We start from the raw sequence: 57,671 nt of genomic DNA on the forward strand, positions 1-57,671 counted from the left end.
TCCATCTAGTGCTAGAGAACTTTTAGCGTATTATAACTTAGAGCAATATCCTGAAACGCACTTGTTTTACGGTCCATTATTTACTGAACAATACACTGGTTTAGACGAAAACGAACCATATGTAGATGACAAACCTAAATATGAAAAAGATGAAGCTACCGGAACTTACGTAATAGTTAACCAGTATAAAAAAGCAAGACAGAATTATAACTCTGAACAAGCTTCCATTCTTCCAAGAATGTGGAGTGGTGAGAATGCAGAAAACTATATGTTGTTTACAGGCTTTTTAGATTTTAGTTTGAAACCTGAATACCAAGGAGAGCAACGTTTAGTACAATCTATGCTTGATTTTAAAAGTGATGTAAACAAAGGGATGATAGATTATGAAGACTACCATAACTTTTTAAAACAATTTGGTCAATTTATAAATATCGAAAAACCATCATTAGCAACTAACCTCTCTTATTTATTTGAATACCAATTAGGGTATATGTATTGGAGGTATTTTATGTGGAATTTTTCTGGTCGTCAAGATGACCTTCAGGGTCGCTATGACCAACATGGTAATTGGATAAGCGGTATTAAAACTATTGACGAATGGAATTTAGGTCAGTCCCAAGACAATTTACCTACTGATGTAGCAGAAAATAAAGGTAGAAATACGTATTATCTTTTCCCTTTAATTTTAGGGCTAATAGGATTAATGTATTTATTTAATAAAGACAAAAAACTGTTTTGGGTAACCTTAGTATTTTTCTTATTTACAGGTTTAGCCATACAAGTATACACCAACGTAAGACCATTTGAGCCTAGAGAACGTGATTACTCTGTAGTAGGATCCTTTTACGTTTTTGCTTTATGGATTGGTTTAGGTGTCTATGCTATTTTTGACTTATTAAAAAGTTATGTATCTGCTAAAGTATTAGCTCCTGCAGTTTCACTTATATGCTTATTATTAGTACCTGCTATTTTAGCCTCTCAAAACTGGGATGACCATGATAGATCAGGAAAATATACAGCATTAGCTATGGCTAAAAAATATTTAGATTCTTGTGGTGAAAACGGAATACTCTTTTCAATTGGAGATAATGACACCTTTGCATTATGGTATGCTCAAGAAATTGAAAACTATCGCACAGATGTACGTGTCGTTAATACTAGTTTATTTCAAACAGATTGGTACATAGATCAAATGAAGCGTAAAGCTTATGAAAGTGATCCAATCCCATCCAAATTAACACATGACAAGTACAAACATGGTACTAGAGATTACTTAATAAAGCGATTAAGATCTAAAGACACTTTAGACATTAACACTTTTATGAATTTTATATCTAGTGATGAGCCTAAAACAAAGCTTAGCTATGCATTAATTCAAGAAGGAGAAGACCCTAGCAACTATCCTGATCAGTATTTAAACACTAATTATTTTCCTGTAGAAAATATTAGAGTCCCTGTTGACAAAGAATCTGTACTAGAAAACAAGATAGTAAAAGCTAAAGACGCAGATCTAATTGAAGATTATTTAGATGTAAAAATAACAGATAATGCAATAACTAAAAACAGACTACTAATGTTAGATATTGTGGCCAACAATAATTGGGAACGTCCTATATATTTTACTGGAGGCGCATTTAGCGAATCTGATTATATATGGATGAAAGACTACCTACAATTAGATGGTATGGTTTACAAATTAGTACCTATAAAAACTCCTGTTGCTCAAGCTAACCCTTTTGACATGGGACGCTTGGATACAGATTTTATGTATAATAAAGTTATTAATTGGGATTGGGGAAATAGCGGAAGCGACAAGATTTATCATGATCCAGAAACAAGACGAAACTCGATTACTTACAGAGGTAATTTAGCTAGACTTATTGAAGCTTTAATTAACGAAGATCAATTAGACAAAGCTGAAGAAATAGCTGACATTGCAATGAAGAACATGCCAGTTGATAAGTTTGGATTCTATACTTTATTAGAACCATTTATTAGTGCCTATTACGAAGTTGGAAATCAAGACAAAGCAAGACAGTTGTTTAAAGATGTAGCTGTAAAATATCAAGAGAACTTAAAATACTACAGCACATTAACTAGAGACAATCAAGACAAGAATTTTACCGAAATACTTACAGATATTGAACGTTATAAAGCGTTGGTAGACGTTTTGGTGGAATATGATAAAACATTTGCTAAAGAAGAGTCTATGAACTTTACAAACTATCTTGAATTGTTCAAACAATATTATGATAGTCAACCAGAAGCTGAAACTGCTCCTATTAGAACAGATCAAGATTTATTACAACAGTTAGATACTGTTATTAAAAGCGAATAAATGCCTTTTTTTCCAGTAAAAACACCAAAATTTATTCAACGCCTTTTTCCAAATTACCTTTGGAAAAAGGCGTCTTTATCTAAAACCATTTATTTAACTTTTGATGATGGTCCAACGCCTGAAATTACACAATGGACTTTAGACACGCTAAAACATTACAATGCAAAAGCTACGTTTTTTTGCATTGGAGATAACGTCAAAAAACATCCTAGTATTTTTGACAATCTTATTAAGGAAGGACACACTATAGGTAATCATACTTTTAATCATCTTAAAGGCTGGAACACAAACACTGAAGATTATATTAATAATACCGAAAAAGCACAAGAAGCTATTAACCCAAAACACAAGCATCTATTTAGACCTCCATTTGGCAAAATTAAGCGCAGACAAGCCAATTTACTTATTAATAAAGGTTATAAAATTGTTATGTGGAGCGTATTGTCTTACGATTGGGAAGTTAGTGTAAGTCAAGAAAAGTGCTTAAAAAATGTACTTAAAAACACCTCATCAGGAAGTATTGTGGTGTTTCATGATAGCGTTAAAGCTTCAAAAAACATGCAATATGTATTACCTAAAATGCTAGATTATTTTAGTAAAAAAGGCTATCAGTTTAAATCGCTTTAAATATATTGTTTTAAGATAGTAATCAAATCATTTGCTTCTTGGTCACCACTGTGACGCCATTTCATTTCGCCATTTTTATAAATAATTAAAGTAGGTAATCCCTTAACTCTTAAAGCTTCAGATAGCACTTTGTTTTTATCGATATCTATTTTAATAATTTTAGCTTGATTACCAAATGCTAAAGCTACATCTTTCAATATAGGATGCATTGCTTTAGAGGCATCACTCCACTCTGCAAAAAAGTCTAGCAATACAGGAACATCGGCATCTATTAATTCTCCAAATTTTGACATACACTTATAATTTAGTTACAGCGTATTACTAAAATATAAAATTTAAAATAAACTAAGCTATTTGCTTACCTTTTTTAAGCTCTATAACAGTAATTTCTGGCCATATACCTAAACGTCCAGGATATGCAAGATATCCAAAACCTCTGTTTACATTTATATACTGTCCTTTATCTTGATAGATTCCAGCCCAATGTTTATAACGCCATTTTACAGGACTCCATTTTATCCAACCAGGAATTTCTATTCCAAATTGCATACCATGCGTATGACCACTTAGAGTTAAATGATAATGATCTTTGTGTGAAATAACCTTTTCATCCCAATGAGAAGGGTCATGAGACATTAATATTTTAAAATCGTCAGATTGTATTGATGCAGAAGCTTTGTCTAAATCACCTGCTTTTTTAAAACCTCCTTTTCCCCAATTTTCAACACCAACTAAGGCTAAACGTTGTCCATTTTTTTGGATGTAACGGTTTTCATTTAATAACAAATCAAAACCCATCTCCTTTTGGATAGTTATTAATTCGTCTAAATTAGCTTTCTTTTCTTGTTCTGTCTCCCAATCTACATAATCACCATAATCATGATTACCAAGAACAGAAAACACACCATCTTTTGCACTTAACTTAGCAAAGGTATCTTTCCAGTCGTACATTTCTGACGCCTTATTATTAACCAAATCTCCTGTAAATAAAATAGCATCTCCTTGTTGTTGGTTAACTAAATCTACAGCATAATTTATTTTTTCTTTATTATCAAAACTCCCAGAATGAATATCACTTATGTGAGTTAATTTATAACCATCAAAAGCCTCAGGTAAATCTTCAAAATGTAAAGTGTATTTTAGTACTTTATAATTATAGCGACCTTTATACATTCCGTATAACAAACCAGAAAATGGGATAGCAGCTAAACCTAATGCGACTTGACTAATAAATTTACGTCGCGATGGTAAGTATAATGACTCCTTAGTAATAAAAAACCTATCATATAAAGCAATAAATGAACGGATAATATCCTCACCAATTAGTAATGGAGTTATTACCAAATTAAAAGCCATAAAAGACAACATAAAACCAATTGCATAAGCTCTTCCTCCTGAAATTACACGACCTTCACCAGGTGTAGAAAATTGATAAATAATATTAGCTGCTACTAAAAAAGCTACAGCAAAAAACAAATAGTGTGTCCAGCTAGCTTTAAATACTGTTTTAATGGCTTGATAGCCATAAACAGTAAAAACAACATATATAATTGCAAGTATAATAAAACGCGTCATAGTCTAATTTATATACAAAATTAACTATTACAAAATTTAAAAATCTTATTATATTGTTAAACGTTAAATTATTAAAATCAGATTTATTGAGTCACTTTACTATGTAAATGAGTAACAAGTATTATTAACCAAAACAGATTTATGTCTATATTTAGACAAATAAAAATTAACTAAATGAACAACCAAAACAACAAATCGGCTTTAGCCACTTTAGTCACTGTCTTCTTTTTTTGGGGATTTATAGCTGCTTCAAACGGAGTTTTTATTCCGTTTTCAAAAACTTATTTTAATATAGATCAATTCCAATCTCAATTAGTAGACTTTGCTTTTTATGGTGCTTACTACATAGGAGCTTTATTGTTGTTTGTGATTTCAAGCTCAATTAAAAAAGACATTTTAAATGCTTGGGGTTATAAAAAAGGAATTATTTACGGACTATTACTATCTGCAGTTGGTGCATTTGTTATGTATCCAGCAACTGCAGGAGCAGAACAAGGACAAACTAGTGTGTTTTATTTTGTACTAATTGCTTTATTTATTGTTGGATTAGGATTTTCGTTACAACAAACCTCAGCAAATCCTTTTGTAATTGCCTTAGGTGATCCAAAAACGGGTTCTCACAGATTAAATTTAGCTGGTGGTATTAATTCTTTTGGAACCATGATTGGACCTATTGTTGTAGCTTTTATCATTTTTGGATCTGCACCAATATCTGGAGAAGAATTAACAGACATGATTAAAAACAATCAAATTAAATTAACCACTGTACAAGCATTGTACCTTGGTGTTGGAGTATTGTTTTTAGTTGCTGCTGCATTATTTCATTTTTCAAAAAAATTACCAGCACTACAATCCGAAACCGCTTTTGAACCAGCTAACAAAGCAAAAAACTTACTGATATTTTTAACATTAATAATTATTGGCTGTTTTGGTTATATTTTTAGTACTTACACAGGAAATCAAACCGCATCAACAACCACAGAAAACATCAGATTAACTTTATTAATTGTCGCATTAATTGCAGTTATTGGTTGCTTATTATTTGCTTACTCAAGATCAGCAAAACAACCTGAAGGTTGGGGAGCAATGAAATACCCTCAGTTAGTATTAGGGATGCTAGCTATTTTTACTTATGTTGGCGTAGAAGTAACTGTTGGTAGTAATTTAGGCGAATTATTAAAACAGTCTATTAACGGAAGTAATCTTAACACCTTGGGCTTACCAACTTTAAACGATGCTCAAATAGCACCTTTTGTATCGCTTTATTGGGGAGGATTAATGGTTGGTCGTTGGGTTGGATCTATAACTGTTTTTAATCCCAGTAAAGGATTAAAAAAATGGCTTCTAATTATTGTACCTTATATTGCGTTTGGTGTAATATTGTTAGTCAATTTTGGTAAATACTCAATCTATCAAATCTTATTTTTTGCCATTTGTATTGCTATACAGATTGGAGGTTTCTTTTTAGCAAAAGACAACCCTGTAAAAACTCTAAAAATATTTAGCCTTTTTGGTGTTTTAGCCATTATAATTGGTTTAGTAAGCACAGGTAATGTTGCGCTATTTGCATTTTTATCTGGTGGTTTATTTTGTTCAATAATGTGGCCTTGTATATTTACACTAAGTATTGCTGGATTAAAAAAGTACACCTCACAAGGATCCGCCTTTTTAATCATGATGATTTTAGGAGGCGCAATCATACCACCTTTACAAGGTAAATTAGCAGATGTATTTGGTATACAACAGTCGTATATTGTTGCAGTTTTATGTTTTGTTTATCTTTTGTTTTTTGCTTTTAGAGCCAAAACCGTTTTGGACAAACAAGGTGTAACTTATTAAAGTGATTCTGTTTTTTTAGGTCATTTAACCCTATAAAATAGGTTCAATAGTTTTCAAAGTACCACAATCCATTTGTTTCTTTGCAAAACAAATTAACAATCAACCACTTATATTAAAAAAAACAAATTATGATTTCAACCATTTTATTAGTTATTACAATTATTGCTTTTGGTTTTTATGTTTATAAAAACCCACCAAATCGTAGGACAACATTAAGCAGTACGCCTTCAAACCCTGGATCAAGCATAAACAGCAAAATATGCATGGATTATTCTGATGAAAATATGAACACATTAGAAATGGACTTAATTAGAGATATGGTTGATGGCTATAAGAACAATCAACTAGTTCATATAAATGCAGCTGAAAAATTTAGCGACGCGCATTCTATATGGTTTGATTTAGAGACACTAAAGAAATTTATTTACCACATTGAATATCAAACAATAAATACTGACAATAAAATAGACCCACAAAATTTAGGGCTGCGTATCTATTATTCACGCTATCCAGATGAGTTACCAGGTGCCTATAACAATCTAAAAGATGTGCCAACAAACTTTGCAAAACATCATACACTTGTTGCTATACCAACCTATAGAAGAAAAGAAACATCTGCCAACATAGACTTCAACCCTTTAGACATCAACACCTTTGGAGAAGGCATACCTTCAAACTATACTGGACCAATTCCATCTTTACCTTTGACAAAATCTTCTCAAAACCAATTAACTGGAGCTCAAAATCATGGAAATTTGATACCTCCTGCTGATGGATCAGGTGAAGGATTTTAATTATGTACCAATATTACCCAAATCTAGATAACGCATTACAATGGATAGAATGCCTCTCTGCTATAGTTGCTGCATTTTATTTACCAAAATTAAAACATACTTATTGGAAATGGTTTGCTATCTATTTGATTTTCATTTGTGCTCAAGAACTTTTTGTTGAGTACTTATTACAACATATCAATTTCTTGAGAAAACAAGATTATTATGCGTTTTTTGGAATCCCAATTCAATATTTATTTTTTTATTGGCTATATGCTCTAAAATCTTTAAAAAACAAAAAGTTATTTATTTTTTCTTCATCTATATACTTATTAAGCTTAATACCTTTTGAAATATATGAGCAAAAAATAAAAACTATATCAACCATAAACCTAACTGTAGGAAGTGTATTTATTATAATATTAGTCGTACTAGAATTTATTAAGCAAATTAAAAATGATGATATCTTAAAGTTTAAAGAAAACAAAATGTTTTATATAAATACAGGTATGATTCTTTTCTATGTTGGTACTTATCCATTTTCTGCTTTTTATGATGAATTATTAAAAAAACCAAATATTAGTATCTGGAATATGTATTATCTATATTTCCTGATTTCCAATTGCATAATGTATCTATTATTTATAGCTTCGTTTATATGGGGGAAACACAAATCATAATTACCTTAATTTTATTCAATATCATTTTTCTAGCATTTATCGCTGGAATACTCATTTTTATTCGGGAATATCGAATAAAAAAGAAAACTCATTTAAAACAAATAGAAACTATTGACGAGACTCACAAACAAGAGCTTCTAGAAACTCAAGTCGAAATACAAATGCAAACCATGCAGTATATTGGACGGGAAATACACGACAATATTGGTCAAAAACTAACACTTGCTAGCTTGTACACTCAACAATTAGCTTTTGAAAATAAAGCCCCTCAGGTTAATAAATGTATTGAAAACATTGGAGGCATTATAAATGAATCACTCTCTGAATTAAGAAGGCTATCCAAATCTTTAACTGACAATTCAATTGAAATCCATTCAATTTCTGAATTAATAGAGAATGAATGCGAAAAAATTAACGCATTAAAAAAATGTGTGGTTCACTTCACAAAAGATTCAAAAACTAAAATTGAATCTTATCAAATTAAAAGTATTATATTTAGAATAACTCAAGAGTTTTTACAGAATAGTATCAAGCATGCTAATTGTGAAAACATCTTTGTTTTATTAAAAAATACTGACAATACATTGGTTTTAATTCTAAAAGACGACGGAAAAGGTTTTAATACAAATGCATTAAATTCCGAAGGGATTGGGTTAAAAAACATAAAAAAGAGAACCGAACTAATAGGTGGTCAATATAAGCTAGAAAGCCTGGATCAAAAAGGAACAACATTAACCATAGAAATTCCTATCAAATGAAACGTAGTATTGTAATTATAGACGACCATGTTTTAATAGCAAATGCATTAAGCGGTATAATATCTAATTTTAATCAATTTGAAGTTTTATATGTTTGTGAAAATGGTCAAGATTTTCAGGATAAATTAAAAGAAAAGCATCCTGTACCAGATTTGGTGCTATTAGATATTAGCATGCCTATTATGGATGGTTTTGAAACTGCAAAATGGCTTAAAACAACACATCCAAATGTATTAATAATGGCATTAAGCATGCAAGATGATGATGATAGCCTTATTAAAATGATTAAAAATGGAGCTAAAGGGTATATGCTAAAAAATGTACATCCTACAGAGCTTGAAATAGCCCTAAATACAATTGCCAATAAAGGACATTACTTTCCTGAATGGGCAGCAAGTAAAATTTTTACAAGCATAAGTGACGATACTATTGATGCTAAATTAAAGATTAAAATTTCTGATCGTGAAACCGAGTTTCTTAAGTACAGCATTACAGAAATGACTTACAAAGAGATTTCAGAAAAAATGTTTTGCAGTCCCAGAACAGTTGAAAATTATAGAGATAGTTTATTTGAAAAATTAGAACTTAAAACCAGAGTTGGGTTAGCTGTTTATGCACTTAAAAATGGGTATACGGAGTAATCTATAAAATTCACAATTCTCAACAAAAACAATAGATTTTAATTAAACACTTTTACTGTTTGAATTAACACACGCTTAAATTAAAATATTAAAATTTAATTCTAAACAACCCATATCAAAATTATTAGATAAAAAAAATACTCACCATTTGGTGAGTATTTAGTTTTTAAAAGATTAAGATTATCTCAACTTTAATTAGGTCCATTACAATCTTCTATATTTACATGTAATTGAGCACCTAAATCAACATTTGTACCAGCATTTAAAGTGACTGAATTCCCACCTATAAAAAAGACTTCAGATCCGCTATCTAATTGCACAGAAGTACCTATATCTGACACAGTCAAATCTATTAAAGCTTGCTCTACAACTACAGTATTATTAGCGTATGTTATAGCAGGTACTTGATAATAACTTGGTAAATCACAATTAGGTCTAATATTTGTAGCACAATTTTGAGAATTAGTATAAGATGTATTTTGGTAATTACCATTTGCATCAGTGGTGAAAATATAGTAGAATCCGTCAGAGTTACCACCAAAACCTAAACTTGCATAAAAGTAATTATCACACTCATATCCTGTATACAAAAAACAATGACCACCTCCATTATTAAAACCTGCTGCTAAAACAGGTCTTTCATTATCCAAAGAGTTTCTTAATCTACTTTTAAATAAAGCAGGAGAACTAGTCGTTACAAAGTCTGTACTAGGATTCCATACATAATCAAAATGGTCTACTAAATCTTGAGCCCAATTAGCAGTACTTCCAAAAGTTCCTCCTGAATACCAGTTCATTCTAGCTGCCACTCCTAAATTAAAAGTTAAAAACCCAACTTCATTTCTTTCATTAGAGCACTCTTCTGTAAAGTGCAACCAATCGTTAGAAGAGCTGTTTCCATATCCATCAGCTGGACCTTGACGTTGTAAAGCATAAGGCATAAGATTATAATCAAAAGCTTGACTTGAAAAATCAGAACTAACCGTTTGTCCCACAGCACTTCCAATAGCCATTGTATGGCTACCAGTACCAACTCCTACAAAAGGATGTCTAAAAAAAGCACAAATCTGACTTAATGCTGTCGGTACACATGTACCACCAATACCATCATTAAAATCTAATGCATTTGGAGCTAAAGGAGATAATGGTGTAACGCAGTCATAAATATTAGTCCAACCAGCCCATCTTGAAGTTCCATACTGCTCCAATAATGATGGATATAAGGTACTTTGGCCAGTACAATCTGCAATACTATAAGTCGTTAAAAGTGTTTCCCATTGCTCGTTAGCTAATTCCATTGCTGTATCTGTATCAAGATGAATAGTAATAGCCTCATTGTAAGCTTTCAAAAAGTGTTGCGCCCCTTCAATTCTTCTATCGCTATTAAAAAGTAATTTATCATTATAAGCTAACACTGGAATAACCTTTTTAGTTGCAGGTACAATTGCAAAGCCCCCTTCTTTAAAATTAAGCACATATAGGCTTAATGATTTACCTATTTCTATTTCAACATTTGTAAACGATGCTGATTGATCTACTGTTTTCTCATACCCTTTAGCATTCATCCATATTTCTGCAACCTTGTTAGCTACTTCAAAAGATATAAAGTCTGAGTTTTCACTTTGAGCAGATATTAAATGAGTTCCTAAAAAACAAAAAATGAATACATTAAAAATTTTAGTTTTCATATTTATTTTATTTAGAGATTACAAAACGTCTAGTTTTAAGTACCTTTCCTTCAACAATCATACTATACAGATATATTCCGTTTTGGAATTTTTCTGAAGACATTTCTAAAACTTGATCCATTCCTGCTTTTAAGGCTATTGTTCTAAGCGCTTTTCCTTGTAAGTCACTAATCATTAAAACAGCTCTTCCATAAGATTCTGGTAACGAATAATTAATTTTAGCTGAAGTAGAAAAAGGATTTGGTATGTTTTGAGACAAGCTAACACTTGTATTTTCTTCAATAAAACTATCACTACTCTGCTTTTCTAATGTTTCTGTTAAAGCAGTTACCTGAGCCTCTAATGTTTTAATTTGTGATTGTTGTTCCTTCATGGCTTCAACCAATAAAGCTGTGATAGTATGATATTCTAAAGACTTATAGCCACTAGTTGTTGTATTAACAATTTCCGGTATTACAGCTTCAACTTCTTGAGCAATAAAACCTAATTGTTTACCCTTTGGAAGTCCTGCAGTAATATCAACACGTTCTTTCCCTGATTTTTTTGTCACACCTTTTTTCCAAGTAAAATTAACACCTTGTAACTTCAGGATTTTTTCTAAACTACCTTCTAATTTTGTTACATTTTCTTTCAAATTAATATCAGAAAAATAACCTCCACCTGCTAAACTTGAATACCCATAAACATCCAATGCTCCAGCAAGAGTGACTTTTCTAGTCGCTGCATCACTATGACTATACCCAGGAAATAAAATCATTTCATGCGCACCATTATCAACAATAATATGATTAATTCCACTAAGATTATTAGATGTAAATCTTATCTGTCCACCCCAACCAGAATTGGTATTATTTAAATTCATAATTTCTAAACTACTTTTCAAACTTGTTGAACCGTTTACCGAAAGTTTTGTAGTAGCATACGGAAAAGATGAATTCCCTCCTCCTAAAATCGTGTTTCCATTTTGCAGCACTTGTAATTGCGCAGTCGCTGTTGTTACCATTGTTAAACTTATTACAATGGTTAATATTTTTATCAGTCTCATAATTATTTGGTTTTTATTGTCTACTAAATTGTATAGTATTTGACATTTTTGTTTTTTAAAATTATTGATTAACATGCATTTCGAAATACAATTCAAATGTCTAAAAATCAAACACTTTTAACCCAAGTGATTTACCGTAAATTATCAGAAGTTATAACCTTATTTGTTTAGGTTAATCAACTTAAAATCAGCCGAATAATACATTTAAACATTGCTTAATATTAATTTTTAAACATTAATATTGGCCAGTACTATTAATACGACTTGATTCTTTTAAAAAATTCTCAATCCTGAAGTTCTTTAATTTTTAAAGAAATTGTAATTTGCAATCGGATTGATTAACTATTAAAATCACCCTATTTTGTCTTCTCAAATACAGACCATTGCTAGCAATAACTATATAGCTTTGTGTAACTGTTACTGAATGGATAAACACTTATAATTTATACTCAAAACAATTATGTCAGATAATAAACGTGTCTTTTTAGTCGATGCTTACGCTTTAATATTTAGAGGTTATTATGCCTTTATTAAAAATCCAAGAATAAACTCCAAAGGCGAAGACACCTCTGCCATAATGGGTTTTATGAACTCGTTATTAGATGTCATAAAACGAGAACGTCCTGATCATTTAGCAGTCTGTTTTGACAAAGGTGGAAGTGCAGACCGAGTTGAAATGTTTGAAGCCTACAAAGCCAATCGTGACGAAACTCCTGAAGGCATCAAAACTGCTGTACCTTACATTATGGAGATTTTAAAAGCCATGCACATTCCTATTATGGTCAAAGCAGGTTATGAAGCCGATGATGTTATTGGTACTTTGGCTAAACAAGCAGAAAAAGAAGGCTACCAAACCTTTATGGTAACGCCTGATAAAGATTTTGCGCAATTAGTAAGCGATAACATTTTTATGTACAGACCTGTTTTTGGTGGTGGTTATGAAACTTGGGGAATCCCAGAAGTACAGAAAAAATTTGAAGTTACAGATCCTTTACAAGTGATTGACTATTTAGGGATGATGGGAGATGCCAGCGATAATATTCCTGGATTACCAGGTGTTGGAGAAAAAACTGCTAAAAAATTCTTGGCAGCTTATGGTAGCATGGAAAACCTATTTGCCAATACACATGAGCTTAAAGGTAAAATGAAAGAAAAGATTGAAGCCAACCAAGAACTTGGTTTATTATCTAAAAAATTAGCCACAATCATGTTGGATGTTCCTGTCAGGTTTAATGCTAAAGATTTTGAGCTTGAACAACCAGATATTCCTAAGGTTGTAGAGATTTTTCAAGAATTAGAATTTAGACGCTTAATAGATAATTTCACAAAAACATTTACCTCAGGTGCAGAAGCCACTTCTCTTGCCAATAAAGCTTCCGCAGAAAAAACGCCTAAAGTGACGCCAAAAGAAGCCGAAAGCGCTGGAGCTGGACAATTCAATTTATTTGGAGGCGACCCAAATTCTGCAACAGCAGCAACAGAAACTGATGCATTTGTTAGAAAAACTGCCGAAAACACCTCACATTTTTACCAAAGCATCGCTCCAGGAATGGCAACCAAACTATTCATTAAAAATTTAATGAACCAAACTAGCGTGTGTTTTGATACCGAAACCACAGGTTTAAATCCATTAGTTGCGGAGTTGGTTGGGATTTCATTTTCATGGGAAGTTGGTAAAGGTTTTTACCTTCCGTTTCCTGAAGACAAAACCGAAGCGCAAGAGTTAATCGAAACGCTTAGACCTTTTTTTGAAAGTGAAACCATTCAGAAAATTGGACAGAATTTAAAATATGACATTAAGGTTTTAGCCAAGTACAACGTACAAGTTAAAGGTCCTTTATTTGATACCATGTTAGCGCATTATTTAATAAATCCAGACATGCGACACAATATGGATATTTTAGCCGAAACCTACTTAAATTATACACCAATTGCAATCACAGAATTGATTGGTAAAAAAGGAAAAAATCAATTGTCTATGCGTGATGTTCCGTTAGACAAACAAACCGAATATGCGGTTGAAGATGCAGATATTACCTTGCAACTTAAAGAACATTTTGAAAAAGAGTTAGGAGAAGCCAACACACAGAAGTTATTTACAGACATAGAAGTGCCATTACTACGTGTTTTAGCTGCTATGGAACTGGAAGGTATAAACCTGGACAAAGATTTTTTACAGTCTTTATCTGAAGATTTAAACAAAGATATTGATGCCTTAGTAACTAAAATTTACGAGGTTGCTGGAGAAGAATTTAATATTGCCTCACCAAAACAGTTAGGTATTATTTTATTTGAAAAATTGAAGCTTGTCGATAAGCCTAAAAAGACCAAAACCGGACAATATAAAACAGGTGAAGATATTTTATCTGCCTTAGCCAAAGACCACGAGATTATACGTAATATTTTAGAATATCGTGGACTTGCAAAATTAAAAAGCACGTATGTTGATGCTTTACCACTTCAAGTGGAAGAAGCTACTGGACGTGTACATACAGATTATATGCAAACCGTTGCTGCTACAGGACGTTTAAGTAGTAATAATCCTAACTTACAGAATATTCCGATACGTACAGAACGTGGACGTCAAGTCCGTAAAGCGTTTATCCCTCGTAATGAAGACTACACCTTACTGGCTGCCGATTATAGCCAGATAGAACTGCGTATTATTGCGGCTTTAAGTAAAGAGGAAACCATGATTGAAGCCTTTAAAAATGGCGAAGATATTCACGCATCAACAGCCTCTAAAGTATTTGGTGTGCCAATTGAGGACGTTACCAGAGAACAACGTAGCAACGCTAAAACCGTAAACTTTGGTATTGTGTATGGTGTGTCTGCTTTTGGATTAAGTAACCAAACCGATTTATCGCGTGGTGAAGCCAAAGAACTTATTGACACCTATTACGAAACCTATCCAAAACTAAAAGCCTATATGAGCGAGCAAGTAGATTTTGCACGCGATAATGGCTACGTAAAAACCATCTTAGACAGACGTCGTTATTTAAAAGACATTAATTCTAGAAACGCTATGGTACGTAGTGCTGCCGAGCGTAATGCTGTAAATGCACCAATACAAGGTAGTGCTGCAGATATTATTAAAATTGCCATGATTAATATTTATAACAAACTAGATGCTGGTAATTATAAAACCAAAATGCTACTGCAAGTGCATGATGAATTGGTTTTTGATGTTTACAAACCCGAACTTGAAGAAATGACCGCTTTAATTAAAACCGAAATGGAAAATGCCTTTGTTATGGATGTTCCGTTGGATGTGGAAGTAGATACTGGCTTGAATTGGTTGGAGGCGCATTAGTCTAAATTAAGTTAGTATTTTTGCATTCACCAAATACAGACAACAACTTAAAAAATTGATTATTTAGCAAACTAATAATTATTATGCAAAAGCATAAAATACTAAATTAATGATAAAATATAAATTAGATAAAAGTACACTTTCTTACCTAGAAGAACCTCAATTGAAACTTTTTGAAAGTGAATTTGACAAGGTTACTAAAAACAATATAAATATTGAATATAACCATAAAAGTTACAAAGTAAATAATATAGAGGTTGAGGATAATAATAAAGTGAATTCAATTTGTTTTTTTTCAGGTGCTGGTGGTCTTGACATAGGTTCTCAATTGGCAGGTGCGAAAGTCATATCTAGTATGGATTTTGATAAAGATAGTGTTGCGACCTTAAAAAGCAATAAATATTTTAACCATACGGCACATTTTCACAAGGATATAAAAGAAATGAAGTCTTCTGATTATGACGAAATCCTAAAGAAGAACAAGCCCAAAAAGTTAATCTTATTAGGAGGACCACCCTGTCAACCATTTTCAAAGGCAGGTTATTGGAAAAAAAACGAGAATAGACTTGGAAGTGATGACCCAAGAAATATGATTGGTCAATACTTAAGAATGATTGAAGAAGTGAATCCAGATGGTTTTGTTTTAGAGAATGTTGAAAGTTTATTGCATCCTAAAAATGTAGAAGCTGTTCAAAAACTTGAAGAAGCAATTGAAAACTTAGGTTATAATCATATAAAATATAGAGCTAATTCTGCTGATTTCGGAGTGCCTCAAAAAAGAAAAAGAGTTTTTTTTATTGCTTCTAAAAAAGAAATTAAAGGTGAACCTATTAAAACTCACGGAACAGCAAAAGAAATTGCATTAAATAAGAAGTTACTTCCATATGAGCGAGTAATAGATTGGATTGGAAAATATGATTCATTTAAATATTCAGATGATTATGATTCAACAGAAGGTAAATACTTTGAAGATTTACAAGCAGTCCCTCCAGGTCAAAACTATATAGCACTAACTGAAAAAAGAGGTTATCCTAACCCTAAATTTATTGCTCAAAAAAGATATTGGTCATTTTTATTAAAACTTCATCCTAATCTTCCTTCTTGGACAATTATATCATCTCCTGGACATTGGGAAGGACCTTTCCATTGGACTGGTAGAAGGCTACGTCTTAAAGAATTAGCAGGTATTCAAACATTTCCAGAAGATTATAATTTTGTGGGGTCCAGAAGGTCTATTCAAAAACAAATAGGAAATGCAGTACCTCCATTAATGGGTAAAGCTATTGTAGAATTTTTAATTAAAAACTTATAATGAGTAATATTATTAGTTTATACTCTGGTTGTGGTGGTTTAGATTTAGGCTTTAAAAAAGCTGGGTTCAAAACTATTCTAGCGACAGATGTGTGGGATAAAGGTTGTGAAACACTATTACATAATAAAATTTCAGATATTGTAATTAATGACGATATCAGAAACATTGATTTCAAAAAATATAAAAATAAAGTTACTGGTGTAATTGGTGGACCTCCTTGTCCACCCTATAGTCAAGCAAGACATTATCTTCAAAACAAAAAGAAAGGATTTGATGATGAAAAAGCTGGTTTTGCTGTACCAGAATACTTTAGAGTTATTGAAGAAGTCAATCCAAAGTTTTTTCTTTTTGAGAATGTAGATGGTTTTATGTATAAGACCCATACAGAAGCATTAGACTTTCTTGAAAAGAAATCAAATGAATTAGGATATAACATAAATTATAAAGTAATAAATTCTGCTAATTACGGAGTTCCTCAAACAAGAAAAAGATTTATTTGTATAGGAATAAAAAAAGAATTTCAACAATTTGAATTCCCTAAAGAAACACATATTGACCCTAAAAAAAATAATGGTGATTACTTAAATTGGACAACTTGTGGTGAGGTACTTAAAGAATTTGACAATATTACTGAAGAAGAAAAAAATCAAAAACCTGGTTCTAAACATCATCATTTAATAAAAGATATTCCTCCAGGCAGTAATTATCTTTTTTATACAGAGAAGAAAGGACATCCTAACCCTTTATTTAAATGGAAATCTAGATATTGGACATTCTTACTAAAACTTACTCCAGAAAGACCATCTTGGACAATTCAAGCAAGCTTTTCTAACAACCAAGGCCCTTTTCATTGGCAAAATCGTTTTCTAAGAATTGAAGAAATTAAAAGAATTCAAACAATAGATGATGATTATGAGGTTTTAGGTACTTTTAAAGAACAATGGAGACAAATTGGTAATGCAGTACCAACCCAATTAGCATTTATATTAGCAAATAAAATTAGACAAGATTATGCGAAATGAATTAAATACTTCAGGAGAAATAGTACAATATACAGGTACGACTAATTTTATCGCAAATACAAATGCTGTTATTATTGAGTTGTTTTCTCAGGGTGTATATACTTGCTCTATTACAAATCAAGATGGTTCAGTTTATACATTAGAAATTACTAATTCTGTGACAAATGTGGTAGAGACAATAACCGTTTATTATGGAAATATTAGAAACGAAAGTCGCAATCCTTCAGAGAAAAAAATTCAATTAAATGGTAAGGACCCAAGAAATTCTGCTACAACATCAATTATATTAGGTATTTATTGTTTTGACACTAGTGATGACTTATCGGATTTAATTTGCTGTGGTTGGAACATAGACGACACTGTGAATTATCCTTCTAACCCAAGTATTAGAGGAATTAATATAGAAATGTTTCAAGAAGCTAAATTTAACGGATTCATAAGAAAAAACTATCGTAATAATTTAGTCTGTGTCTTTAGACCAGAGTTCATTTTTTATTATTTAAACGGTAAAGATGAACACCATTTTGGTATTGATAATTCGCTTGAATCAGAAGATAATGTCGATATTATAAACAAAATCTATTATGGAGCACCAGGAACAGGTAAATCACATAAGGTTAACGAGCTTTTAAAAGGCAAAGAAGAAAGAACTGAAAGAGTAACTTTTCATCCAGAATATGATTACGCATCATTTATTGGTGGTTTTAAACCAATTACAGAAGTAGATGCTGAATCTGGAAAAGAAGAAATTAAATACAAATTTGTACCTCAAACTTTTACAAATATTTATGTAGATGCTTGGAACGACAAAGACCATCAATATTATTTAGTAATTGAGGAAATTAATAGAGGTAATTGTGCGGAAATTTTTGGCGATATATTTCAATTATTGGATAGAAACTCTGACTATAGTATTACGCCATCTAATGAATTAAAACAATATTTAGTTAAAGAACTTACCTCTTTTGATGGAATAAAAGGTATTGAAAACGGCAAAATGAAATTACCCCCAAATCTTAATATTTTAGCAACAATGAACACTTCTGACCAATCCCTATTCCCAATGGATAGTGCATTTAAAAGAAGGTGGAATTGGGAATATATTCCTATAAATTATAAGCCAACCTATATTGATGCAAATGGAGAAGAAAAAGAAAATGAATCTTCAATGTACAAAGTTAATATACCAGATTCAGAATCATTCTCTTGGCTTGGTTTCATTAAAAAAGTTAACAATAATTACATAAAGCCAAATCCAAATTTAGGAATGGATAAATGTATTGGAAATTACTTCATAAAAGCTAAAGACAATAGCATTACACTTGAAGAGTTTATTAATAAAGCTATTTTCTATTTATGGAATGATGTTTTCAAAGATGAAGACGACCATATATTTGAAGAAAACACTTTTTATGAAGACTTCTTCCCTATTGCAACAAAAGGAAAAGAAAAAGTATTAAAAATACTTGAAAAGATTGGTTTAGATAAACCTGAAAATGAAGATTAGATGAAAATTCTAATAGAAGGAGCATATTATCCAATTTCAACTCTTCAAAATATTTTTGATGATCCAAAATTTTATACTCAAAATAATTTAGAAGGAAAAATTATATCTGTTGGATATTATCATTCATTTGAAAAAAATGAACTGATTTATATGTTGCCAAAAGTTTTTATGATTGATGATGATAATTCTGTTTTTGGTAAAACCAAAAACGAATTATTGGATTTAGATTATATAAAAAACATTAAACACGATTTACATTACAATTGGATTCGGCAATCATCTTTATATTTTTATAATAGCCTTTTAGAATATAGAAAGAGAATTACAGATTCACAAATAGTTAATAAAACAGAGCGTTTTGAGCTAAACACAAATCTTGGAGACCAAGAGTACTCTTATCTTGATTTACTTTTGTCATTTGTAAATTTTTACAAAAAAAATAAGAACCATATTCTATATAAACATATGGAGTATAATTCAAATCAGGCAAAAAAACCTAAATGGGAAAAAACCATTAGAAAGTCTTTACCTATTTTTACTTCCAACAATTCACCTGTTTATGTTTCAATTAGAAACAAAAAGAAAAATATAAATAAAGAAGAAGAATTATTAACCTATTTTTTTTCTATTTTAAAAAACTTCAACAAAGACCATAATCTTAATTTAAGGATAGATAAATCTTATAAAATAATAAAAGGTGATTCATTTAAAAGGCTTCAAACAAATGGGTTATCTAAACTTAGAAAAATAAAGTATCGTTATTTTAATGATACTTTAAAAAGAATGTATGCATTATGTGAGATTTACTTTTCTCAAACAGACAAAAGCAGCTCTAAAAGAAAACGAGAAGATTTTATATCTGTCAATAACTACAATTTAGTTTTTGAAGATATGATTGATAAATTATTTTCTGATGACTTAAATAATACACAAGTAAATGATGTTTCACTTAAAGACTTAAAAAAGAATGATGATGGTAAAATCATTGACCATATTTATGATTACCAATCTTTAATTGACACGAGTAATATCTTTTATATTGGTGACTCAAAATATTACAAATCAAACAGTGAAGCTGGAAAATTATCAAAGTATAAACAATTCACTTATGCAAAAAACATTATTCAATTCAATATTGATTTACTAAACAAAGACAAAAAGAAAGCATATAAAAAAGGCATTAATTACAGAGATAAATTAACGGAAGGCTATAATATTACACCAAATTTTTTCATTTATGGCTATATTGAAAACAAAGAGAATTTTGATGACCATTTAATAACTCTAAAAAGTAAATTACCCGTTAAATCATTTCATTATAAAGAGAGACTATTTGATAGAGATACTTTATTTGTTCATAGTTACAAAATCAATTTCTTATATGTTTTAAAAGCCTATACTAACTTCAATTCATTAAAAACTCAAGATTTTAGAAGTGAAGTAAAAAGTGATTTTAGAAATAATTTCATTGAGTTTTTTAATAATCCTAAAAACTGTGAATTTGAATTCTATAAATGTAAATTAAAAACATACGAATCAATTATTACTGATAATTTCAAGATTTTAAATGGTAAATGCTATATAACAAACAAAGAAGAACTAATACTTGCTAAGTATACAGGAAAAACAATTGAAGAACCAATAAAAAAAACTATTTTAGACCAATTTAAACTAATAAATCTAAAATAATAAATCTCAAAAATCACACCTCTAAAATCTGTCTACTCATAATCTCAATAGCAATTTCTTTATCCAAAATAACACCAACTTCACTTAAAGATTCATCATCTCTATAAATTCCATTTTTATCATTCCAACACAACCAATCTATTAACTCTAAGCGAGACCAACTAGTCAATTCAACTAAAAGTTCTTCTTTGTCCAATTCCATAATTTTGTAATATGGATGTCTTAGTTTATCTCTTTCAATAAAATTCATGAAATCATATATTTAGCTACTTAAATATATGAAAAATCAAGATTAAAACCTATTAAAAACAATACTTTACTCTATATATTTACAACATAAAAATCAACCATTACGGTTCTAAACCAATGAGTATTAATTGAGAATTAAATGAACCTATGCCAAATTATTTATGGAAAGATGCAGCAAAACTTTCTATTGGTTAAGCTCTACCCTTTCTTCCCTTCAAAAAACTCCATACATTTAATTGCAGGATTTGTTTTTCGGTTTATAAAACCATGAGATAAACTACTTATTATTAAAACTATTGCAGCTGTAATAGCTGTATAAGCCACTATTAGATCTGCATTTTTATTAGCTATATATATAGCAATTAGCGACCAAGCTCCAACAAGAGCAAATTCTCGCATATTACGCGTCCAAGTCACCACTAAATTTAACGCTGTTGCTATTAGTAACATTATAACCGTCCAAACGGTTGCAGACAATCCAAAACCATCCCAATTATATTTCACTAATACTGCTGAGACATTAGCAATACTTGCTACAGCGACCCAACCACTATATATTACAAAAGGCCACCATAAAAATATAATTACTGAGATTGGTGCATCAAACAATTCCATGTTATTGTTTAGTACAATTTTAATCAAGGTAAATAGTAATAAAAAAATACAAACACTAGATATTAATGTGTAACCGTAAATCCATGAGACAATCCATAGACAATTGGCTAGACAAGAAGCTATAAACCAAAAACCTGTGGTTAATAAAAAATCGTCATTTCGGACAGTTACAAACAAACTTCTACCTTGGTACACTATAAAACCAGATAGTAGTAAGTAGATAATTCCCCAAATAGAAAACGCATATCCTGCTGGAGTAAATAAAGTATTGTATTGTTTAGACACTTCGCCAATGGTTGTATCGTTTAACAAACCTGTATTGGCTAAAAAATTCATGATTATTACACAAACAAATGCAATACCATTAAGTATTTGTAGACTTTTTTTCATAGTAAGAAATTATATTCTAGACTTGGCAATCAATTTAATTAAAAAAATTTACAATTATGGTTTTGATTAATTTCAAATAAGATAAAGTCACTTGTAAATTCTAAATTAAAATATCAATCATCCCTAAAATGTAAGTAAAAACTGATAATAAACAGATATTATTGATATCTCGTCTTTACCAAATGGTTTATACATGGTACGTTTACAAGACAAAAATGGTAATAACACAACCAAAAAGCTAATAAAAAAATAACCACACCTATCCATCAACCAAAAACCAAAAAGCCCACTAATAGTATTAGTGGTTTTTTTCTTATTGTTTAATGACTCGCATTATATTTTGTCTGTTTTTAGAATCAATGATTTTTACAAAATAAATTCCTGAAGATTGATTAATATGTAATCGTATCTGATTGGTATTTTGAAAATTTTCTTTTTGAACGACCTGACCTAAAACCGAAAGGACTTGAATAGTGATGTTGTCTTGCAATTCTTCAAATTTAATTGAAAACAAACCATCTGTTGGGTTCGGAAAAAATGTAAACTCATTTTGAAACATATCTACAACACCTAAACTATTACAATTATCTATCACGTTAGGTAAAATTGAGTCATCAATATTTGCATTCCATGTATTATTATCCCAATCTGTAATTACACCACAATTATTACCATCCCAAGCATTGTTTGAATAACCATCTGCATGCGTCCAATTGACTTGATTTCCTGAAACTGTGATATAACTGCATGACGATTGATACTGATCCCAAACATACAAACCAACATTAGTAAAATAGTTTTGTTCTCCAAAGACTGTATTATTTAATAATATCATATTATTTCCACCTGCAACTGCAAGACCGTATTGACCAGGATTTACTAAAATATTGTCTTCAACGGTAGTGTAAGACCCTCCATTATCACCAATTAAAATACCTCCTCCAGACGTACTTGGTCCACCACCACGAATCCAATTGCCTTTAATTTGAATAGGATCTGCAGCTGTACCATTTGAGTTGTAAATATTAATTATATCTTCAGGATAACTGTCTTCTATAATGTTTTCAGCTACATTATAATTAATTTTATTTCCTGTCCCAGAAACTCCATTAAACTGCGTTAATTGCCCTCTTGGAAATGGTCCATTGACATTTTTACAAGTATTGTATAAAACCTGAATTTGAGAACTTTGTCCTTGCACATAAACTCCAGTAGAAACGGATTCCATATTACAATTGGTGACAGTTATTCCGTTAGAGTTTTCGATATTTACTGCATTACCAGAAGCCTCTTTTAGCAAACAATTTTCAATAATAATATTACTACAATTATTAAGTATTATACAATGTCCATTGGGATTTGTTATTTCTAATCCAGAAATTGTTGTATTATGAATGTTGTTATAAACTATAGGTTGTGAAATTGTATATGGTCCACAATAATCAGTTCCTACATTTTGACTATATAAAAATGAATGAATAAGAAAAGTTAGAACAAACAGTATTTTATTAGTCATTTTAATTGATTTTTAAACAGTTAAACGCTATTCAAAAATAATTATTTTTTGATAACTTCAAAAAAACCTCAAAACAATTAACGACGTTTCTTTTTATTACCTTTATACTTTACTTTGTTTTTACGCTGATTAAAAGGTACTGCATCATTAAATGTGTTTTTAGCATCACCTTTAGGCTTATTTTTTCGCCATTTTTCCTCTTTTCCAGGTAATAACACTTTTAATAAGTCAGGACGTCCTACTTTATTTAACGTCTTTTTTATCCACGCTTTATTTTCATCTTTATACCAGAAGAAAAAACGATGTTGCTCGTCTTTTTCTTTTCTAGTTTTTGGTGTATTTACTTTTTTAAGCGTGTATGGATGGTAACCTGAATAATAAATTACCGTAGCTACAGTCATAGGTGTTGGTGTAAACCCTTGTACTTGCTCTAACTGGAAACCCATATCTTTAGTTTCGGCAGCTAAATTTGCCATATCTTCAACCTCACATGCTGGATGATTAGATATAAAATAAGGTATCAACTGAAGTTTTAATCCCTTTTTAATATTAATCTTATCAAAACGCTCTTTAAACTTATGGAAGTATTTAAACGACGGTTTACGCATCAGTTTCAAAACAGGATCACTGGTATGTTCTGGAGCCACTTTAAGTCGTCCAGAGACGTGCTTGGTCATCACCTCTTCTGTGTAAGCGTCCAATTCTTTAGGATCTGCATTTTTATTAAATTCTGGTACTAACATATCGTGTCTAATACCTGAACCAATAAACGATTTTTTAACCTTTGGATGCTTATCTACTGCTTGATATAAATCAGTTAATGGTTTGTGAGACGTATCTAAATTACTACATATTACAGGCGAAATACAACTTGGTGCTACACATTTGTCGCAAATGGATTGTACTTTACCTTTCATTTGGTACATGTTGGCACTTGGTCCACCAATATCGCTTAAATAGCCTTTAAAATCTGGCATATTAGCAACTTTATCAACTTCTTTTAAAATAGATTCTTGACTACGCGATGCAATAAATTTTCCTTGATGTGCAGAAATAGTACAAAAGCTACAACCACCAAAACAACCACGATGAATATTTATAGAGGTCTTAATCATCTCATAAGCAGGAATAGGTCCACGTTTGTTATACTTTGGATGTGGTAATCTTGTGTAAGGCAAATCAAAAGACGCGTCAATTTCTTGCTCAGTCATGGTTGGGTAAGGCGGATTTATCATCAACGTCTTATCTCCTACTTTCTGAAAAATACGTCTTGCAGCTAACTTGTTAGATTCTTGCTCAATCACTTTAAAGTTAGAAGCATATTTTTTCTTATCCTTTAAACACACTTCATGTGATGCTATTTCTACATCTTCCCAATTACTGTTTTTCGGAATTTTATCCTCTTTATTTAAAAGTACAGCAGTTTGTAACACTGTATTTATGCTAGAAAAAGGCACACCTCTTTCTAATAAACGTACAACTTCACGCAAGGGTTGTTCTCCCATTCCGTACACTAACATATCTGCTTTAGACGTTTCTAAAATAGAAGGTAATAACTTATCACTCCAATAGTCATAATGTGTTACACGACGTAAAGAGGCTTCAATACCACCAATTAAAACTGGTGTATCTGGCCATTTGTCTTTTAAAATCTTAGAGTAAACTGACGTTGCATAATCTGGCCTAAAACCAATGTCTCCATTTGGTGTGTAGGCATCCTTATCACGTTTCTTTTTATTAGCATTATAATTACTAATCATAGGATCCATACAACCACCTGTCACACCAAAAAATAATTTTGGCTTACCTAACTTAACAAAATCTTGTAGGTTATCATTAACGTTTGGTTGCGGAACAATAGCCACACGCAAACCAAAACTTTCTAACATACGACCAATTACTGCAGGTCCAAAGGTTGGATGATCTACATAAGCATCTCCACTAAATAGGATAACATCAAGTGCTTCCCATCCTCGAATTTTGACCTCTTTATTTGTGGTAGGTAACCAATCTGAAAGTTTTAAATCTTGCATAAGACTGCAAAAATAGATAAAAAAACACTCTTATCTATTATTATAAAAGGGTTTAGCAAAATAATTAACAGGATTTGCACTAATCACATCACCACTTAAAACTTTGTAAATAAGATTATTATAAAACAATAACACTAATAAGATTAAATGTTTTTCTGAACTTCAACCTTTTAGAAACAAAAAAAGCTGGAGAAAACTCCAACTTTTTAAACTAAGACTAATTTAGTTATTGCTTAACCAATATCTTATATGTCTTTTCAGCTAATGGAATAGCATCGCCATTTAATTCTACTGTTTGGTTAGACATATAATCTACGTAAGTTCCTTTTTGAGGTAAGCTTACCTTTATGTTTTCTTCGGAAACATTAGCAATAAATACCACTTCATCATTTCCTTTGGTTCTTGAAAAAGAAATCACATTTTCACCATTATCAATAGCTTTGTATTTAGCCGAAGCTTTTCCGCCATGTAAAGCAGCATTGTTTTGCTTTAGTGTTGCTAATTTTTCTAATACCTTCCATGTTTTACCTTTAGTATGCGGAAAACTGTCTTTTTCAAAAAACAGTAATCTATGGTCTAAATCGTATTCTTGACCAGAATAAATTAATGGCATTCCTGGAGTTACATAAGCTAAAGCAGTCATCATTTCACCAGCTTCACCCATACGTTCTTTAATGGTACCATTCCAAGAATTTTCATCATGATTGGTTACAAAATTCATTAAAATATCGTCAGCTTCATAACGGTCAAAATCAGTTTGTAATGTAGCTGTAAATTCGGTTGCATCTTTTTCACCTTGTGCAATTGCATTCATAGCATGGTGTCTATCCCAAGCATAACCCATATCAAATAAACCGTCTTTTAATAATTCTGGTTTCCAAGCTTCTGCAAGCATAAAAATGTCTTTTTTAGCACGTAATTCTGGTATCGCTTGTTCCCAAAAATTAGTCGGTACAGATCCTGCAACGTCACATCTAAATCCGTCAACACCTTCTTCTGTCAACCAATAGCTCATATCTTCAATCATTGCTTTACGCATCTCTTGATTGTCGTAGTTTAAATCGGCAACATCGGTCCAATCTGTATCTACAGGATGTACAACTTCTCCTTTGTCGTTTTGTGTGTAATATTCTGGATTTGTTTTTAACCAAGTATGATCCCAACCTGTGTGATTTGGTACCCAATCTAAAATTACATAAATTCCATTATCGTGAGCTGTATTTACTAAGTCTCTAAAATTTTCAATTGTTCCGAATTCTGGATTGATTTTAGTAAAATCTGACACTGCATAATAACTACCTAAATATTTGTCTTGTTCTGCTTCCGGAAAATCGGTTGCAAACTTGCTATCTTCTCCTCCTGTAGCTTTACGCTTTGTTTCTGAAATAGGAAACACAGGCATTAACCAAATCACTTTTACACCTAATTGTTTTAACTGCGGAATGTCTTTTGTGAAGGCTTCAAAAGTACCTTCAGGTGAATATTGACGTATGTTAGCTTCATAGATAACAGCCGTTTCTAAATCGGAAGCCGAAATAGGTTGTATTGCTACTTTTTCTTCTGTAACGACTTTAGTTTCTTCTTGTTTTTTCTCTTCTTTACAAGCAAAAACACTAAGTATTGCAAGGGATAAGATTAATTTTTTCATGTGAGTGTTTATTTAATATTTTCTAATAATAGGATGTTAAACTCTGTATCTATTGTGATTTTTCCGTGTGTAACTTCTAGAATTTCTCCAGAATAAAAGTCTTTAATTTGTGCTCCTTCCTTAAAAACTGAAGACACATCGATAGTATGTTTTCCTTTAGGAATATCGATACCAATAATGACATCATCTTTAAAATCACCTTTGGTATACCTTCTACTAAAAAGGTAAGGTGTATTACTTAGCATGGTATGTTTTCCTGCTCCAACCGAAGGATGATTACGTCTAAATTGCCCTAATTTTTGCCAGTGGATAAGCAAATCTTGTTGCTGTGCTATTTCATTCCAATTCATGAAACTTCTTAAAGTAGCATCTCCAACCGTACCTTCTATAGTTAAATCTCTTGCAGATTCATCTCCATAATATACTTGTGAAGCTCCAGGAGATAGTAATAATCGTGTTGCAGTTTCGTAGGTTTTCTCTCTATTTTTATCGAAAGGTTGTCCGTCGTCATGAGACGTTAAATAGTTTAAAACACCATAACCTTTAAGGCTAGTATGTAAAAGACTATCATATTTTTTGAATTGCTCTTCGTAGGTTTGCTGTGCTGCATTCCATTTAAATTCAAAATTGATTAGGCTATTAAAAGCAGCATCGAAATAATTTACTTTTTTATCACCAAAATCGAAAGCGGTTCCTGCAGAAATTCCGTAGTTATACACTTCTCCAACCAAGTAAAAAGCATTATTGTCTAAAACTTTGTTTGGGTTTTGCTGCTTAAATTCCGCGAAAGCGTTATCACAAACGTCTTTAAACTCTTGCCAAACAAAAGCTTCTGTATGTTTAACAGTATCGACTCTGTAACCATCAATACCAAAATCTGTAATGTAATCGCTCAACCATTTCATGATGTAAAAACGAGGTGCACGAGGATGACCTGTGGCTTTAAAGAAGGCATCTAATTCTGTAACTTCTTCGTCATAACGACCTTCGGCTTTCCACTTTTCTACCAATTGTGGTGGTAATTCAACAGCTTCATTACTTTCGGTTTTAATGTCTGGAAGGTTTTTAACTAAAGTACAAGTAACGGTATTTTCGTAATTATTATATTGACATTGTGGATCTGTTCTTACCCAATCACTTGGCCAAACAGGATCTTGCTCTGTAACAGGTCCTGTATGATTAATTACTGCATCTAACAACACACGAATGCCTTTTTTATGTGCAGCATCCACCAGGTTTTGTAAATCTTCTTTGGTTCCTAAATTGGCATCAATATTGGTCCAATCTTTAGTCCAATAACCATGAAATCCATACGTGTTTCCAGTACCCTCATCGGTTGCGCCATGAATTTGCTCAACAATTGGTGACATCCAAATGGCATTGATTCCTAAATTGGTAAAATAACCGTCTTCAATTTTTTGCGTGACTCCTTGTAAATCGCCACCTTCAAAACCACGTAAAACAGCAGTTTCTTTAGTTCTTCCATAATTTACGTCATTGGCTTTATCGCCATTATTAAAACGATCGGTTAATAAAAAATAAACGTTTGCAGCATCCCAAACAAAAGGGGTTTTAACGTCTTCTTTTTTCGTGTTTTCTGAAATATCTTGATTTGCTTTTTTATCAGTTTTACAACCGAAAACAAGAATAGATAATGCGATTAAAAGTATGCTCTTTTTCATGTTATACTTAGTATTTTATTTGTGTTTCAAGGTCTTTAGACGTTTCCCATTGCAGATTAAAACGTAGTGTTTTGGTTGCTTCGTTGTAATTATAATCTACTTTTTTTCCATTGCTTTTAATACGTTTCGGTGCTTTAGGGAAATTGTGAATTACAACATCTATGTTTTTAGTAGTTGTTTTGTAATTAGCACCTGTTTCTGCTTCAAACTCTAATTCTAAAAGCTTTGTAGTGGTTTCTGCTTCAAATTCTAGAATTTCATAGCTTCCTTTTTCAAAAGCATTTTTGGTTGCTCCATCATCATTATATAAGGTTCTTTTACTATTAGTAACAGAAGCATCATAATAATAATGTAAGTCTACATTAGTACCATTATATTCTGCAGTGCTTTGCATAGGTTTTGCAGTTGGAATAAATGCACCACCACGAACGTACGTTGGAATGTAATTTTCTTCCGTTTTAACAGTAAGTGTTTGTCCGCCTTCTACTTTTTTATTGGTATAAAAATCGAACCAATTACTATTTTTAGGAAAGTAAACCTTAGCTCCTTTTTGTTCTGATTGTACAATTGGCGTGACTAAAAAGTCATTACCCCAAAGGTATGTTGACGCATTGGTTTGTAACTTTTTATTGTCTTCCTCTTCAAAAAACAAGGCTCGCATTAAAGGCGCACCAGTTTGGTTATTTTCGAAAACTAAATTGTAGTTATATGGTAGTAATTTGTAACGTAATTCGATAGACTCTTTTGCTAAGGCTTTCGCTTTATCGCTTCTAAAAACAGGTTCTGCAGGTACTTCTTCTTGTGCATGTGGTCTGTAAATTGGTTGAAATACACCATACTGTAACCATCGTGCATACAACTCATCGTCTAAATTATTACCAGCAAAACCACCTAAATCGCTGTGCATAAAAGCCAAACCTTGTAATCCCATTTGCAGTGCAATTTCTGGCTGAGATTGTAATCCTCCCCAAGTTCTGTTTACATCCCCAGACCAAGGAATCATTCCAAACCTTTGTGAACCAGAACTACCTGCACGCATTAAAATAAACGGTCTTGTGTTTGGAAAGTTTTGTGTGTACATCTCTTGCACAGATTCTGCCCAATTATGACCATAAATATTATGTACTTCGTCTGCTGTTCCTGTTGCGTGATGTAATCCTTTAGGATGCACTTCTGGTTCTCCTAAATCTCCCCAAACACCAGAAACACCTAAATCGGCTAAGTCTTTATAAATATTTTGAAACCATTTTTTTCCTTTCGGATTATAGATATCAATCAAACCAGTATTACCAAAATAGAAATCGAAAGTAAACGGATTCCCTATTGAATCTTTAGCTAAAACATCTGCTTTTACCGCTTCGTCCCAACGATTAGAAGTGGTTAATACAAACGGTTCTGTGACCAAAACCGTTTTCACATTATTGTCTTTTAATCCTTTTATCATTTGTTTCGGATTAGGAAAAGAATCGCGATCAAACGCTAGATTTCCCATAGTACCTTGAATGGTTTTTCCGAACCAAAAAATATCGATAATAATAGCATCTAATGGAATGTTCTCTTCTCTAAATTTTTCTACAGTAGCAGTTACTTCTTCTTGTGAATGGTATCCAAATCGACTAGAAAAATTACCTAAAGCCCAACGTGGTGGCATGGGTTGTGTTCCTGTAAGTTTAGTATAGTTTTTAGTAAGATCTAACCAAGAATCACCAACTATTACTTGATAGGTTTTTCTACCAGAAATCGTTTCGTAGGTTAATGTGTTATCTGCTTTGCTATCTAAATCTAAAAAGCCAATAGGTGCATTATCAAAATGAATTAAATACTTGTTTGAAGACACCACAATTGGCATGGTGTAATTCATTAGTTCACTTCTATCTTCGTAACCATAATGTGCTTTGTTGTATAATTCTAAACGATTACCACGTCTATTCATCCCTAACGCTCTTGCGCCTCCACCATACAATACTTCCTCTGGTTTTAAGTTAAAACTGATCGTTTCAAAATCGTCTGTTTTTTGGTAGCCATTTTTAACTGTAGTGATTTCTTTTCCTTTGTAGGAGTATGAAATATTGAAAGGTTGTTTTTGAATTGTTACTTTAATTCCATCTGTGATTATATAGACATACTGTTCGTCTTCTCTAGATATAGTATAATAAATATCACCTTCAGAAATTACTGCATGAGAGTCTTCAAAAAATGATTCTCCTTTAGAAATAAATGTTGTTTCTATGATTTTTGGAGCATGCCTAACTATTCTAAAAATTCCATCATTAACATTTATTTGAAAGAAACCTTTCTTTTCTTCATAACTAATAAACTCTCTTTTTTGAATCGCATCTTCAAACAACCACGTTATAGCTTCACCAAAATTATTACTCCAAAGTGCTTCGTTATGTTTGCCTTCAGATACGACCTTAGATTGTATGTTTTTTTTTGGAAATCCGTTATCTTTTAAAATAGAAATGATACTATTCATATCTGTAACGGTTTGGCTAATCTCGTTATAACCTGCGTTTTCACCTTCTTTTCCTCCAGCTAAAAAGTACATTTTAGTATCCTTGATATTAGCATGAGATTTTGTAAAAGGATGCACTTCTGGAGCAAACCAAAATGCAGGAGAATACACACCAACTTTACCAAAAACTGTTGGGTATTTTAAAGCTGCATAATGCGAAATTAAACCTCCCATAGAACTACCAAAAATGGCTGTATTAGCTCTATCTTTTTTGGTATTGTAGTTAGAATCAATGTACGGTTTTAGTGTATTGACAATAAAATTGACGTAAGCTTCACCTTCGCCACCTCCATATTTAGCATTGGTCCATGGAGAATATTCATCTAAACGTTTAGATTCGCCATTATCGACACCAACTACGATTAGTTTCAAGTTATCTTTAAATAGTTTGTCTAAGGTTTCGTCTACCTTCCACTCGCCATAACCAGAGGTTTTAGCATCAAAAATATTCTGACCATCATGCATGTAAACCACAGGATAATCTTGCTTTGAAGTCTGATAATCTGGTGGTAAATACACCCAAACACGACGTTTTCTGTTAAGTTGTGGGATTTGAAATGTTCCAGAAATAATGGATACGTTTTTTGAAGCAGTAGAAACATCTTTATTATCAAACATATGGCTCCAACCAGCTATTTTTACATGTATTGTGTCGTTAGACTCTGTAAACTTATAGATACGATTATCTATTTTTTTACCTGTATTGGTACTTTCTGAAGTCTCCCAATTCCCTAAGGTAAACTTATATAAAATTCGTTGTTCCGTTTTAGGAAGTGTTATTTGATGCTTACCATTTACGAATTGTAATTGGTAGTCTTTGTGTCCGCCAGACCAACCTTCAAAATCTCCAGAAATAAATAGGGATGCGTATTTTGGTGTGTCTTCTGGAAGTGCTTCAACTATTATGGTTACCTGAGCAAAGGTGAATTGTACAAGTAAAAGCGATAGTATGTATATAATATTTTTCATTACGATGGAGACCTCTCGACTGCGCTCGAGGTGACATTTAATTTATAATTTAGTAGATAATAACATACTTCCTCTTTCATTTAAGATAATTTCATCTTCCCAAACAAAAGTTTCATTTGTTATTATGTTTTTTAATGTTTTGCCATGTAAACCAACTTCTTCAAAACGTTTTAAATCTAAACTAATTGGTTCGTTATTTTTATTAATGATTAAAACAACAGTTTCGCCTTCAATAGCTCTAAATAAGAAATACGTTCCCATAAATGGTGCAAAATGGATGGTTTTCCCATTGTGTATAGCATCACTAGATTTTCTGTAATTCAATACTTTTTTAAGAAATAACTGCATGTCTTTTTGCGCATCTGTTAAACCTTCACCTGAAAATGCATTAACAGCATCATCTTGCCAACCTCCAGGAAAATCGGTACGAATAAAACCATGATCGCCAGGTTTTTCAAAATCGTTCATTAAGATTTCTGTTCCGTAATACAATTGCGGAATTCTAGGTAAGGTTAATAGATAGCTTAAAGCCATTTTGGTATTTGGCACATCTCCTTTTAATTGTGTAAAAATGCGACTCATATCATGATTGTCTGGAAATACCATAATATCTTTTGGTGAGGCGTAGGCAAAATCGTTTGCTAAACCTTCGTATATTTTCACCAATCCAGTATCCCATTTTTCGTCTTCGTTTAAAGCATCTACCGTATTTTTTTGCATGGCAAAATCCATGGTCGACCTTAAATTAGAATCGTAACCATCTTTATTGTCATGCCCTTCTTGCCAATAGGCAATTAACAACGGATTAGTACTCCATTCTTCTCCAACAATTGAAAAATTTGGGTATTCGCTCATAATCGCTCCTGCCCAATTAGCCATGAAATTTTTATCTGGATAAGGATAGGTGTCTTGACGAATTCCGCTAAGGTTTAATGTTTCTACCCACCAAATACTATTTTGTATAATATAGTTTGCCATAAACGGATTACGCTGATTTAAATCTGGCATTGTAGGTACAAACCAACCTTCTGCCATTTCTTTTTTATCGCGTTTAGAAGCATACAAATCTTGATTACTGGTACGTCTATGATTAGAATTATTTAATGGTTTGTTATTTTCAAAGCTCTCTTGTTGGTTCACCCAATCTTTAAATGGTAAATCTTGCATCCACCAGTGTGCACTTCCGCAATGATTAGCTACTTGATCCATGATTATACCAATACCTTTTTCTTTCGCTTTTGTAGCTAATTCTTGGTATTCTTCTAAGCTTCCGTAACGTGGATCTACTTGGTAAAAATCGGTCATGGCGTAACCATGATACGAAGCTCTTTCCATATCATTAGTTAATAAAGGACACGACCAAATTTGAGTAAAACCCATATCCTCTATATAATCTAAATGCTGAATAATGCCTCGTAAATCACCACCATGACGTGCATAATCGTCTTTTCTATTGATGGTTTTCTCCTTTAAACCTTCCTTTATATCATTAGAAGTATCGCCATTTGCAAAACGATCTGGAGTGATTAGATAAATAGCATCTGTACTATCAAAACCTTGATAATCGGAAGCTTCTTTTACACGTCCTTTTACTTCGTAGGTTTGAACAAGCTCTTTTTCTTCATTAAATTTAAAATGAATATTGAATTGTCCTGCTTTCGCACTTTCTGAAATATTTAGATCTAAAAACAGATAATTAGGGCTGTCTGCTTTATGCACTTTTTCAATAGAAACTCCTGCATAATTTATACTAGGTATTGCTTCCGAAATATTAGCATGCTTCACCAATAATTGCACTTTTGTATTATTAAAACCAGTCCACCAATGTGGAGGTTCTATACGCTCGATATCGTTTTTAACTTCGGTTACAACTTCAGAAGTTGTTGTTTTTTCAGTTTCCTTCTGACAAGAAAAACTAACACTAATTAAAATTACTAATGCTAGTGGAATTAATTTTTTCATCCTAATTAGTGTGTTTAGTTTTAAATTTTCACCAAGTTATTTGGCGATACTGTTACTAAATTATCATTTACTTGAATGTTTAGGTCTGTATTTCCTTCTAACTCGAAAGTCGTTTCCGATTGTGATACATTCACTTTTAAAATTTGATCTCTAAAGTTTACTTTAAATGAATACGCTTCCCATTCTTTAGGAATACGAGGTTCAAAATGTAGCGTATCGTTTTTAACACGCATACCACCAAAACCTTCTACAATACTCATCCATGTTCCAGCCATACTGGTAATATGTAAACCTTCTTCTACCTCTTTATTATAATCGTCTAAATCTAAACGAGACGTACGTAAATAGAACGTATACGCTTGCTCCATTTGGTCTAATTTAGCAGCTTGAATACTGTGTACACAAGGTGACAGCGAACTTTCATGTACTGTAAATGGTTCATAAAAATCGAAATGACGTTTTAATTCTTCGGTTGAAAATTGATCTTCAAAGAAGTAAAAACCTTGTAATGTATCTGCTTGTTTGATGTATGGCGAACGTAAAATACGATCCCAACTCCACTTTTGGTTTATTGGTCTATCTTGATTTGGTAAATCTGCAACCGTAATTAATTCTTTATCTAAAAAGCCATCCTGTTGTAGGTATACTTGATGTTTTTCCGAATAAGGGAAAAACATGTTATCTGCTACTTTTTTCCAAGCTTCTAGTTCGCTATCTGTAATTTTTGTTTTACCAGAAATACGCAAATAATCGTCGTTATAACCTTCTTTTACTTTTTCTATTTGCTCTAAAGCATAATCGATACACCATTTAGCTAAATAGTTGGTATAAAAGTTATTATTGATGTTATTTTCATATTCATTAGGACCAGTAACACCTAAAATAACATACTTGTTTTTATCTGTAGAAAAAGTAGCACGTTGTTGCCAGAATCTAGCAATACCAATAAGAACTTCTAATCCCATTTCTGGAATATAGCTGTAATCTCCTGTATAACGATAGTAGTTAAAAATGGCAAATGCGATAGCTCCATTTCTGTGAATTTCTTCAAAGGTAATTTCCCATTCGTTATGGCATTCTTCACCATTCATGGTTACCATTGGATACAATGCTGCGCCATTATTAAAACCTAATTTCTCTGCATTTTCAATCGCTTTTTCTAAATGATTATAACGATATTGCAGTAAGCTTCTTGCTACTTTTTGATCTTTGGTAGCCATATAAAAAGGAATGCAATACGCTTCGGTATCCCAATAGGTACTACCACCATACTTTTCTCCTGTAAATCCTTTTGGTCCAATATTTAAAGTAGAATCTTTTCCTAAGTAGGTTTGATTTAATTGAAAAATATTAAAACGAATACCTTGTTGTGCTTTTACGTCACCATCGATAGTGATATCAGACATTTCCCAAATTTTGGACCAAGCCTCTTTTTGCTTATTTAAAAGTGCATGGAATCCTAAATTGGAAGCAGTATTTAATGTTTTTTTGGCTGCTGCTATCAATTGATTTTCATCATGATTTCTATCTACTGCATAACCACCAAACTTTTGGATGCTTGCAGTTTCACCTGAATTCACAGAAACTGTATACGTAAATGAAATAGCATTTGCTTGTTTATCTATTTCTGGTGTTTGCTCTTGTTTTGTATTATTTACAAAAACTGAAGACTGCATAAATGTACAAGTATGAAAACCAGTTTTCATTGTTTTTGCTTCAATAAATGCTTGCTCGTTTTCTGTACTTACGTTTAAAGTATCCCAAAATTGGTCGTCCCAATTGGTATCTTCATTTGTAATACCTGAATCTAAATACGGTTGAAACTTAATTGTTGCTTCTCCATTTAAAGGAGTTACTTGGTAATTTATAGCTCCAACTTCATCTAAATCTAGACTTAAAAAACGAAGTACTTTCACTTCAATTTCTAATTTATTTTGAAGCGTTGCAGTAAACGATCTCGATAACCAACCTTCTTGCATGTTAAGCTCTCTTCTAAAATTAGAAACCGAAACACAGGTGTTTAAATCTAGTTGTTCTCCATTAATTTCTACATTAATACCTATCCAATTTGGTGCATTTAATACTTTAGCAAAATACTCTGGATAACCATTTTTCCACCAACCAACTCTGGTTTTGTCAGGATAATAAACGCCTGCAATGTAGCTTCCTTGAAAGGTTGGACCTGTGTATTGTTCTTCAAAATTAGCACGTTGACCCATTGCACCATTTCCGATGCTGAATAAACTTTCTGAGGATTTTACGCGATCTGCATCAAACCCTTCTTCAATTATAGACCAACTGTCTGGTTGTATATAATCTTGATTCATTTTTTATATTTATTTGTCATTGCTAAGCATAAAATGAAGAGATACGCTTTGGATGAGATTTCTTCACTATGTTGAGAATGACGTTGTTTTATCTGTTTATTAATTCTTGAATGAAGCTATTTTCAATTTCGGTGAAATCTGAAAAAATATAATCTGCTTCATGTAATACCTCTTTTTCTCCTATACCAATAGATATCATATTTGCAGTATTTGCAGCTTGAACACCAGCTACAGAATCTTCAAAAACAATACAATCTTCTGGTTTCATGTTTAAATGCTTTGCTGCAATTAAAAATACTTCTGGATCTGGTTTTGCTTTACTAACATCGTTACCATCAACAATAGCATTAAACTTTGAAAGCAAATTGACTTTCTCTAAAATTGGTCGTGCATTTTTACTTGCAGAACCTAAAGAAATTGGCTGTTGGTTTTCTATTAAATAATCTAAAGTTTTTGGTACATCAGGTAAAATTTCTTCATCTGTCATTTTTGCAATGAAGCTTAGATACTCTTCATTTTTTTTACCCATTAAAGATGTAAATAGTTCCTCTGAAATGGTTTTATTTCCCCAATCCAGTATTTTTTCTAATGATTTTACACGACTTACACCTTTAAGTTGTTCGTTTTGCTCGTGTGTAAAATCTATATCTATACTTTTTGCAAGGTTTTTCCATGCTAAAAAGTGATATTTTGCAGTGTCAACAATGACACCATCTAAATCGAATATGAATCCTTTTTTATTCATTTTTTAAATTTCTTCAGCTTGATAAGTAATTGCGTTTTTATTTGTGATTAATAAGTTGCAAAGTCCTGCAATTATTAAACTTATTCCTGCAACTGTCATTGCATTTATAGCTTCGTCGCCTAATAAACTAGAGACAAAGTTGATTCCGCCTAAGGCAGCAATAATTTGTGGGATTACTATAAACATGTTGAATATTCCCATAATAACTCCCATTTTTTTAGGATCTACAGAACTAGATAACATGGCGTAAGGCATTGATAAAATACTTCCCCAAGCAAAGCCTATTAATACAAAGCAATACTTAAGATGTTCTGGCGAAGCATAATTCATTGCCAGGAAACCAACACCTCCTAAAATTAGAGATCCCATATGTACTAACTTACGGTTGATGCGTCTTTTAGAAGTATACAGTACTAATAGTAATGCAAAAGCCATTGATGATAAACCGTAAATTCCCATCGCAGAACCTACTAAATTTGATGATTTTTGAAAGGCTGTGTTTTGTGTATCAAACGCTGCTTTTTGTACTGTGTCTGCCATATCAAAAGCACTTTCTATTGGAGCTGGTGTGCTAAAAACATGCTCTGTAAGTGCTGGATTTGCTAAACTCCACATGGTAAAAAAGGCAAACCAAGAAAAGAATTGGATGACTCCTAATTTTTTCATGGTTAATGGCATGTTACCAATATTGTTTAAAATGTCTGGAATGAAGTTATTCTTTTTAGCTTTTTCACGTTCGAACTCTTCCATGTCTTCTGGAGGATATTCGGTTGTTGTAAATACTGTATAAAGAATACTTAGTAAAAATACGAAGGCACCAATGGCGAATGCAATTTTTACAGAGTCTGGTATCACACCAGAATCTGCAGCATCACTAACTCCAAATTGAGACACCATCCAAGGTAAATTACTAGCGACCCAAGTACCTATACCAATAATTAGCGTTTGAACTACAAAACCATACGAGCGTTGAGATTCGGGAAGTTTGTCTGCAACAAGTGCTCTAAATGGCTCCATAGATACATTAATGGAAGCATCCAAAATCCATAAAAATCCTGCTGCGACCCAAAGTGCTGGAGAATAGGGCACAAAAAATAGTGCTAGAGAACTTAAGATAGCTCCTACTAAAAAATAAGGACGTCGTCGTCCCCATTTTACACTCCAAGTACGATCACTCATGTAACCAATAATGGGTTGGACTAGTAAACCTGTTAAAGGTGCTGCTATCCAAAGTAATGGGATTTCGTCTTTACTTGCTCCTAATGTTTGAAATATTCGAGACATGAAGCCTCCTTGTAGTGCAAAACCAAATTGAATTCCTAAGAAACCAAAACTCATGTTCCAGATTTCCCAAAAGCCAAGGGTACGCTTTTTCATAAATAGTAAGTTTAAATTATTACTATTTTGACAAGCTTATACTTATCAAAACTATATTACCTGAGAAGTAAAAATATATGTTTTGAATGTCGTAAAGATATAAAAGATTTTAATTGAGCAATGTTAAATTTTTATTTTGTGGAGTCACGCTCAATTAATTCGGTTTCAATAACTACGGTTTCGTAGATATCTTCTTCGTCTTCTCTTTCTAAATTATTTATCAATAATTCAGCTGCTTTTTCGCCTATTTTTTTACCATGTTGACTGACTGTAGTTAAAGCAGGTACTGCATGTTTAGATAAAACACCATCTGTAAAACCAACAATTTGCAAATCGTCTGGAATTGTTAATCCTAACTTTCTAGCAACCTTCATTGTTGTAATAGCATACAGCTCGTTTACAGCAAAAACACCGTCAATTTTTTTATTATTTTTAAATAAGTTTTCAATTTCTACTTCTAAAGAATCTAAATGATCTTCGGATAATAATTGATCATGAACTTTTAATATTAAACTTGCTTTTGGATGTATTTTATGATCTTCTAAAGCTTCTAAATACCCTTGAGTCCTTAATTTTCCTACACTAACATAATCTTTAGTAGTTACAATTGCTATGTTTTTACAACCACAAGCAATTAATTTATTGACTGCTAATTTTGCACCTTCAGAGTCATCAACTATTACTTTATCGCATTTAATATCGTTAACCACACGATCAAACATTACAATTGGCATTCCTTGATTAATAGTTTCAGTAAAATGATGAAAGTCTTGCTGCTGTTGGGTTTCTTTTGCAATAGACAATATAAAACCATCTATACTTCCGTTGGCTAACATTTCCATATTTATAACCTCTTTAGCAAAAGACTCGTTTGATAATCCAACAATAACATTATACCCTCTTTGATTGGCTACAGCCTCTATACCACTAATGACCTTGGAGAAAAAGTGATGCACAATTTCTGGTATTATAATACCTATAGTTTTTGTCTTCCTATTTTTTAAACTCAGTGCAATATTATTTGGTCTGTAATTATATAGCTTAGCAAAAGCCTGAACTTTTTGACGTGTATCTTCACTAATTTCGATACTATTTCTTAAGGCTTTAGATACTGTTGAAATAGACACATCTAACTCTCTTGCTATTTGTTTTAGGGTTACTTTTTTTTTCATAAAATTTAAACTGAATGACAATGTTGTAGATTAATAAAAATAATGACGTAAAGTTATTAGTTTAATTAAAACGAAAGTCACAAAGTGATGATTATTCATTATTTGGAGGTGATTTTTCTTAAAATCGCAAAAAGTTGTCAACACGAAAACGTTTTCGTAGCGTATTCTCAAAAACGATACAAAAAATTAACACAAAATTTACATAGCTTTATCATCGAGAAGTAAAAATATATACTAAAAAATTAAAACTAACTTAATAATATTGTATGAAAACAATTTTTAAAAGGCTACTACTAGCTTTACTGTTTATACCTACTGTAATTTTGGCTCAAAGCACAGTTACAGGTAAGGTAACAGAGCAAGCATCTGCCCTACCCATACCAACTGCCAATGTTGTTATAAAAAATACAACTAAAGGTACTACTACTGATTTTGATGGTCAGTTTACCATTGAGGCTAATAAAGGAGATGTTTTAGTATTCTCTTACGTTGGTTACAACACACAAGAAATCACTTATAATGGTGAATCTACTCTTAATATAAAATTAGTTGAAGACGCTGCGCTTTTGGACGAAATCGTTGTAATTGGATATGGTGGTGTTAAAAAAGAAGACATTACAGGTACAACAGACCTACTAACAAGTGAGGATTTTAACAAAGGTCCTATAGTATCTGCTCAATCATTAATTAGTGGTAAAGTTGCAGGTGTAAATGTAACCTCTGGAAGTGGTGCACCTGGTGAAGGACAAAGTATAACAATTCGTGGTGCTGGATCTTTATCTTTAACTACTGAACCACTTTACGTTATTGATGGTATACCATTAGACAATGGTGGAGTTGGAGGAACCAGAAACCCTTTAAACTTTATAAACCCAAATGACATCGAAACATTTGTTGTTTTAAAAGACGCTTCTTCAACCGCTATTTATGGTTCAAGAGCTGCAAATGGTGTTGTTTTAATAACAACTAAAAAAGGAAAAAACAAAGATTTTAAATTTAATGTTAGCTCTCAAACAACTGTTTATAGTCCAATTGATGATATTGATGTCATGTCTGCAAGTCAGTTTAGAACTTTGATTAACGACATTGGTTCTCCAGAGCAAATTGCGTTATTAGGTAATGCTAATACAAATTGGCAAGATGAAATCTACAGGACTGCTTTTGGACAAGATCATAACTTTAGTGCTTTAGGAAGTGCTTTTGGAGTACCAATGCGTGCCTCTTTAGGATATTCTGAACATGATGGAATATTAGATGGAGACAATTTAAAACGTACTACTGGATCTTTAAGCCTAACTCCTAGCCTATTAGATGATCATTTAAAAGTGGCTTTAAATGCAAGAGCAATGTACACGGAAAATACTTTTTCTGACAGAGGTGCTATTGGAAGTGCTGTAAGTTTTGACCCAACACAATCTATATTTGATACTAACTCACAATATGGTGGATATTTTACTTGGTTAGATAATGGAACTGGTAACCAAAATAGTTTGGCTCCTACAAATCCACTAGCCTTATTAAACTTAAAGGATGACACAGCAGAAGTGAGACGTTTTGTTGGAAATGCAAAAGTAGATTACAAAATCCACGGTTTTGAAGCTCTAACTGCAACTATAAATGTTGGTTATGACACATCAAACAGTCATGGACGTACAGTTACTAGTGAGCTAATACCAACTTCTGATGAGACCTTCAACGGATCAAAAACAAGTTATAATCAAAATTCTTACAACAAATTGTTTGATGCTTATTTAACTTACAATAAAACACTTAATGATATACATAATTTAACAGTTGCTGGAGGATACTCATACCAATCTTTTGAGTACGATAATTTTAGTAATGATAGTGAAGCTGAGGAAGACGGAAATCAATTTGAGTTTATAGATAAATCTAAAAATGTTTTATTATCTTACTTTGGTAGAGCCAATTACAATTATGATAGCAAATATTATGTTACCGCTACTTTAAGAGCCGATGCCTCTTCAAAATTAAATCCTGATGATCGTTGGGGAATTTTCCCTTCTGTAGCTGCAGCTTGGAGTATACATCAAGAAGATTTTATGCAAGATTCATTTTTTAATGAATTAAAATTACGTGTTGGTTATGGTGAAGTAGGTAACGTTAATGGATTAGGTGATTACCAGTTTTTAACACGTTATAACGGAAGTACAGATACAGCAAATTATCAATTTGGAAGTGGCTTTTTTCAAACTTACAGACCAGAACCTATTAATGAAGATTTACGTTGGGAAATTGGAAAAACATTTAATGTTGGTTTAGACTATGCCTTTTTTAACAGACGTGTTTCTGGATCAATAAATGCATATATGAAAGAAACAAATGACCTTATTGCAAGTTCATTAGTTGACCCTTTCACAAACTTTGGAAACCGAATAAATGCAAATATTGGTAACATGGAAAATAAAGGTTTAGAATTCAATTTAAATGTGATACCTGTAAAAACTGATAATTTTGAATGGTCAGTTAATTACAATATTTCTTTAAACGAAAACGAGATAACTAAACTTAACACAGATCAACCTCAAGGAGGTATCTCTACAGGTGTAGGTAATACAGTTCAAATACACAGAGAAGGTGAATCTGCAAATAGTTTCTATGTTTTTGAACAAGTTTATGACGCTAATGGGACACCACTAGAAGGTGTATTTGTAGATAGAAATGGTGATAACATTATTAATGACGAAGACAAATACGTCAAAGAAGATCCTTTTGGAGATGTCCTAATGGGTTTTAACACTAATATAAACTATAAAAACTGGGATTTTTCACTACAATCAAGAGCTAGCCTAGGTAACTATATGTATAATGATGTTGAAGCTAATAGAGGAGTTTTAGCTAATGCAACAAATAACAACATCTTAACAAATATCCATACAGATTATTACAATACTGGTTTTACTGTATTAGATGCTAATACAGCTGTAAGTGATCACTTTGTACAAGAAGCTTCTTTCTTTAAAATAGACAATATTACAATTGGTTATACTTTAGATAAAGTAAAAAATACAACGTTTAGATTTTACGGATCATTACAAAACGTATTAACAGTAACAGATTACAATGGATTGGACCCAGAAATTAATTTAGGTATCGATAATAATTTTTATCCAAGACCTAGATCATTTGTAATGGGAGTAAACATTGATTTTTAATAAAAGAAAAGAAAAATGAAAACAAAACTTAAACACCTAATTGTAATCATGGTCCTGTCCTTAGGATTGGTATCATGTCACGACGATTTAGATCAATCACCAATTGATCCAGATAGTTTTACTGAAGAAGATGTATTTGCAAATGCAACCGAAGCTAAAGGTGCATTAGCAAAATTATATGCCAGTCTAGCATTAACAGGACAACAGGGTCCTTCGGGACAAGCAGATATTGCAGATATTGATGAAGGATTTTCTCAGTATTCTAGAATGCTTTTTAACCTAAACGAATTAACGACAGATCATGCAGTTGTAGGTTGGGGAGATGCTGGCTTACCAGACTTACATGGTCAGTACTGGTCTGGTAACAATGATTTTAGTGAAGCTATGTATTATAGATTAGCTCAAGAAGTATCATTTTGTAATTCATTTATAACCAATGCTGCTTCATTAACTGATGGAGAAGTGTCAAGCTTTATTGCAGAAGCACGTTTTTTAAGAGCTTTTGCTTATTATAATTTAATTGACTTATTTGGTAATGTTCCTTTAGTAACTGAAGTATCTACAGATTTACCACAACAAGCCTCTAGAACAGAATTATTTAATTTTGTAGAATCAGAGTTACTTGATATTCAAGGAGATTTAAAACCTGGTCGTTCTAACGAATATGGAAGAGTTGATGAAGTTGCAGCTTGGGCTTTATTATCTAAATTATATTTAAATGCAGAAGTATGGACTGGTACTGCACGTTATACAGATTGTGTGACCTATTCTAATAACGTTATAAACTCAGGATACAGCATTAATATTAATGACGCTAATGGTAACGGGACAGCTTATGACGAACTATTTTTAGCTGATAATGATACCAATGGAGCTCAAGACGAATTCATTTTCGCTTTAAATTTTGATGGATTAAGATCACAAACTTATGGTGGTAGTACATTTTTAGTACATGCAGCTATTGGCGGAACTATGGATGCCACAGAATTTGGTGTTAATGGTGGATGGGCTGGACTTAGAACCACAAAAAAACTAGAAGAAAAATTTAACTATACCGTATTAACTCAAGATATTCAAGAAATTAATAATGCATTAGGAGCAATGTCTGATTGGGGAATTATAGGAGATGGTACACCAAATGGCTGGAATGATCCAGATACTAAAATGTATCAAATTGGAACTAACCAATTTGCAATATATGCCGAATTAACAGATGGTTTTTTAAAATTTAGATTTAATAACGATTGGGGAACTAATTATGGTGATGATAATGCTGATTTATCTTTAGAATCAGATGGTCAAAATATCCCAGTTTTAGCAGGACAATATTATATCACTTTAGATCTTGATAATTTAACATATAGTATTGAAAATGTAGATTTCAATGACTTACTAGAAACATCAATAGAAGGTGATAAAAGAGCAATGTTTTATACTGATGGTCAAAATTTAGAAATTGAAGATATCTCCTCGTTTACAGATGGCTATGCTGTTACTAAATTTAAAAATATCGATAGTGATGGTGACCAAGGTGTTGATTCTGCAGGAGATTTTGTAGATACAGATCTTCCATTGATTAGATTAGCTGAAATTTATTTAAACTATGCTGAAGCAACTGTTAGAGGTGGTAGTGGTGATCTAAACCTTGCTACAGCAAAAATTAACGAATTAATTGAAAGAGCTAATGGAGACTCAAGCGCTAACATATCAAGTGGAGACATTACTTTAGACTTTATACTTGACGAAAGATCAAGAGAGTTATACTGGGAAGGCCAAAGACGTAGTGATTTAATTCGTTATGACTATTTTACGACAGATGCTTACTTATGGCCATTTAAAGGTAATAGTCCTCAAGGAACTTCTGTTTCAAACTACAGAAACTTATTTCCTTTACCTAACAGTATTATAACAGTTAACCCAAACCTTTCTCAAAATGAAGGGTATTAATAACTATTAAAATGAAAAATATATTTTATAAATTAGTCCTTTCGTTATGCATTGCAACTCTTTTTTTGAGTTGTGATGAAACGGAAATAACCGAATTAAATAGTAACGGAATTCCTGTAGTTTCACTTTCAGAAAATACAGTAGTTTTAACCGAAGCTACCGCAGATGAAGAAGCTTTAATAGTCACTTGGACAGAACCAAACTTTGGTTTTAGTGCAGCACCTCTTGCATATAATGTGTTAATAGATACAGAAAATGGTGATTTTTCATCACCAGAAAGTGCTACAGCAAGTATGCCTTTAGAAAAAACTTTTACAGTACAACAACTAAACACACTTTTAACAGCGCTTGAATTACCCCCAAACGAAGAAGCTCAAGTTCAACTAAAAGTTGAAGTCAAATTAAGTAATGTATCAAGTGTATATTCTGAAGCTATAAATTTAACTGTAACACCTTACCCAGGACTTCCAGACCTTAGTACAACTTGGGGAATAGTGGGTGATGCTACACCTAATGCATGGGATGGGCTAGACGTACCTCTTTACAAAACAGACACAGAAGGTGTACTTGCTGCTTATGTACATTTAATTGATGGTGAAATTAAGTTTAGAGAAAATAATGATTGGGATGTAAATTATGGAGTTACTGGAACAGGTAACGCTTTAGAAGCTAACGGAGGAAATATAACTGTTACAGAAGGAACATATTATATTACCATGAATTTAAACAATCTTACCTATACAATGGAAGATGCTTCAACTACTGATATTTGGGGATTAGTTGGAGACTCAACTCCTAATGGTTGGGATGGACCAGACTGGACTTTTTACCCAGCTGGTAATGACCTTTACGTAACTAAAGTCAATTTGACTGATGGTGAACTAAAATTAAGATTAAACAATGATTGGGGAACCAACTACGGAGACACAGGTTTAGATAATACTCTAGATGATGGAGGAGATAATATTATTGTAACAGCTGGAACTTATAATATTGTTATAGATTTATTTAATCTAACTTATACGCTAGAAGTACAGCCGTAATCTTATAAATTTAATATTGTATTAAATAAAACTTTTAAAGCCTATTTACTTGTAAAACTAAATAGGCTTTTTCTTTATAAACTATAATTTAATTTCACATTTTAAAAAATATTAAAATGAAAAAAATATTACTCAACTTATTATTATTTCTACCATTACTAGTACTTAGCCAAGTCACTGTTAATCCAAACCCTATATTAGTAAATCAACCAGTAACCATAACTGTAGATATAACTGCATCTACTTGTAATAGTATTGTTAATCCTGCAAAAGTATATGCGCATCTAGGAGTTGGTAATGAAAGTGACGAATACGGAATTAAAGTCGTAGGTAATTGGGGACAAGATGATGGCGTTGGTGAAATGACCAATAATGGTGATGGCACTTGGAGTATAACAATCACACCTAGTACTTATTTTAATTTAACAGCTACTGAAGAAACAGAAGTCACCAAAATGGGATTAGTATTTAGAAACCCAAACGGTAGCCAAGAATTAAAATTAGACAATGGTGGTTGTCAAAACTTTGTATTTGATGTAGGAGCTTTTCAAGTAGATATGATTAACCCAGAATCTGACGGAGTTGTAGTTGTAACTAGCAATTCAGACACACAAATCATTGCTCAAAATTCAAATGGTGATGCTAATTATGTACTTAAAGCTAATGGTACAACTATTAATACAGCAACTACCAATTTTTATAACTATTCTTTTTCTAATATAACAGAAAACAAATACTGTCAATTAGAAGTCACACAAGGAACAGAAGTTGTTATTAAAAACTTCACAATTCTTGTTAATAGCAGCACATCTCAAGCATTACCTGCTAACATGGAAAACGGTATTAATTACACCAGCAACACCTCTGCAACATTAGTTTTAGAGGCTCCTTTAAAAGATTTTGTATATGTCGCAGGAAGCTTCAATAATTACTCACCAACATCTGCTTATGCAATGAAAAAAGATCCAACAACTGGACAGTTTTGGTTAGAGTTAACTGGACTAACTGCTGGTCAAATAGAAACTTACCAATATTGGGTTGGTGCAGAAAACCCTGTTTCTAACTCGCCAAATCTTGTAAAAACTGCAGATCCGTATTCAACATTAGTATTATCTCCATTTGATGATCCTTATATTCCAGCATCGTCTTATCCAAACTTACCTAGTTACCCAACTGGTCAAGACAGAGAAGTTACAGTTTTACAAACAGGTCAAACAACCTATAACTGGCAAGTAACTGACTTTGAAAAACCTAAAAAAGAGGATTTAGTAATCTATGAAGTGCTAATAAGAGATTTTGATAAAAATGCTGATGGAGGTCGTAATTACCAACAATTAATAGATCGAATAGACTACTTCAAAAACCTTAACGTTAATGCCATTCAACTGATGCCAATAATGGAATTTGAAGGTAATGAAAGTTGGGGATACAATACGTCTTTCCATATGGCTTTAGACAAATATTATGGTACAGAAGACAAACTAAAAGAGTTTATTGATGTGTGTCATCAAAATGGAATTGCAGTCATTTTAGACATCGCTTTAAACCATGCTTTTGGACGTAACTCTATGGTTAGAATGTGGATGGACGATCCTGATAATGATGGTTGGGGAGAACCAAGTAGCGAAAACCCATATTTTAATCAAGTAGCCACACACACTTATAGTGTTGGTTCTGATTTTAATCACTCTAACTCAAAAACTCAAGATTATGTTCAACGCGTAGTAAAACATTGGATTGAAGAGTTTAATATTGATGGATTACGTTGGGATTTAACTAAAGGATTTACCCAAAATTGTACTGAATCGGACGAAAATTGTACTAACCAATATCAAGCAGACAGAGTTGCTATTTTAAAACAATACGCAGATTACTCTTGGTCTCTTGATGATGATCATTATGTGATTTTCGAACATTTAGGTGGTACACAAGAAGAAAAAGAATGGGCTGATTATAAAATAAACGAAGGTAAAGGAATCATGCTTTGGGGAAAAATGACAGAGCCTTACAATCAATTAACTATGGGTTATGCCTCAGGAAGTAACATTAATGGAATGGGTCACAATAGCAGAAACTTTGATGCTCCAAGATTAATTGGTTATCCAGAAAGTCACGATGAAGAGCGATTAATGTATAGAAATTTACAATACGGAAACAGCAGTAACACAAACCATGATGTTACCAATTTAAATACAGCAATATCAAGAATGTCTGCTTTAGGAGCTGTAAGTTTAACAATTCCAGGACCAAAAATGATATGGCATTTTGGAGAGCTAGGTATGGAAAACTCGATTTACACTTGTAATAATGGTAACGTTAATGATACTTCAGGATCGGATGGAGACTGTAAATTAGATACAAAACCTCAACCACAGTGGGACAACAATTGGTTAACGGCTGCTACAAGAAGTCAAGTCTATAGTGATTGGGCAAGACTAAATGATTTAAAAGTAAACCAGTCTGTTTTTGAAGGTCAGTATGTTATTAACAACACAACTAATCCTGATGTTAATACTTTAACACCAAGAATTTTTATTTCAGATAACACAATTCCTTCAGATCAATTAAACAATGTTGTTATTTTAGCGAACTTTAATGTTACCTCACAAAATATAACTCCTGACTTCCCTTCAACAGGTACTTGGTATGATTTAATGGACGCAACTAATAGCACAAGTATTAACGTTACAAGTACAACAGCACCAATAACTATTCCTGCAGGACAATTTAAAATTTATGGTAATGCAGCACCTCAAAACTTAAGCACAGAGGAGTTTGCATTGTCTAGTACTTTTAAACTATATCCAAATCCGTCAAGCACTTCCTTTTCAGTTAATAAAATAGTAAATAACGTTCAAATAATGGATGTATCAGGAAAGCTAATAAAGGATTTTAAAGGTCGTTTTAATGCTGGACACAAGTTTAGCATTCATAACTTAGCAAAAGGACTATATCTTGTCACAACAACAACAAGTGAAGGTTTAATAAAAACTACTAAACTGATTAAATCATAATGATTTAATCAATTTAAACCGAAAAGCTTCAGTCAACCGCTGAAGCTTTTTTTGTTATATAAAATAAATGGCATAAAAAAAGCTTCTCAAAAATGAGAAGCTTTTTTTTCTTTGTACAGGCGGAGAGACTCGAACTCTCACACCTCGCGGCACTAGATCCTAAGTCTAGCGTGTCTACCAATTCCACCACGCCTGCAACTTATACCGATAATTTCGGATTGCAAATATAAACAATAGTTTGAATATTCATAATAACTTCAAACAAATTATTTTCCTTTTTGTATTTTTACCTAAATTCAATAATATTTTTTTCAATGAAAAACATAAAATCTTACGTTCAAGAAAACAAACAACGTTTTCTTGACGAATTAATAGAGCTACTTAAGATTCCCTCTATAAGTGCAGACTCAGCTTACAAAAAGCACACAATAAACACTGCAGAGGTCGTTGCAAAAAGCCTAACAGATGCTGGTTGTGACGTAGTAGAAATTTGCGAAACAGAAGGCTATCCAATTATTTACGCACATAAAATAATTGATAAAGATTTACCAACAGTTTTAGTTTATGGTCATTATGACGTACAACCACCAGACCCATTAAATTTATGGACATCACCACCATTTGAGCCTGTAATTAAAACAACAGATTTACATCCTGAAGGAGCCATTTTTGCACGTGGTGCCTGTGATGACAAAGGTCAAATGTACATGCACGTTAAGGCTATGGAGTTTATGACCAAAAATAATACTTTACCTTGTAACGTCAAGTTTATGATTGAAGGCGAAGAAGAGGTTGGTAGTGTTAACCTTGGTAAATTTGTAAAGCAAAACCAAGAAAAGCTATCAAATGATGTGATTCTAATTAGTGATACTGGTATGATTGCAAAAGACACACCATCCATTACAACAGGATTACGTGGTTTAAGTTATGTTGAGGTAGAAGTTACAGGGCCAAATCGCGATTTACATTCTGGTTTATATGGTGGTGCAGTAGCAAATCCAATAAACGTATTGACTAAAATGATAGCCTCGCTTCATGATGACAATAATCATATTACCATTCCATGTTTTTATGATAATGTTGAAGAATTATCAAAAGACGAGCGTGCACAAATGGCTAAAGCCCCTTTTTCTTTAGATAAATATAAAGCAGCTTTAGATATAGATGCTGTCTACGGAGAAGAAGGTTATACAACCAACGAGCGTAACAGCATAAGACCAACCTTAGACGTTAATGGTATTTGGGGAGGTTACACAGGCGAAGGCGCAAAAACAGTAATTGCTAGTCAAGCATTTGCAAAAATATCTATGCGATTAGTACCAAACCAAGATTGGGAAAACATTACAGACCTATTTAAAAACCATTTTGAAAGTATTGCTCCAGAAGGCGTCAAAGTAAAAGTAACACCTCATCATGGTGGACAAGGTTACGTAACACCAATAGATAGTGTCGGTTATCAAGCAGCAAGTAAAGCCTATCAAGAAACCTTTGGTAAAACACCAATACCACAACGTAGTGGAGGAAGCATACCAATCGTATCATTATTCGAGCAAGAACTAAAAAGTAAAACCATTTTAATGGGCTTTGGTTTAGACAGCGATGCAATACATAGTCCAAACGAACATTTTGGAGTTTGGAACTACCTAAAAGGGATAGAAACCATCCCGTATTTCTACAAATATTTTACTGAAATGCATAAATAATAATTAGGGTGTCACCACCTTTTGCTTTAAAAGTGGCAAAAGGTGGTCGCGTCATCCGTTATATCTTTATTTTGCCATATATGGCAGCAAAATAAAGGATGCCACTACTACCGCTTACACGTTAGACCTACTGCTAACAACTAAAAAACAACACCTTACCTAAATTATTTCAATAAAAAAACAGCTCTACATTTGTAGAATTGATTTTTTATTCTACATTTGTAGAGGTTAATCTAAACTTGTAGACATGCAATTATCAAAAACGGAAGAAGAATTAATGAATCACCTATGGAAGCTAGAAAAAGCTTTCATGAAGGACTTATTAGAAGCCTATCCAGAGCCTAAACCTGCAAATACTACTATAGCGACATTATTAAAACGTATGACAGACAAAGGTTTTGTGACTTACACTAAATTTGGTAACTCAAGACAATACTATCCTTTAGTTAATAAAAAAGACTATTTCTCTAAGCATGTTAATGGGTTAATCAAAAACTTTTTTAACAATAGCAGTTCTCAATTTGCTTCATTTTTTACTAAAGAAACAGATTTAAGTAAATCAGAATTAGAAGCATTACGCTCTATAATTGATAATGAAATTAAAAACAAATAATTATGGGATTACTGCTATTAAAATCCATTACCTGTCTATTAATACTTCTTATATTCTATAAATTAATATTAGAAACTTTAAGCAACCATAAATTTAAAAGAGCCTATTTATTAATCGCTATTTTAACATCAGTCATTACGCCTTTTATAACCTTTGTAAAATATGTAGCTCCTTCAGTTGATAAGGTATTGCTAATTGATAATAATACAGAAACAATACCATTAAATACAACTTTTAAAATAGCAGAAGGCACTAATTACTTAGCATTTGTATTATGGAGTTTATACGCAATTGGTGTTAGCTTATTCTTAATTAGGTTTGGAAAAAATGTTTTTGGGATTGTTTCAAAAATTAAAAAACATGAAAAAGTTAAACATAATAATTTCATCAATGTTTTAATACATCAACTGGAAATTCCACATACTTTTTTCAACTTCATTTTTCTTAATAAAAATAAATTCGAACACAATCAAATTCCGCATGAAATATTACTACACGAACAAACACATGCTAAACAAAAACATAGTTTAGATATATTATTTATTGAGCTATTACAAATAATGTTTTGGTTTAATCCATTGTTATATTGGTTAAAAAAAGAGGTTAAACTTAATCATGAATTTTTAGCTGACCAAGCGGTTTTAAATCAAGGAGTAGACACTAAAAACTATCAAAATATTTTGCTAGCGTTCTCATCAAACCAGCAGGAACAGGCATTAGTTAATGCCATCAATTATTCATCAATCAAAAAACGTTTTACACTTATGAAAACACAAACAACAAAATCAGTCGCTTGGCTACGCAGTTTACTACTGCTTCCATTATTAGGAGTTTTAATTTACAGCTTCAGTAATACAATAGAAATTGAAAAAGAAACTAACTCTAATTTATTACAAAAATTTGAAAATGCATCAGAAAAGGTAAATTCTAAAATTAATTATATAAATGAAATTAATAAAGACGAGTATTATAAAAATGTAACAATAATATTTAGAGATAAAAACAAGAATGTAATTGCAACTAAAAAATATGTTGACTTATCTGAATTAGAAAGGAAACTATTACCACCTCCACCATCCAAACCAAAAAAGATTAGCCCAACAAAACAACAGTTAAACAATTGGTTGGACAGTAAAAAATATGGTATTTGGTTAGACGGAAAAAAAATTAACAATAATAAATTATCATCATTATCAACATCAAGTTTTGCTCATTATTTTGAAAGTAAATTGGCTAAAAATGCTTTAAACTATGGCAAACATTATTACCAAATAGATTTATACACAGAAGATGCATTTAACAAAAATTGGGAGGATACAATAAAACCTTTAAGTAAAGAATCTGAAATATTTATCTACTATAATCAAAAAGCATTAAGTAATAATAAAAAACAAATTTCAAATTATACTCAATCTGCGACTTTTTTAGAAAACACAAAATTACTAGTAAACGGAATAGAATGTGATGGTTGTAAACTTAATTTAAGTAAAAAAGGCATAATTGGACTAATATTATCTACCAATAACAAAGAAGCAATCACGGAGTTTAAACTTAAAATACCCGGAATTAAAACCTTATTTAACGAAGGTAACATGCCTAATAACGAAACTAAACAATATATTACAAGAGCTAAGCAAGGAGATATTATCCAAGTATTTGACATTAAAACTAAGTCCAATAAATTTAAGCCTGTTGTTATAAAGGTTGTAGACAAAAATGATGAGAATTATTCTGAATCACCTAAAGTAAAAAAAGGAGACGCGTCTAGTATTCCTCCTCCACCTCCACCACCTCCAGTAAATCCTAATGCAACACCAGAAGAAAAAGCAAAACAAGAAGAAGTCATAGAACAATACAATAAAGAGAATAAAATTATAAAAGGAAAGGTGTACAAGAATCCACCACCTCCTCCTGCTGCTCCAACACCACCTGCACCTTTGAAAAGTGATAAAGAACTTGTTGAAGCAAAAAGAGCTAAATTGATTGCTAGACGTAATCAAATAATAGCTGAAAGAAATAAGAAAAAAAGCACTTTAAAAAAGGCAAAATCAATAGAAAGAAAAGAAGCACTAGAAAGTAGAAGAGCTGAACTTATAGAAAAAAGAGACGCCAGGAAAATAGCACTTCAAAAAAGAAGAGATAATATGCTGCCTCCACCTCCACCAAAATCTCCTTTACAACATGTTATTGATATGTCTAAAAAAGGAGCGACATTTTACTACAACACCAATAAAATATCATCTGATAAAGCTATCGAATTAATTAAACAGAATAAAAATTTAAATATTTCTTCAAATACTGATAATGGTAATTCAACTGTAAAAATCTCAGAAAAAGGAATAATTACAATTAATGATAACTAATTAAAACGATTAAAAAATTCAAACTTAATATTAAAAACCTCATTTTTTTGAGGTTTTTTTAGCTCTAAACTGTAACAAAAGCTAGCACTTAGCGTTCTAATAGATATCATCAATCAAAATCAATCATATCATGTTAAAACAATTTTTTATTATCTGCTCTGGAGCAGATACAGACCTATTAAACACAACATCAAAAGGCGAACAAAACAAGTATGTTGGAATTGGTGCTACTGTGTTTTTCACAGCTATAATGGCCTTTATAGCGTCCAGTTACGCATTATTTACAGTCTTTGACAATGTCTATGCTGCTATTGGATTTGGTCTAATTTGGGGTTTGTTAATATTTAATTTAGACCGTTTTATTGTTTCGACTATCAAAAAACGAGGGAGTTTTACTAGAGAGTTATTACAAGCTACACCAAGATTAATACTAGCACTAATCATAGCAATAGTAATATCTAAACCTTTAGAGTTAAAGCTTTTTGAAAAAGAAATCAATCAAGTTTTATTAACCGAAAAAAATGCAATGACGCTTCAAAACCAAGATGCTATTGCTTTACAATTTTCACCTAAAGAAAAACAACTAAAACAAGCTATAGTCAACCTTGAAAATAACATTACTGTTAAAGAGGCTGAAGTTAACACCCTTTACAACACTTATATTGCAGAAGCTGAAGGTAATTCTGGAACAAATAAATTAGGAAAAGGACCTGTATACAAAGAAAAAAGAGAAAAACATGATACTGCTTTAGCAGAATTACAAACGCTTAAAGCAGATACAAAACAAAAAATTACAGCAATTGAATCTGAATTATTAGTACTTAAAACTAAGTATGATAATCAAGTTGCTAATACACAACCGATAATTGATGGGTTTGATGGTTTAATGGCTAGAATAAATGCTTTAAACAGTTTGCCTTGGCTTCCTTCATTTTTTGTCTTTTTGTTATTTTTAGCTATTGAAACTTCTCCAATAATAGCAAAACTTTTAACTCCAAAAGGAGAATATGATTTTAAACTTGAAGATCATGAAACAGCTATTAAAACTGTAGTAGAGCAACGTGTTAAAGAAAGGCAATTATCCGTTGCTGCAGATTTTAAAATTAATGATAAAGTATATGCAGATTTATCAGAAGAAGATGAATTATATGACTACAAACAAAAAAAAGCCAGAGCATTAATGCAGCTTCAAGCGGATGCTTTTTATAAACAGCAACAAAAAGCATTGTAACTAAAAAAGGCTTCAATTAAAATTGAAGCCTTTTTTGTATGTATTAATTAAGATTATAGTTTCTTAACGTATTCTGTAATAATAACGGTAAGTGTAGGTCCTACTTTACCTTCAATATAGTTAGCGTTCTCATGATCTAATCTTATATTTCTAACAGCAGTACCTTGTTTAGCAACTTGACTAGACCCTTTAATTTTAAGATCTTTAACTAAGACAACACTATCTCCTGTTTCTAAAATAACACCATTACAATCTCTATGGATAATTTTATCAGCTTCGTCTTTGTGCTCATCGGTTAATCTAGCAATTGCTAAATTATCATCGTCTAGATACATCATATCTAGTAAATCTTTTGGCCAACCTTCGGCTCTTAGCCTTTGTAACATTCTCCAAGCCATAATCTGAACAGCAACATGCTCTGACCACATACTATCGTTTAAACACCTCCAATGGTTTACATCCATCTCTGTGTTTTTCTCGATTTGATCATAACAGTTTGCACAAACTAACAAGCAAGTGTCTACGGTCTCGTTTAAAGATGGTGGAATATTATATTGTCTAGTATCTGTAGTAGAAGTACACAACTCGCAAGTAGTATTACTTCTATCTTGTAACATTTGAAGTACGCTCATGATATATTTTTTGATGCGCACAAATATAGTAAATGCTTTGTGTTAAAACACTAATTGTAATGCTAAGATGCTTTTTGAACTGGTCTAGCAATTTTGTGGTCAACAAAAACCTCTAACAATTTAGCTTTTTGTGCATTAAAAACGACTTCTTTAGCTGATGCTGGAATTAAAATGGTTTCTCCCATTTTTATAGTTTCAGTTTGTAGTCCTGAAGTAATTTCGGCTTTACCTTCAACACACATAAATATTACAAACGAATCTAAATTAGAATAATCTCTAACTTTAATCTTTGATATTGACATGATATTGGTTGTGAAGTAATCACAGTCAACTAGATTTGTACTACAATTAGGAATCAAACTATAATCTGCCTTTCCGTTAGACTCAAAATGTTTAGTTGCTTGAGCTGCTAATTTAGTATGTAATTCTCTTTTATGTCCTGAATCATCCATCCTATCCCAATCATAAACACGATAAGTAATGTCTGATGTTTGTTGTATTTCGGCAGCTAAAACACCAGCTCCAACAGCGTGTACTTTTCCTGCTGGAATAAAATAACTATCTCCTTTTTTTACTTTTTCGCGATTAAAAACAGTATCAACATTTTGTGCTGTAATATGATTAAGTAACTCTGGATTTGTGTCTTTACTTTTTAATCCTAAAACAATATCTGCATTATCATCACTATCCATTATATACCACATTTCAGTTTTACCAAAACTATTATGATGTTGTTTTGCCATTTGATTATCTGGATGGACTTGTACAGATAAATCTGTTTTAGCATCTAAAAATTTAATTAATAAAGGAAAGTTGGTACCAAAGTTTTCAAAATTATTAACACCAACCATTTCTGCTTTATGCTCTGCAATTAATTGTTTTAAATCTTGACCTTGATATAACCCATTTGAAACAACAGAGATGTTACCATTAACGTCTGATATTTCCCAACTCTCTCCAACATTATCTTTATTGGTAGCCTTCCCTAAAAGATTAGCTAGTTTGTTTCCTCCCCAGATTTTTTCTTTTAGAATAGGATTAAATTTTATAGGATATGCTTTCATAGTGATACTTAATTTAAAGTTTGCTTAAACTTTGTAAGTTTACAAACTGATCGTTTACATTTAATTTTTTTAAATAATCGATAATAGAAAATAAGCTTTTAAACAATGTTAATTTAATATCTCTTTTTTTAAGGTTTTCAATATTAAAATCTAAAATCAAATCTTGGTTTTTCGATATAGCTTTAATCAAACCATTTAAACCATGTTCGTTTTTATTTAAAAGGTTTGCTGTTGCATAACCCAAATGTTCTAAATCATGTTGACTAGCCATAAATCTTGCTCCTGCTCTAACTGCAGACACATCAGACTTAAACTTATTTATATTAACTACAGATACATTGTTACAACATTGCTTTATCTGGTCAAGAATCTTGTAGGTATTATCTTTACTATTGTTATTTACCAAACACAACTCTAAATTTGGAGTTTTTTGTATTTGTTGTATAAAACAATCTGTATCGATATCATTCTCGTTATTATGAAAAATTATAATTACACCTATTTTCATGATTTGTGTTTGGGGATTTGGGGTTATTATTATTTATTGTACTACTTCAAGCTTAGTTGATTTGGTTATAGCTGGCTTTTTTTTTCCTCTATATACCCAAGCAATTTGAGCTAATTGAAATATGATTTTTACTGAATCTTTCATTGATAGTTTAGAACCATCTGCATGAATCCATCTTTTTAATGGTTGCTCACAAAGCATTGACTTTGCTTTTTTTAATCCAAAATGAATACTCATTCTTTTAAAAATTTCGACATCAAAAATCCATTGTGTAACAAACTTTTTACCAAATGCAATTTGAATAACATCTTTACTAAAGATTTTAGCGCCACATTGTGTGTCTTTAAAATCCATTCTTAAAATCTTTCTT

General features: G+C 31.9%; 41 protein-coding genes and 1 tRNA gene (2 of these 42 cut by a window edge). 21 read left to right on the top strand and 21 right to left on the bottom strand.

Features of this window, described 5'->3' with window-relative positions; genetic code table 11:
* Together JAO71_RS10125 and JAO71_RS10130 are read left to right on the top strand one after the other, a co-directional pair.
* A protein-coding gene (locus tag JAO71_RS10125) for a glycosyltransferase family 117 protein (protein ID WP_203000636.1) crosses the window boundary here: on the top strand, positions 1-2,338 show its 3' portion. The gene continues 971 nt to the left of window position 1, outside the view; only the last 2,338 of its 3,309 coding nucleotides appear in the window; its start codon lies off the left edge, out of view; its stop codon occupies positions 2,336-2,338.
* Positions 2,339-2,965, top strand: coding sequence for a polysaccharide deacetylase family protein (locus JAO71_RS10130; RefSeq protein WP_203000638.1), 627 nt, complete (start codon positions 2,339-2,341; stop codon positions 2,963-2,965).
* On the opposite strand, the gene JAO71_RS10135 is transcribed toward JAO71_RS10130, so the two are convergent.
* Entirely contained in the window at positions 2,962-3,258 is a 297-nt protein-coding gene (locus JAO71_RS10135) for a thioredoxin family protein (RefSeq protein ID WP_054852611.1), read from the bottom strand. The genes JAO71_RS10130 and JAO71_RS10135 overlap by 4 nt on opposite strands.
* Positions 3,259-3,310: 52 nt before the next feature.
* Positions 3,311-4,540, bottom strand: coding sequence for a metallophosphoesterase (locus JAO71_RS10140; protein ID WP_203000639.1), 1,230 nt, complete (start codon positions 4,538-4,540; stop codon positions 3,311-3,313).
* 174 nt (positions 4,541-4,714) lie between these two features.
* Between JAO71_RS10140 and JAO71_RS10145 the strand changes: the two genes are divergently transcribed.
* The 5 genes from JAO71_RS10145 (at position 4,715) to JAO71_RS10165 (ending at position 9,231) form a co-directional block, all read left to right on the top strand.
* Positions 4,715-6,379, top strand: coding sequence for an MFS transporter (locus tag JAO71_RS10145; RefSeq protein ID WP_203000641.1), 1,665 nt, complete (start codon positions 4,715-4,717; stop codon positions 6,377-6,379).
* Between the two features lie 128 nt (positions 6,380-6,507).
* Positions 6,508-7,173, top strand: a complete 666-nt coding sequence (locus JAO71_RS10150; protein WP_203000643.1) for a hypothetical protein — start codon at positions 6,508-6,510, stop codon at positions 7,171-7,173.
* 2 nt (positions 7,174-7,175) lie between these two features.
* Positions 7,176-7,832: a hypothetical protein gene (locus JAO71_RS10155; RefSeq protein WP_203000645.1), complete on the top strand. Its 657-nt coding sequence runs from the start codon at positions 7,176-7,178 to the stop codon at positions 7,830-7,832.
* The gene (locus JAO71_RS10160) at positions 7,811-8,590 is read left to right on the top strand and encodes a sensor histidine kinase (RefSeq protein WP_203000647.1); all 780 of its coding nucleotides are present in this window, start codon (positions 7,811-7,813) and stop codon (positions 8,588-8,590) included. Before JAO71_RS10155 ends, JAO71_RS10160 begins: the two co-directional genes overlap by 22 nt.
* Positions 8,587-9,231, top strand: coding sequence for a response regulator transcription factor (locus tag JAO71_RS10165; protein WP_116823529.1), 645 nt, complete (start codon positions 8,587-8,589; stop codon positions 9,229-9,231). The genes JAO71_RS10160 and JAO71_RS10165 overlap by 4 nt, the downstream gene beginning before the upstream one ends.
* 191 nt (positions 9,232-9,422) lie before the next feature.
* Here the strand turns inward: JAO71_RS10165 and JAO71_RS10170 are convergent, their stop codons facing one another.
* A complete protein-coding gene (locus JAO71_RS10170) occupies positions 9,423-10,919 on the bottom strand; it encodes a C10 family peptidase (RefSeq protein ID WP_203000649.1) in 1,497 nt (498 codons plus the stop codon).
* 7 nt (positions 10,920-10,926) lie between these two features.
* Positions 10,927-11,964: a tail fiber domain-containing protein gene (locus JAO71_RS10175; RefSeq protein WP_203000651.1), complete on the bottom strand. Its 1,038-nt coding sequence runs from the start codon at positions 11,962-11,964 to the stop codon at positions 10,927-10,929.
* Between the two features lie 460 nt (positions 11,965-12,424).
* On the opposite strand from JAO71_RS10175, the gene polA reads away from it, so the two are divergent.
* The 5 genes from polA (at position 12,425) to JAO71_RS10200 (ending at position 20,807) form a co-directional block, all read left to right on the top strand.
* A complete protein-coding gene (polA, locus tag JAO71_RS10180; protein ID WP_203000653.1) occupies positions 12,425-15,277 on the top strand; it encodes a DNA polymerase I in 2,853 nt (950 codons plus the stop codon).
* A gap of 109 nt (positions 15,278-15,386) precedes the next feature.
* A complete protein-coding gene (locus JAO71_RS10185) occupies positions 15,387-16,589 on the top strand; it encodes a DNA cytosine methyltransferase (RefSeq protein WP_203000655.1) in 1,203 nt (400 codons plus the stop codon).
* Complete coding sequence (locus tag JAO71_RS10190; RefSeq protein ID WP_203000657.1) at positions 16,589-17,611, top strand: DNA cytosine methyltransferase; 1,023 nt, start codon at positions 16,589-16,591, stop codon at positions 17,609-17,611. The genes JAO71_RS10185 and JAO71_RS10190 overlap by 1 nt, the downstream gene beginning before the upstream one ends.
* Positions 17,601-19,118 carry an AAA family ATPase gene (locus JAO71_RS10195; RefSeq protein ID WP_203000659.1) on the top strand — a complete coding sequence of 506 codons (1,518 nt, stop codon included), beginning with the start codon at positions 17,601-17,603 and terminating at the stop codon, positions 19,116-19,118. The genes JAO71_RS10190 and JAO71_RS10195 overlap by 11 nt, the downstream gene beginning before the upstream one ends.
* Positions 19,119-20,807, top strand: coding sequence for a hypothetical protein (locus tag JAO71_RS10200; protein WP_203000661.1), 1,689 nt, complete (start codon positions 19,119-19,121; stop codon positions 20,805-20,807).
* Between the two features lie 13 nt (positions 20,808-20,820).
* Here the strand turns inward: JAO71_RS10200 and JAO71_RS10205 are convergent, their stop codons facing one another.
* Entirely contained in the window at positions 20,821-21,009 is a 189-nt protein-coding gene (locus JAO71_RS10205; RefSeq protein ID WP_203000663.1) for a hypothetical protein, read from the bottom strand.
* A 245-nt stretch (positions 21,010-21,254) separates the two neighbouring features.
* On the bottom strand, positions 21,255-22,061 hold the full coding sequence (locus JAO71_RS10210) for a tryptophan-rich sensory protein (RefSeq protein WP_203000665.1): 807 nt from the start codon (positions 22,059-22,061) through the stop codon (positions 21,255-21,257).
* A 166-nt stretch (positions 22,062-22,227) separates the two neighbouring features.
* Between JAO71_RS10210 and JAO71_RS15975 the strand changes: the two genes are divergently transcribed.
* On the top strand, positions 22,228-22,314 hold the full coding sequence (locus tag JAO71_RS15975) for a T9SS type A sorting domain-containing protein (RefSeq protein ID WP_394370863.1): 87 nt from the start codon (positions 22,228-22,230) through the stop codon (positions 22,312-22,314).
* Positions 22,315-22,374: 60 nt separating this feature from the next.
* Here JAO71_RS15975 and JAO71_RS10220 read toward each other — a convergent pair whose 3' ends face one another.
* From JAO71_RS10220 to JAO71_RS10270, 10 genes are all read right to left on the bottom strand, one after another.
* A complete protein-coding gene (locus JAO71_RS10220; RefSeq protein WP_203000667.1) occupies positions 22,375-23,577 on the bottom strand; it encodes a T9SS type A sorting domain-containing protein in 1,203 nt (400 codons plus the stop codon).
* A 77-nt stretch (positions 23,578-23,654) separates the two neighbouring features.
* Positions 23,655-25,610, bottom strand: coding sequence for a YgiQ family radical SAM protein (locus JAO71_RS10225; RefSeq protein ID WP_028606866.1), 1,956 nt, complete (start codon positions 25,608-25,610; stop codon positions 23,655-23,657).
* 226 nt (positions 25,611-25,836) lie between these two features.
* Positions 25,837-27,258: an alpha-amylase family glycosyl hydrolase gene (locus tag JAO71_RS10230; RefSeq protein WP_203000669.1), complete on the bottom strand. Its 1,422-nt coding sequence runs from the start codon at positions 27,256-27,258 to the stop codon at positions 25,837-25,839.
* An 8-nt stretch (positions 27,259-27,266) separates the two neighbouring features.
* Entirely contained in the window at positions 27,267-28,940 is a 1,674-nt protein-coding gene (locus JAO71_RS10235; RefSeq protein WP_203000671.1) for an alpha-amylase family glycosyl hydrolase, read from the bottom strand.
* Positions 28,941-28,947: 7 nt separating this feature from the next.
* Complete coding sequence (locus JAO71_RS10240) at positions 28,948-32,424, bottom strand: TIM-barrel domain-containing protein (protein ID WP_236011239.1); 3,477 nt, start codon at positions 32,422-32,424, stop codon at positions 28,948-28,950.
* Between the two features lie 42 nt (positions 32,425-32,466).
* Positions 32,467-34,386, bottom strand: coding sequence for a glycoside hydrolase family 13 protein (locus JAO71_RS10250; RefSeq protein WP_203000673.1), 1,920 nt, complete (start codon positions 34,384-34,386; stop codon positions 32,467-32,469).
* A 20-nt stretch (positions 34,387-34,406) separates the two neighbouring features.
* A complete protein-coding gene (locus JAO71_RS10255; protein WP_203000675.1) occupies positions 34,407-36,713 on the bottom strand; it encodes a glycoside hydrolase family 65 protein in 2,307 nt (768 codons plus the stop codon).
* A gap of 88 nt (positions 36,714-36,801) precedes the next feature.
* Entirely contained in the window at positions 36,802-37,458 is a 657-nt protein-coding gene (gene pgmB, locus JAO71_RS10260; protein WP_203000677.1) for a beta-phosphoglucomutase, read from the bottom strand.
* 3 nt (positions 37,459-37,461) lie between these two features.
* Positions 37,462-38,835, bottom strand: a complete 1,374-nt coding sequence (locus tag JAO71_RS10265; protein ID WP_203000679.1) for an MFS transporter — start codon at positions 38,833-38,835, stop codon at positions 37,462-37,464.
* Between the two features lie 131 nt (positions 38,836-38,966).
* Positions 38,967-40,007 (bottom strand): LacI family DNA-binding transcriptional regulator, encoded by a 1,041-nt coding sequence (locus tag JAO71_RS10270; protein WP_028289368.1) that lies wholly within the window; start codon positions 40,005-40,007, stop codon positions 38,967-38,969.
* A 266-nt stretch (positions 40,008-40,273) separates the two neighbouring features.
* Between JAO71_RS10270 and JAO71_RS10275 the strand changes: the two genes are divergently transcribed.
* The 4 genes from JAO71_RS10275 (at position 40,274) to JAO71_RS10290 (ending at position 49,187) form a co-directional block, all read left to right on the top strand.
* Entirely contained in the window at positions 40,274-43,183 is a 2,910-nt protein-coding gene (locus JAO71_RS10275) for a SusC/RagA family TonB-linked outer membrane protein (RefSeq protein WP_203000681.1), read from the top strand.
* A gap of 15 nt (positions 43,184-43,198) precedes the next feature.
* Positions 43,199-45,130 (top strand): RagB/SusD family nutrient uptake outer membrane protein, encoded by a 1,932-nt coding sequence (locus tag JAO71_RS10280; RefSeq protein ID WP_116823542.1) that lies wholly within the window; start codon positions 43,199-43,201, stop codon positions 45,128-45,130.
* Positions 45,131-45,141: 11 nt separating this feature from the next.
* Positions 45,142-46,173, top strand: a complete 1,032-nt coding sequence (locus JAO71_RS10285) for a SusE domain-containing protein (RefSeq protein WP_116823543.1) — start codon at positions 45,142-45,144, stop codon at positions 46,171-46,173.
* Positions 46,174-46,289: 116 nt separating this feature from the next.
* Positions 46,290-49,187, top strand: coding sequence for an alpha-amylase family glycosyl hydrolase (locus JAO71_RS10290; RefSeq protein ID WP_203000683.1), 2,898 nt, complete (start codon positions 46,290-46,292; stop codon positions 49,185-49,187).
* A 114-nt stretch (positions 49,188-49,301) separates the two neighbouring features.
* Here the strand turns inward: JAO71_RS10290 and JAO71_RS10295 are convergent.
* Positions 49,302-49,383, bottom strand: a tRNA-Leu gene (locus JAO71_RS10295).
* A 118-nt stretch (positions 49,384-49,501) separates the two neighbouring features.
* Here JAO71_RS10295 and JAO71_RS10300 point away from each other — a divergent pair.
* From JAO71_RS10300 to JAO71_RS10315, 4 genes are all read left to right on the top strand, one after another.
* Positions 49,502-50,890 (top strand): dipeptidase, encoded by a 1,389-nt coding sequence (locus tag JAO71_RS10300; RefSeq protein WP_203000685.1) that lies wholly within the window; start codon positions 49,502-49,504, stop codon positions 50,888-50,890.
* A gap of 247 nt (positions 50,891-51,137) precedes the next feature.
* Positions 51,138-51,503, top strand: a complete 366-nt coding sequence (locus JAO71_RS10305; RefSeq protein WP_203000687.1) for a BlaI/MecI/CopY family transcriptional regulator — start codon at positions 51,138-51,140, stop codon at positions 51,501-51,503.
* A gap of 2 nt (positions 51,504-51,505) precedes the next feature.
* A complete protein-coding gene (locus JAO71_RS10310; protein ID WP_203000689.1) occupies positions 51,506-53,866 on the top strand; it encodes a M56 family metallopeptidase in 2,361 nt (786 codons plus the stop codon).
* A gap of 130 nt (positions 53,867-53,996) precedes the next feature.
* Positions 53,997-55,097: a DUF4407 domain-containing protein gene (locus JAO71_RS10315; protein ID WP_116823547.1), complete on the top strand. Its 1,101-nt coding sequence runs from the start codon at positions 53,997-53,999 to the stop codon at positions 55,095-55,097.
* A gap of 53 nt (positions 55,098-55,150) precedes the next feature.
* On the opposite strand, the gene JAO71_RS10320 is transcribed toward JAO71_RS10315, so the two are convergent.
* From JAO71_RS10320 to JAO71_RS10335, 4 genes are all read right to left on the bottom strand, one after another.
* Positions 55,151-55,729, bottom strand: coding sequence for a PhnA domain-containing protein (locus JAO71_RS10320; protein ID WP_203000691.1), 579 nt, complete (start codon positions 55,727-55,729; stop codon positions 55,151-55,153).
* 62 nt (positions 55,730-55,791) lie between these two features.
* Complete coding sequence (locus tag JAO71_RS10325; RefSeq protein ID WP_203000693.1) at positions 55,792-56,793, bottom strand: type I phosphomannose isomerase catalytic subunit; 1,002 nt, start codon at positions 56,791-56,793, stop codon at positions 55,792-55,794.
* Between the two features lie 13 nt (positions 56,794-56,806).
* Entirely contained in the window at positions 56,807-57,301 is a 495-nt protein-coding gene (locus JAO71_RS10330) for a glycosyltransferase (protein ID WP_028289378.1), read from the bottom strand.
* A gap of 33 nt (positions 57,302-57,334) precedes the next feature.
* Positions 57,335-57,671, bottom strand: partial view of a response regulator gene (locus tag JAO71_RS10335; protein ID WP_054852583.1) — the 3' portion only. Its footprint extends 848 nt past the window's final position; the window shows 337 of its 1,185 coding nt (coding positions 849-1,185); the start codon falls outside the window, past its right edge; the stop codon is at positions 57,335-57,337.

The organism is Olleya sediminilitoris (genome assembly GCF_016785945.1).
GTDB classification, from domain to species: domain Bacteria; phylum Bacteroidota; class Bacteroidia; order Flavobacteriales; family Flavobacteriaceae; genus Olleya; species Olleya sediminilitoris.

Excerpts from the sequence above, each read along its gene's own strand:
- JAO71_RS10200 (WP_203000661.1), top strand. The coding sequence starts at position 19,119 with ATGAAAATTCTAATAGAAGGAGCATATTATCCAATTTCAACTCTTCAA.
- pgmB (WP_203000677.1), bottom strand. The coding sequence starts at position 37,458 with ATGAATAAAAAAGGATTCATATTCGATTTAGATGGTGTCATTGTTGAC.
- JAO71_RS10330 (WP_028289378.1), bottom strand. The coding sequence starts at position 57,301 with ATGAAAATAGGTGTAATTATAATTTTTCATAATAACGAGAATGATATC.
- JAO71_RS10310 (WP_203000689.1), top strand. The coding sequence starts at position 51,506 with ATGGGATTACTGCTATTAAAATCCATTACCTGTCTATTAATACTTCTT.
- JAO71_RS10315 (WP_116823547.1), top strand. The coding sequence starts at position 53,997 with ATGTTAAAACAATTTTTTATTATCTGCTCTGGAGCAGATACAGACCTA.
- JAO71_RS10265 (WP_203000679.1), bottom strand. The coding sequence starts at position 38,835 with ATGAAAAAGCGTACCCTTGGCTTTTGGGAAATCTGGAACATGAGTTTT.
- JAO71_RS10190 (WP_203000657.1), top strand. The coding sequence starts at position 16,589 with ATGAGTAATATTATTAGTTTATACTCTGGTTGTGGTGGTTTAGATTTA.
- JAO71_RS10150 (WP_203000643.1), top strand. The coding sequence starts at position 6,508 with ATGATTTCAACCATTTTATTAGTTATTACAATTATTGCTTTTGGTTTT.
- JAO71_RS10255 (WP_203000675.1), bottom strand. The coding sequence starts at position 36,713 with ATGAATCAAGATTATATACAACCAGACAGTTGGTCTATAATTGAAGAA.
- JAO71_RS10305 (WP_203000687.1), top strand. The coding sequence starts at position 51,138 with ATGCAATTATCAAAAACGGAAGAAGAATTAATGAATCACCTATGGAAG.
- JAO71_RS10280 (WP_116823542.1), top strand. The coding sequence starts at position 43,199 with ATGAAAACAAAACTTAAACACCTAATTGTAATCATGGTCCTGTCCTTA.
- JAO71_RS10220 (WP_203000667.1), bottom strand. The coding sequence starts at position 23,577 with ATGACTAATAAAATACTGTTTGTTCTAACTTTTCTTATTCATTCATTT.
- JAO71_RS10185 (WP_203000655.1), top strand. The coding sequence starts at position 15,387 with ATGATAAAATATAAATTAGATAAAAGTACACTTTCTTACCTAGAAGAA.
- JAO71_RS10160 (WP_203000647.1), top strand. The coding sequence starts at position 7,811 with ATGGGGGAAACACAAATCATAATTACCTTAATTTTATTCAATATCATT.
- JAO71_RS10155 (WP_203000645.1), top strand. The coding sequence starts at position 7,176 with ATGTACCAATATTACCCAAATCTAGATAACGCATTACAATGGATAGAA.
- JAO71_RS10240 (WP_236011239.1), bottom strand. The coding sequence starts at position 32,424 with ATGAAAAATATTATATACATACTATCGCTTTTACTTGTACAATTCACC.
- JAO71_RS10130 (WP_203000638.1), top strand. The coding sequence starts at position 2,339 with ATGCCTTTTTTTCCAGTAAAAACACCAAAATTTATTCAACGCCTTTTT.
- polA (WP_203000653.1), top strand. The coding sequence starts at position 12,425 with ATGTCAGATAATAAACGTGTCTTTTTAGTCGATGCTTACGCTTTAATA.
- JAO71_RS10325 (WP_203000693.1), bottom strand. The coding sequence starts at position 56,793 with ATGAAAGCATATCCTATAAAATTTAATCCTATTCTAAAAGAAAAAATC.
- JAO71_RS10170 (WP_203000649.1), bottom strand. The coding sequence starts at position 10,919 with ATGAAAACTAAAATTTTTAATGTATTCATTTTTTGTTTTTTAGGAACT.
- JAO71_RS10205 (WP_203000663.1), bottom strand. The coding sequence starts at position 21,009 with ATGGAATTGGACAAAGAAGAACTTTTAGTTGAATTGACTAGTTGGTCT.
- JAO71_RS10270 (WP_028289368.1), bottom strand. The coding sequence starts at position 40,007 with ATGAAAAAAAAAGTAACCCTAAAACAAATAGCAAGAGAGTTAGATGTG.
- JAO71_RS10165 (WP_116823529.1), top strand. The coding sequence starts at position 8,587 with ATGAAACGTAGTATTGTAATTATAGACGACCATGTTTTAATAGCAAAT.
- JAO71_RS10300 (WP_203000685.1), top strand. The coding sequence starts at position 49,502 with ATGAAAAACATAAAATCTTACGTTCAAGAAAACAAACAACGTTTTCTT.
- JAO71_RS10135 (WP_054852611.1), bottom strand. The coding sequence starts at position 3,258 with ATGTCAAAATTTGGAGAATTAATAGATGCCGATGTTCCTGTATTGCTA.
- JAO71_RS10140 (WP_203000639.1), bottom strand. The coding sequence starts at position 4,540 with ATGACGCGTTTTATTATACTTGCAATTATATATGTTGTTTTTACTGTT.
- JAO71_RS10250 (WP_203000673.1), bottom strand. The coding sequence starts at position 34,386 with ATGAAAAAATTAATTCCACTAGCATTAGTAATTTTAATTAGTGTTAGT.
- JAO71_RS10145 (WP_203000641.1), top strand. The coding sequence starts at position 4,715 with ATGAACAACCAAAACAACAAATCGGCTTTAGCCACTTTAGTCACTGTC.
- JAO71_RS10195 (WP_203000659.1), top strand. The coding sequence starts at position 17,601 with ATGCGAAATGAATTAAATACTTCAGGAGAAATAGTACAATATACAGGT.
- JAO71_RS10225 (WP_028606866.1), bottom strand. The coding sequence starts at position 25,610 with ATGCAAGATTTAAAACTTTCAGATTGGTTACCTACCACAAATAAAGAG.
- JAO71_RS10230 (WP_203000669.1), bottom strand. The coding sequence starts at position 27,258 with ATGAAAAAATTAATCTTATCCCTTGCAATACTTAGTGTTTTTGCTTGT.
- JAO71_RS10275 (WP_203000681.1), top strand. The coding sequence starts at position 40,274 with ATGAAAACAATTTTTAAAAGGCTACTACTAGCTTTACTGTTTATACCT.
- JAO71_RS10235 (WP_203000671.1), bottom strand. The coding sequence starts at position 28,940 with ATGAAAAAGAGCATACTTTTAATCGCATTATCTATTCTTGTTTTCGGT.
- JAO71_RS10210 (WP_203000665.1), bottom strand. The coding sequence starts at position 22,061 with ATGAAAAAAAGTCTACAAATACTTAATGGTATTGCATTTGTTTGTGTA.
- JAO71_RS10320 (WP_203000691.1), bottom strand. The coding sequence starts at position 55,729 with ATGAGCGTACTTCAAATGTTACAAGATAGAAGTAATACTACTTGCGAG.
- JAO71_RS10175 (WP_203000651.1), bottom strand. The coding sequence starts at position 11,964 with ATGAGACTGATAAAAATATTAACCATTGTAATAAGTTTAACAATGGTA.
- JAO71_RS10290 (WP_203000683.1), top strand. The coding sequence starts at position 46,290 with ATGAAAAAAATATTACTCAACTTATTATTATTTCTACCATTACTAGTA.
- JAO71_RS10285 (WP_116823543.1), top strand. The coding sequence starts at position 45,142 with ATGAAAAATATATTTTATAAATTAGTCCTTTCGTTATGCATTGCAACT.